Source organism: Vibrio sp. 11-4(1) (assembly GCF_013048625.1).
Taxonomy (GTDB): domain Bacteria; phylum Pseudomonadota; class Gammaproteobacteria; order Enterobacterales; family Vibrionaceae; genus Vibrio; species Vibrio diabolicus.
In genome coordinates this window covers 1-57,671 of the sequence record NZ_VHSY01000009.1, presented here as the reverse complement: position 1 = coordinate 57,671, position 57,671 = coordinate 1, and the positions used below count along the sequence as shown (strand labels likewise).

Annotated in this window: 42 protein-coding genes and 2 pseudogenes; 25 read left to right on the top strand and 19 right to left on the bottom strand. The window is 43.6% G+C overall.

The window, feature by feature from the left end; translation table 11 throughout:
• Nucleotides 1-66: 66 nt before the first annotated feature.
• A complete protein-coding gene (locus tag FKN16_RS18595) occupies nt 67-681 on the bottom strand; it encodes an OmpA family protein (RefSeq protein ID WP_047010374.1) in 615 nt (204 codons plus the stop codon).
• 2 nt (nt 682-683) lie between these two features.
• Nucleotides 684-2,000, bottom strand: coding sequence for a TolC family outer membrane protein (locus FKN16_RS18590; RefSeq protein WP_170891452.1), 1,317 nt, complete (start codon nt 1,998-2,000; stop codon nt 684-686).
• Nucleotides 2,001-2,400: 400 nt separating this feature from the next.
• On the opposite strand from FKN16_RS18590, the gene FKN16_RS18585 reads away from it, so the two are divergent.
• Entirely contained in the window at nt 2,401-8,169 is a 5,769-nt protein-coding gene (locus FKN16_RS18585; protein ID WP_170903339.1) for a Calx-beta domain-containing protein, read from the top strand.
• A 76-nt stretch (nt 8,170-8,245) separates the two neighbouring features.
• Here the strand turns inward: FKN16_RS18585 and FKN16_RS18580 are convergent, their stop codons facing one another.
• Together FKN16_RS18580 and FKN16_RS18575 are read right to left on the bottom strand one after the other, a co-directional pair.
• Nucleotides 8,246-9,439: a class I SAM-dependent methyltransferase gene (locus tag FKN16_RS18580; RefSeq protein WP_170903338.1), complete on the bottom strand. Its 1,194-nt coding sequence runs from the start codon at nt 9,437-9,439 to the stop codon at nt 8,246-8,248.
• A 161-nt stretch (nt 9,440-9,600) separates the two neighbouring features.
• Nucleotides 9,601-11,004, bottom strand: a complete 1,404-nt coding sequence (locus tag FKN16_RS18575) for a methyl-accepting chemotaxis protein (RefSeq protein ID WP_170903337.1) — start codon at nt 11,002-11,004, stop codon at nt 9,601-9,603.
• Nucleotides 11,005-11,094: 90 nt separating this feature from the next.
• Between FKN16_RS18575 and yccX the strand changes: the two genes are divergently transcribed.
• Nucleotides 11,095-11,367 (top strand): acylphosphatase, encoded by a 273-nt coding sequence (gene yccX, locus FKN16_RS18570; protein ID WP_005396574.1) that lies wholly within the window; start codon nt 11,095-11,097, stop codon nt 11,365-11,367.
• A gap of 3 nt (nt 11,368-11,370) precedes the next feature.
• Here the strand turns inward: yccX and FKN16_RS18565 are convergent, their stop codons facing one another.
• Nucleotides 11,371-11,700, bottom strand: coding sequence for a TusE/DsrC/DsvC family sulfur relay protein (locus tag FKN16_RS18565; protein WP_005377396.1), 330 nt, complete (start codon nt 11,698-11,700; stop codon nt 11,371-11,373).
• A 968-nt stretch (nt 11,701-12,668) separates the two neighbouring features.
• Between FKN16_RS18565 and FKN16_RS18560 the strand changes: the two are divergent.
• Nucleotides 12,669-13,051: pseudogene (locus FKN16_RS18560) on the top strand (chromosome partitioning protein ParB).
• Between the two features lie 67 nt (nt 13,052-13,118).
• On the opposite strand, the gene FKN16_RS18555 reads toward FKN16_RS18560, so the two are convergent.
• The 4 genes from FKN16_RS18555 to FKN16_RS18540 all read right to left on the bottom strand — a co-directional run bounded on the left by FKN16_RS18555 (nt 13,119) and on the right by FKN16_RS18540 (nt 17,109).
• Complete coding sequence (locus FKN16_RS18555; RefSeq protein ID WP_005396571.1) at nt 13,119-13,781, bottom strand: Bax inhibitor-1/YccA family protein; 663 nt, start codon at nt 13,779-13,781, stop codon at nt 13,119-13,121.
• 250 nt (nt 13,782-14,031) lie between these two features.
• Nucleotides 14,032-14,781 carry an amino acid ABC transporter ATP-binding protein gene (locus tag FKN16_RS18550; RefSeq protein ID WP_005377400.1) on the bottom strand — a complete coding sequence of 250 codons (750 nt, stop codon included), beginning with the start codon at nt 14,779-14,781 and terminating at the stop codon, nt 14,032-14,034.
• Between the two features lie 23 nt (nt 14,782-14,804).
• Nucleotides 14,805-15,902 (bottom strand): amino acid ABC transporter permease, encoded by a 1,098-nt coding sequence (locus FKN16_RS18545; protein ID WP_170903336.1) that lies wholly within the window; start codon nt 15,900-15,902, stop codon nt 14,805-14,807.
• A 1-nt stretch (nt 15,903) separates the two neighbouring features.
• A complete protein-coding gene (locus FKN16_RS18540) occupies nt 15,904-17,109 on the bottom strand; it encodes an amino acid ABC transporter permease (protein ID WP_006743259.1) in 1,206 nt (401 codons plus the stop codon).
• A 71-nt stretch (nt 17,110-17,180) separates the two neighbouring features.
• On the opposite strand from FKN16_RS18540, the gene FKN16_RS18535 reads away from it, so the two are divergent.
• Nucleotides 17,181-17,321 (top strand): hypothetical protein, encoded by a 141-nt coding sequence (locus FKN16_RS18535; protein WP_005396568.1) that lies wholly within the window; start codon nt 17,181-17,183, stop codon nt 17,319-17,321.
• A gap of 6 nt (nt 17,322-17,327) precedes the next feature.
• Here the strand turns inward: FKN16_RS18535 and FKN16_RS18530 are convergent, their stop codons facing one another.
• On the bottom strand, nt 17,328-18,356 hold the full coding sequence (locus tag FKN16_RS18530) for an amino acid ABC transporter substrate-binding protein (RefSeq protein WP_005396567.1): 1,029 nt from the start codon (nt 18,354-18,356) through the stop codon (nt 17,328-17,330).
• A gap of 460 nt (nt 18,357-18,816) precedes the next feature.
• On the opposite strand from FKN16_RS18530, the gene FKN16_RS18525 reads away from it, so the two are divergent.
• On the top strand, nt 18,817-19,737 hold the full coding sequence (locus tag FKN16_RS18525) for a bifunctional precorrin-2 dehydrogenase/sirohydrochlorin ferrochelatase (RefSeq protein ID WP_006743261.1): 921 nt from the start codon (nt 18,817-18,819) through the stop codon (nt 19,735-19,737).
• A 104-nt stretch (nt 19,738-19,841) separates the two neighbouring features.
• Here FKN16_RS18525 and FKN16_RS18520 read toward each other — a convergent pair whose 3' ends face one another.
• Together FKN16_RS18520 and FKN16_RS18515 are read right to left on the bottom strand one after the other, a co-directional pair.
• Nucleotides 19,842-20,324, bottom strand: coding sequence for a YajQ family cyclic di-GMP-binding protein (locus FKN16_RS18520; RefSeq protein WP_048626417.1), 483 nt, complete (start codon nt 20,322-20,324; stop codon nt 19,842-19,844).
• A gap of 21 nt (nt 20,325-20,345) precedes the next feature.
• Complete coding sequence (locus tag FKN16_RS18515) at nt 20,346-21,404, bottom strand: 3-deoxy-7-phosphoheptulonate synthase (RefSeq protein WP_170903335.1); 1,059 nt, start codon at nt 21,402-21,404, stop codon at nt 20,346-20,348.
• 374 nt (nt 21,405-21,778) lie between these two features.
• Between FKN16_RS18515 and FKN16_RS18510 the strand changes: the two genes are divergently transcribed.
• Nucleotides 21,779-22,276, top strand: coding sequence for a DUF4442 domain-containing protein (locus FKN16_RS18510; RefSeq protein WP_170903334.1), 498 nt, complete (start codon nt 21,779-21,781; stop codon nt 22,274-22,276).
• 28 nt (nt 22,277-22,304) lie between these two features.
• On the opposite strand, the gene FKN16_RS18505 is transcribed toward FKN16_RS18510, so the two are convergent.
• On the bottom strand, nt 22,305-23,657 hold the full coding sequence (locus FKN16_RS18505) for a hypothetical protein (RefSeq protein ID WP_104971743.1): 1,353 nt from the start codon (nt 23,655-23,657) through the stop codon (nt 22,305-22,307).
• 192 nt (nt 23,658-23,849) lie between these two features.
• Here FKN16_RS18505 and FKN16_RS18500 point away from each other — a divergent pair, with 192 nt between their 5' ends.
• On the top strand, nt 23,850-24,683 hold the full coding sequence (locus FKN16_RS18500) for a S1-like domain-containing RNA-binding protein (RefSeq protein WP_005396561.1): 834 nt from the start codon (nt 23,850-23,852) through the stop codon (nt 24,681-24,683).
• 283 nt (nt 24,684-24,966) lie between these two features.
• On the opposite strand, the gene rsmF is transcribed toward FKN16_RS18500, so the two are convergent.
• The 4 genes from rsmF to FKN16_RS18480 all read right to left on the bottom strand — a co-directional run bounded on the left by rsmF (nt 24,967) and on the right by FKN16_RS18480 (nt 32,266).
• Nucleotides 24,967-26,403, bottom strand: a complete 1,437-nt coding sequence (rsmF, locus tag FKN16_RS18495; RefSeq protein WP_104971742.1) for a 16S rRNA (cytosine(1407)-C(5))-methyltransferase RsmF — start codon at nt 26,401-26,403, stop codon at nt 24,967-24,969.
• A 150-nt stretch (nt 26,404-26,553) separates the two neighbouring features.
• On the bottom strand, nt 26,554-29,202 hold the full coding sequence (locus FKN16_RS18490) for an MlaD family protein (RefSeq protein ID WP_170903333.1): 2,649 nt from the start codon (nt 29,200-29,202) through the stop codon (nt 26,554-26,556).
• Nucleotides 29,195-30,445, bottom strand: a complete 1,251-nt coding sequence (locus tag FKN16_RS18485) for a paraquat-inducible protein A (protein ID WP_006743266.1) — start codon at nt 30,443-30,445, stop codon at nt 29,195-29,197. Before FKN16_RS18485 ends, FKN16_RS18490 begins: the two co-directional genes overlap by 8 nt.
• A 24-nt stretch (nt 30,446-30,469) precedes the next feature.
• Nucleotides 30,470-32,266, bottom strand: a complete 1,797-nt coding sequence (locus FKN16_RS18480; protein ID WP_006743267.1) for an ABC transporter ATP-binding protein — start codon at nt 32,264-32,266, stop codon at nt 30,470-30,472.
• A 92-nt stretch (nt 32,267-32,358) separates the two neighbouring features.
• Here FKN16_RS18480 and FKN16_RS18475 point away from each other — a divergent pair, with 92 nt between their 5' ends.
• The 14 genes from FKN16_RS18475 to rmf all read left to right on the top strand — a co-directional run bounded on the left by FKN16_RS18475 (nt 32,359) and on the right by rmf (nt 53,505).
• Nucleotides 32,359-32,832 carry a GAF domain-containing protein gene (locus tag FKN16_RS18475; RefSeq protein ID WP_065646467.1) on the top strand — a complete coding sequence of 158 codons (474 nt, stop codon included), beginning with the start codon at nt 32,359-32,361 and terminating at the stop codon, nt 32,830-32,832.
• Nucleotides 32,833-32,930: 98 nt separating this feature from the next.
• On the top strand, nt 32,931-33,557 hold the full coding sequence (proQ, locus tag FKN16_RS18470; protein WP_046876216.1) for an RNA chaperone ProQ: 627 nt from the start codon (nt 32,931-32,933) through the stop codon (nt 33,555-33,557).
• Nucleotides 33,558-33,574: 17 nt separating this feature from the next.
• The gene (gene prc / locus FKN16_RS18465; protein WP_005396554.1) at nt 33,575-35,581 is read left to right on the top strand and encodes a carboxy terminal-processing peptidase; all 2,007 of its coding nucleotides are present in this window, start codon (nt 33,575-33,577) and stop codon (nt 35,579-35,581) included.
• Between the two features lie 195 nt (nt 35,582-35,776).
• On the top strand, nt 35,777-36,442 hold the full coding sequence (locus tag FKN16_RS18460; protein ID WP_005396553.1) for a hypothetical protein: 666 nt from the start codon (nt 35,777-35,779) through the stop codon (nt 36,440-36,442).
• Nucleotides 36,443-36,670: 228 nt separating this feature from the next.
• Nucleotides 36,671-39,277 carry an aminopeptidase N gene (gene pepN, locus FKN16_RS18455; RefSeq protein WP_170903332.1) on the top strand — a complete coding sequence of 869 codons (2,607 nt, stop codon included), beginning with the start codon at nt 36,671-36,673 and terminating at the stop codon, nt 39,275-39,277.
• Nucleotides 39,278-39,341: 64 nt separating this feature from the next.
• Complete coding sequence (locus FKN16_RS18450; protein WP_046876238.1) at nt 39,342-39,560, top strand: DUF2835 domain-containing protein; 219 nt, start codon at nt 39,342-39,344, stop codon at nt 39,558-39,560.
• Between the two features lie 201 nt (nt 39,561-39,761).
• Nucleotides 39,762-44,603 carry an NAD-glutamate dehydrogenase gene (locus tag FKN16_RS18445; protein ID WP_170903331.1) on the top strand — a complete coding sequence of 1,614 codons (4,842 nt, stop codon included), beginning with the start codon at nt 39,762-39,764 and terminating at the stop codon, nt 44,601-44,603.
• Between the two features lie 314 nt (nt 44,604-44,917).
• Entirely contained in the window at nt 44,918-45,928 is a 1,011-nt protein-coding gene (gene pyrD, locus FKN16_RS18440; RefSeq protein WP_048626411.1) for a quinone-dependent dihydroorotate dehydrogenase, read from the top strand.
• 168 nt (nt 45,929-46,096) lie between these two features.
• Nucleotides 46,097-46,639, top strand: a complete 543-nt coding sequence (locus FKN16_RS18435) for a cell division protein ZapC (RefSeq protein WP_005396505.1) — start codon at nt 46,097-46,099, stop codon at nt 46,637-46,639.
• Nucleotides 46,640-47,127: 488 nt separating this feature from the next.
• Nucleotides 47,128-49,248, top strand: a complete 2,121-nt coding sequence (gene rlmKL, locus FKN16_RS18430) for a bifunctional 23S rRNA (guanine(2069)-N(7))-methyltransferase RlmK/23S rRNA (guanine(2445)-N(2))-methyltransferase RlmL (protein ID WP_046876219.1) — start codon at nt 47,128-47,130, stop codon at nt 49,246-49,248.
• Between the two features lie 21 nt (nt 49,249-49,269).
• Nucleotides 49,270-49,512 (top strand): glutaredoxin family protein, encoded by a 243-nt coding sequence (locus FKN16_RS18425; protein ID WP_074190119.1) that lies wholly within the window; start codon nt 49,270-49,272, stop codon nt 49,510-49,512.
• Nucleotides 49,490-51,409 (top strand): ABC transporter ATP-binding protein, encoded by a 1,920-nt coding sequence (locus FKN16_RS18420; protein WP_170903330.1) that lies wholly within the window; start codon nt 49,490-49,492, stop codon nt 51,407-51,409. Before FKN16_RS18425 ends, FKN16_RS18420 begins: the two co-directional genes overlap by 23 nt.
• A 7-nt stretch (nt 51,410-51,416) precedes the next feature.
• Nucleotides 51,417-53,150 carry a DUF3466 family protein gene (locus FKN16_RS18415; protein ID WP_170903329.1) on the top strand — a complete coding sequence of 578 codons (1,734 nt, stop codon included), beginning with the start codon at nt 51,417-51,419 and terminating at the stop codon, nt 53,148-53,150.
• A gap of 181 nt (nt 53,151-53,331) precedes the next feature.
• Nucleotides 53,332-53,505 (top strand): ribosome modulation factor, encoded by a 174-nt coding sequence (gene rmf, locus FKN16_RS18410; protein WP_005377453.1) that lies wholly within the window; start codon nt 53,332-53,334, stop codon nt 53,503-53,505.
• 120 nt (nt 53,506-53,625) lie between these two features.
• Here rmf and fabA read toward each other — a convergent pair whose 3' ends face one another.
• A complete protein-coding gene (gene fabA / locus FKN16_RS18405; protein ID WP_170903328.1) occupies nt 53,626-54,144 on the bottom strand; it encodes a bifunctional 3-hydroxydecanoyl-ACP dehydratase/trans-2-decenoyl-ACP isomerase in 519 nt (172 codons plus the stop codon).
• Nucleotides 54,145-54,214: 70 nt separating this feature from the next.
• Nucleotides 54,215-55,855, bottom strand: coding sequence for a Lon protease family protein (locus FKN16_RS18400; protein WP_170903327.1), 1,641 nt, complete (start codon nt 55,853-55,855; stop codon nt 54,215-54,217).
• A 210-nt stretch (nt 55,856-56,065) separates the two neighbouring features.
• Here FKN16_RS18400 and matP point away from each other — a divergent pair, with 210 nt between their 5' ends.
• The 4 genes and pseudogenes from matP to FKN16_RS18380 form a co-directional block, all read left to right on the top strand.
• The gene (gene matP, locus FKN16_RS18395) at nt 56,066-56,515 is read left to right on the top strand and encodes a macrodomain Ter protein MatP (RefSeq protein ID WP_170903326.1); all 450 of its coding nucleotides are present in this window, start codon (nt 56,066-56,068) and stop codon (nt 56,513-56,515) included.
• Between the two features lie 15 nt (nt 56,516-56,530).
• Nucleotides 56,531-56,842, top strand: coding sequence for a DUF3634 family protein (locus tag FKN16_RS18390; RefSeq protein ID WP_048626406.1), 312 nt, complete (start codon nt 56,531-56,533; stop codon nt 56,840-56,842).
• A gap of 114 nt (nt 56,843-56,956) precedes the next feature.
• A complete protein-coding gene (locus tag FKN16_RS18385) occupies nt 56,957-57,280 on the top strand; it encodes a hypothetical protein (RefSeq protein WP_046876223.1) in 324 nt (107 codons plus the stop codon).
• A gap of 173 nt (nt 57,281-57,453) precedes the next feature.
• Nucleotides 57,454-57,561 (top strand): annotated as a pseudogene (locus FKN16_RS18380) (DUF3693 domain-containing protein); the annotation flags it as partial.
• Nucleotides 57,562-57,671 lie beyond the last annotated feature (110 nt).

The window sequence follows — 57,671 nt, the reverse complement described above, 5'->3', positions numbered from 1 at the left end:
TTGAACATCAAAAAAGGTCTAGCATTTTGCTAGACCTTTTACTTTTAAACTCCGTTCATTGCGATGTTAGCTCTTAGGAAGTGTCGTGAAAACGGTCCACTCTTTCTTCACTTCACCTTTGTGGCCAATCACCGTTGCGGTGACTCGACGGTTCAACGCATGGCTCACTTGGTCGGTGCCTTGTGTTGCAAGTACTGTGTCTCCATAGCCGACAATAGTGACTCTATCCCCACTAATGCCATTCTTCATGAGTTCTTTTCTAACGTTCTCAGCGCGGCGCTTGGATAAGTCGAGATTGTGCTCTGCAGTACCAGTGCGACTAGCATAGCCCTGAATCTCGATAGACGTATTTGGGTACTCCTTCAAGAAGTCGGACAACTCACGAATTTGTTGTGTAAAGATAGGATTGATCACGTCGGAATCGTTCGCGAACAGAACTCGAATTTGCATTTCTTGCGAGGAGTCGACATACGAACCGCAACCATCGTTATCTATCTCGGCACCTAAAGGAGTACCCGGACACAAATCGCGCTCATTAATGACTCCATCAGAATCATCATCTATATGATCAGCCCACTGATCGGCAATTGGCGTATCGATGTAATCATATTCATCGCCTTTATCGGATGAACTGCATGCCGAAATCATCAATGAGAGTGCAATAAGAGTTATGTGTTTCATAATTAATACTCCACTTCTTCTAGCCATTCTTTAGGCATTTCGACCCTTAATGCACTCAACAGTTGACCTGTTGCGTTCATCACTCGATATTTGGCGTACTGCTCTGCGTATTTAGAATCTAAGTAATCTTTACGTGCCTCAAAGAGTTCGTTTTCAGTATTCAATAGATCAAGCAGCGTTCGCTTACCAATGCGATATTGTTTTTCATACGCAATAACGGTTTCAGATGCTGAGTCTACATGATCTGACAGGAACTCTTTTTGCTGTAGGGTCAAATCCAGTGCGCTCCATGAAAGCCTTAACCCTTCTTCAACATTGCGATAAGCACCTTCACGTAAGTCTTTCGCTTTGTTTAACTGATAGGCGAAGTTTTCTGAGTTTGCAGCGTCACTGCCGCCATTAAATAGGTTGTAGCGTAGACGCAGCATGGCAAGTGTCTCATCACTGCGGCCTTTTAAGCCATCAGCGTCGTCACGCCATGTTTGTGAAGCTTCAATGGAAATGGTTGGGTAATTAACACCTTTAGATTGTTTGTATTGAAACTTAGCCGAGTCTACGTCTGCGAGCGCGACTTGAATGACAGGGTGCAGCTCAAATGCCAAACCTACCGCTTCATCAATGGTGTATGGAATGAAATTCTGATCCGCTCTTGGAAAGATCAACCCTTGCGGGGTTTGACCCACTAAACGAGTGAACATAGTGTGAGAGTCATACAGGTTATTTTGAGCAGCCGCTAAGTTGCCGTGTGCTTTTGCCAAACGTGCTTCTACTTGCGTTAAGTCAGCGGTAGAACCGATACCCGAGTTGACTCGTTTTTTAATGTCTTCGTAAATATCTTTGTGAACAGCCAGGTTGTTTTCAGACAGCTTGAGTATTTCGTAAGCTTTTACTGCATCTAGATACACTTTGGTGACTTCAAGTGCTTTATCTGATGCATCGGCTAAAAGTTGAAATCTTACTGATTCAGCGTCAGCTGCGGTACGATCGATATCATTTAAGGTTGCACTGCCATCCCATATGAGCTGAGTTAGTGTTACCGAAGCTTCCTTTCGAGTGTAATCTGTATCCCCACGTCCCACCTCGTCAGAAGGGTCTAATCCTTCATACCCAATTCCCGCATCTAGATCAATAGAGGGCAAGTAAGCACCCGAAGAGGCTTCATTTACGTATTTTCTGCTCGTAAATTCATTAAATGCACTCTTAATGTCAGGATTGTTTTTTAACGTCAATGCCACTGCTTGCTCTAAAGTTTGACCGAAAACGGGTATAGACACCATTAAACTACAGCAGCAAGCAATATTTAGTCGGTTCCATTTCACGGTATTTCTCCTAAAAATTCGTGTTGCTTTTGCTATTTCATCTCATAACTGAGACGAAACATCATAAATAACAGTGCTTGAGTAAGGGATTTATCAACCTACTGTTAAAACAAAGCTTTTGTTTCAAAAACCCAAGATTTCGCCTTTTAAAACCTTAGCACATATGTCGAATGTTGCTTAGCAACATAGCAAGTTTAGCTCGGAGAAAAGCTTGAATTCTTAATATCATAGCGTTTCACGGCCTGTGTCACTCTGCGCTTTTTTGTAACTCTGCCCCTAGAGTTATCAAACGTCCTACAAGCTACACATACAACGAAAATATGATGATTTTGACTAAACTATAGACGTAAATGTAGAGGTGACAAACTTTTGACTTGGTTTGAAGTGGGGCGAGGTAGATATGGATCGAGTAACTTTGAGCTCATTGATGGGCAACATCGTGGTTATCGGGCTGGATGGGGAAATCAGGACCCTAGAAGAGGGACAACTACCTCAACCAGGAGAGTTAATAATTGATGAGGTATCAGATACTTCTGAGCTTGTGATCGAGCAGGTGACACCACAAGGAAGTTCGATAAACGTAACTGATGATATCACAGCGTTAATTGAAGCAATTGCTAGTGGGGAAGACCCGACTGAGCTGGGTGAAGAGTTTGAGCCTGCTGCAGGTGAAGGAAACGGGTCTAGCCCACAAAATACGGGGGCTATAGATCGCACAGGTGCTGAATTACTCGCCAGTACCAATTTTGAGACAGTGGGAACTGACGGAACAGGATTTTCAAGTACTCAGGTAGAGACGCTACTCGATATTTTCCAAATACAACCACCAGAACCAACAGCAATCCCCGTTCCTGCAACGATAATTGTTCAAGAAATATCTAGTCCGACTATCAACGAAGGTGATCAGGTTGTATTCGATATTACTTTAAACCAAGCAACAGAGGACAATACCGATGTCACTTTGTCGCTACTTGATAGCACCGCAACTGGCGGTTCAACTGACGAGAGCGGAAGTGACTACGTTAACGAGCGTGTTCTCATAACATTTTCCGATGGCACAACAGAAGACATCTCAGTTGATGATAATGGTACTTTTACAGTCTCGGTCCCATTAGGTGAAAGTGGGTTTACGGTTTCTCTCGACTCTATAGATGACTCTATATTCGAAGGCCCAGAAACGTTTACGCTTTCTGGCACAACAGAAGAACAAAATACACCTGAAACCGGGGTGGCAACCATTGTTGATGATGGTAGTGGCCCAGGTTTAAGTCCTGATGATGATCGTCCAACGGTAACGATGAGTGATGCAGGGACGATTAATGAAGGTGAGTTAGCCAGCTTTAAAGTGTCGTTATCTAATCCGTCAGCTACAGATGTTGAGGTCGAACTAAGTCTCAACCTCGGTGACACTGAAGCCGGTGACTTAGGTACCTTAGAATACAACACGGGAAGTGGTTGGGTTGCAGTGCCAAATGATGGCGTGGTGACGGTGCCAGCCGGGCAAACCGAATTTGATGTGCGTATTGCTTCTGTTGATGACGCCGTTTATGAAGGCCCTGAAGATTTCAGTGTCACGGTAACCGGCATTGGGGCGGTGCAAGGCAGCGATACGGGCACGGCGACGATTGTGGATGACAGCAGTGGCCCGGGCCCCGATCCAGACGATGACCGTCCGAGTGTTACTATTACCGACGCTGGCACCATTAATGAAGGTGATACGGCGAACTTTAAAGTCACGTTATCGAATGCTTCAGAGTCTAGTGTTCAAGTTGAACTCGGCCTCAACTTAGGCGATACCGAAGCGGGTGACTTAGGCACCTTGGAATACAACACGGGAAGTGGCTGGGTCACAGTACCAAACGATGGCGTGCTAACGGTGCCAGCCGGACAGACCGAGTTTGGTGTGCGCATTGCTTCTATTGATGATGCCGTTTATGAAGGCTCTGAAGATTTCAGCGTGACGGTAACCGGCATTGGTGCGGTGCAAGGCAGCGATACGGGCACGGCGACGATAGTTGATGACGGCACTGGTCCAGGACCTGATCCAGACGATGACCGTCCGAATGTAACCATTACCGATGCAGGGACGATTAATGAAGGTGAGTTAGCCAGTTTTAAAGTGTCGTTATCTAATCCATCAGCTACAGATGTTGAGGTCGAACTAAGTCTCAACCTCGGTGACACCGAAGCCGGTGACTTAGGTATCTTAGAATACAACACGGGAAGTGGTTGGGTCGCAGTGCCAAACGATGGCGTGGTGACGGTGCCAGCCGAGCAAACCGAATTTGATGTTCGTATTGCTTCCATTGATGACGCTGTTTATGAAGGCCCTGAAGACTTCAGTGTGACGGTGACCGGTATTGGTGCGGTGCAAGGCGGCGATACGGGTACGGCGACGATAGTGGATGACGGCAGTGGCCCGGGGCCTGATCCGGATGATGACCGTCCAAGTGTGACTATTACCGACGCTGGCACCATTAATGAAGGTGATACGGCGAACTTTAAAGTCACCTTATCGAACGCCTCAGAGTCAGCTGTTCAAGTTGAACTCGGCCTCAACTTAGGCGATACCGAAGCGGGTGACTTAGGCTCCTTGGAATACAACACGGGAAGTGGTTGGGTCACAGTACCAAACGATGGCGTGGTGACGGTGCCTGCCGGGCAAACCGAATTTGATGTGCGCATTGCTTCTATTGATGACGCCGTTTATGAAGGCCCAGAGGATTTCAGCGTTACGGTGACGGGCATTGGGGCGGTGCAAGGCAGCGATACAGGTACGGCGACGATAGTGGATGACGGCAGTGGCCCGGGGCCTGATCCGGATGATGACCGTCCAAGTGTGACTATTACCGACGCTGGCACCATTAATGAAGGTGATACGGCGAACTTTAAAGTCACATTATCGAGTGCCTCAGAGTCGAGTGTTCAAGTTGAACTCGGCCTCAACTTAGGTAACACCGAAGTCGGAGACTTAGGTACCTTAGAATACAACACGGGCTCTGGTTGGGTTGCGGTGTCAAACGATGGTGTGGTGACGGTGCCAGCCGAGCAAACCGAATTTGATGTGCGTATCGCTTCCATTGATGATGCGGTGTACGAAGGTCCGGAAGATTTCAGTGTTACGGTAACGGGCATTGGCGCAGTACAAGGCAGTGATACGGGCACGGCGACGATTGTGGATGACGGCACTGGCCCAGGACCCGATCCAGATGATGACCGTCCAAATGTCTACATCGTTGAAGGTAGCGTGGGTGTTAACGAAGGTACCGATGCTGTGTATACCGTTAGATTGTCGGCGGCGGCCGATATCGATGTGACCGTCAGGTTGAACACCTCAACCGACGGCAGCAACACGGCGGAAGCGGACGATATAGGTAGCTTTGTGGTGACCCTTGCTGATGGTGTGACAGTGGTGAATGCCAACAGTGACGGTACGTATACCATTCCCGCCGGTGAGAACGAGCTGAAAGTCACTGTGCCAACCACAGATGATGGCGTCTACGAAGGGGATGAAACCTTCACTGTGGCGGTACAAGGTGACACGGGCGTCCTAGGCAGTGACAGTGCGCTGGGCATTATTTACGACGGTGGTAACGGCCCTGGTCCCGATCCAGACGATGACCGTCCAAGTGTCTATATTGTCGAAGATAGCGTGGGCGTGAATGAAGGTACTGAGGCTGTGTATACCGTCCGGTTGTCGGAGGCTGCCGATATTGACGTGACGGTAAGGTTGAGCGCATCAACAGGAGGAACTAATACGGCAGAGCCTGGCGACATTGGTGCTATTAAGCTGACATTATCTGATGGAGTAACTGTGGTGACCGCCAACAGTGATGGCACGTATACTATCCCAGCAGGTGAAACCGATCTCAAACTGTTTGTCCCAACCACGGACGACGATGTGTATGAAGGAGATGAAACCTTCACGGTTGCAGTGCAAGGTGCAACTGGAGTACTTGGTACTGACACTGCGTTGGGTATTATTTACGACGGCGGTAACGGCCCTGGTCCTGACCCGGATGATGATCGCCCGACCGTATCTATCTCAGATGCGGGTATCGTAGATGAGGGTGATATCGCGACGTTTACCGTGTCATTGAATAATGCTTCGGAAGGTACAGTCCAGGTGCAGTTGACCTTAAACCCAGACGAAACAGAAGTGGATGATCTTGGCTCGCTAGAATATAACACCGGAGCAGGTTGGGTTGCTGTGCCTGTCGATGGCATCGTAACAGTGCCAGCAATGCTTACCGAATTTGATGTGCGCATTGCGACCATTGATGATGAAGTTTATGAAGGTCCGGAAGACTTCAGCGTGACCGTGACAGGTTTGGGCGCAGTTCAGGGCACAGATACTGGTTTGGCTACCATTGTGGATGATGGCACTAAAACGGACGACGATCGACCAACTGTGTCTATCTCGGACGCGGGTACCATTGATGAAGGTAGTTTCGCTACATTTACCGTGTCATTGAGTAATGCCTCAGAAGCAGCGCTCCAGGTTCAGTTAACGCTGAATCTGGATGAAACAGAAGTAGGTGACCTTGGCACTCTAGAGTACAACACCGGTTCAGGTTGGGTAAGTGTACCTGTAAGTGGCATTGTGACGGTGCCGGCAGGTATGACGGAATTTGATCTACGCATCGAATCAATTGATGACGGTGTGTACGAAGGCCCTGAAGATTTCAGCGTTACAGTAACTGGCTTGGGAGCAGTGCAAGGCAGCGATACTGGTCTGGCGACCATCGTGGATAACTCACCACCTACAGCCCGTGATTTCATCATTTCGCTCGATGTTCAAAATGGTATTTTCCCGGTTCAGGATGTTGAGTTTGATGGATTAACGACGTCTGGGGAACAGCGTGTTGAAGATCTCGAAGATGACGCAGTTACTGCAAATGATGATGATATTTTAATTCAGGTCGTTAGCCTTCCTGAACAAGGTGAACTGTATTATGTGGATGGAAATGGACAGGAAGTCATTATAGACGAAACCACACAGTTCCCTGAAAACACAGAGGTTAAGTATCGTCTGACTGAAGATTTCTTTGAGGAGCAGAGCTTTGACTCAGCCGACCTTCTTGAAGAACAAGGGAAAGATATCTTGGTGGGATCCTACACTCCTCCTAACTCGAACTTAACGTTCACTGGAGGTCAGATCACCACCATTGGCAACAGCATCATCTTTGATTCCGACGCTCAGATTTCAGTCGATTTTGCGAATCAACAGGTCGGGTTGGTTGTCGTTTCGCCAAATGAAACGGGTCAGGGTGATGAAATCAGTACTGGTGAATATATTACGTTAGAACTGGATGAGGATTTATCAGCTAACGAAGCGAAACTGAACTTAGCCAGTCTGAATGACCGTTTCAACAGTGGTGGTGCATGGTTAACGGCATACATCTTCCTAAACGGTGCACTTGTTGATGTTCAGCAGTTTTACTCAACGGATATTACTTATACCAGCAACCACGAAGGTTCTATTACCGTTGCGTTAGCAAATGGCAGCTTTGATGAAATTCGACTTACTCCAGAAACCGATAGCGCGAGTGATAAAGCGGGCTTTACCTTAGTTGGAACTGAAATCACCAGTTTTACTGACGTGAACGATGACTTTACCTACCAAGCTATTGACACTGATGGTGCGGTAAGTAACGAAGCTACGGTAGCGGTTGATTTCGAGAACGTCACGGTAGACGCTGTCACGGCGCTTGGTTATCAAACCATGGCCTTAAATTCGGATCTGAATCTGGTTATGGGGACAGATGGCGATGATATTCTGGTTGGTACTGAAGGCAATGACCTGATCATCGGTGGTTTAGGTAATGATATCTTGACTGGCGGTGAAGGTGATGACGTATTCAAATGGACAGAAATGCAATCCGCAACTGATACCGTGACAGATTTCAGTGACGGGGATCAGCTTGATTTTACCGATGTATTTGACGATATGAGTGGTACGGATATCTCCGCCTTGCTTGATGATCTTGGTTCGGGTGACTATCGCGGCAGTGTGGATGACATTTCCGTTGAAGTGACTGAAAGTGGGGGTAACTCGACGTTGACCATCAACAAAGATGGACAACAGCTAGAGGTTAACTTTGATGGTGCCTCTGCAGCCGATATTGCCAATAGTCTGATTTCTAATCTCGAGCAATTACGAGAATAGATGGCCAAAAATAAAAAAACGGAGCGTTTTTTCGCTCCGTTTTTTTATTTAATAATACGGTAAACTAGCACTGTGATTACAGAACTTTACATGCAAAACCTTTCAGGTAGAAACCTTCTGGGTATGCTGTATCGGTTGGGTGGTCAGCAGCTTGTTCAAAGCGCTCCACAAACTTTACTTGGCGGTTAGCATCTACGGCTGCGTCAGCAATGATTTTCTGGAACAAAACTTGATCCATCAAGCCAGAGCACGAGTAGGTCAGTAGCGTACCTCCAGGTTTTAGGATTTGCATTGCTAGCATGTTGATGTCTTTGTAACCACGACATGCGCCGTTTAGTTGGGCTTTACTGTCTGCAAACTTAGGTGGATCCATGATAACCACATCGAACTGAGTTCCTTGGTCACGATACTCACGAAGTAGTTTAAACACGTCTGCGTTTAGGAACACGGCACGCTTCTTCGAGATATCAAATTCATTCAGTTCTGCGTTGAACTTCGCAGTGTCTAGAGCAGGTTGTGATACGTCAGCGTTTATCACACGCTTTGCATCACCTTTCAGAGCGTAAAGTCCGAAGCCACCTGTGTAAGAGAAGCAGTTAAGAACTTCTTTGCCTTTCACATATTTCATCGCTTGCTGGCGACTATCACGTTGATCTAGGTAGAAACCTGTTTTATGACCGCCAACGATATCTACACTAATCTTTACGCCATTTTCTTCGATGACGACCGATTTAGGTGGCTCTTCGCCGTGCAAGACGCCCGTGGTTTCTTTCAAACCCTCTTTCTTACGTACCGCGACGTCAGAACGCTCGTACACATTACAATCAGGGAAGCACTCAACTAGAGCATCAACAATGGCCTGTTTATTGTGTTCTGCGCCAGCACTGAGAAGTTGACACACAAAAAAGTTTTGGTAACGGTCAATCGTAACGCCTGGCATACCATCAGACTCTGCCGCGATAAGGCGGTAACCCGTAAGGCCATCACGTTCGATAATGTCTTCACGAAGAAGTTGTGCGTCTTTAAGTCGTTTAACGAAAAACGCGGTATCGATTTCTTCTTTATCAAAACTCCAAATACGAGCACGAATTTGTGAAGCTGGCGAATATGCCGCCTTAGCTAGCCATTTACCGTCGTGAGTGAATACATCAACCGTTTCGCCAAGAGCAGGTTCGCCCTCAACTTTGTTGATGCCTCGAGAGAAGATCCAAGGGTGCTTGCGCTTGACCGATTTCTCACGACCTTTAACCAAATAGATAGCAGCTGTCATTTCATTAGCTCTTGTTGAATTTTGAAAGGGGCGTATTGTCCGGGATGTGAATGGTAAAAGCAATATCCCTCGGCAATCCAGTACATTGTAGTGACTTTTAAATACAAAAAAGGTCACTAAAGTGACCCTTTTATTTTAATTTGCTGTAATAGATTCCGTTGCTATGCTTTAAGTCCAGTAAGTAGTGCTTCCATTGTGTCGCTTTGCTTACGCAGTTGATCAACGTTTTGTGAAGTCGTGCTTATCATATTGCACACGTTATCTGCTTGAACTCGAATTTCTTCAACGCTTGAGGCGATATTGTCCGCGACTACACCTTGCTCTTCAGCTGCTGTTGCAATTTGAATGCTACTGTCGGAGATAGTTTGATTTTTATCTGCCAAAGAGCCGATTTCGTGATTCACTTCCGTCATGAGGTTTTGTCCCTCATTTGCATTATTAACTGTCACTTCCATCAGCTTAGTAAGCGACTGACTGTTACGCTGTAACGATTCAATCATCGTTTGAATTTCAACTGTCGCTTGCTGAGTGCGTCCCGCAAGAGCGCGAACCTCATCCGCAACGACCGCAAATCCACGACCTTGTTCTCCAGCACGTGCAGCTTCAATAGCTGCGTTCAGAGCAAGTAGGTTGGTTTGCTCGGAGATCCCATTGATGGTTGTCACGACTTCATCAATTTGTGCTGCATTGGCATCTAACTCGGCAACGGCTTGAGACGCAGATTGAATCTCATTAGAGAGGTTCGAAATCGAGTGAAGCGTATTCTCAACTTTCACTTGTCCAGACTGAGCCACGTTACGCGCGTCATCGGTTTGCGTGCTTGAATCGTGAGCTAGTGTCGCGACTTCTCGAATCGTTGATGCCATCTGTTCCGTTGCACTCGCAAGGGAGTTGAGGTGCTCTTGTTGCGTCGCAGAAATATCTGAACTGTGATGAATTGATAGATTCAGGTCTGAGCTAATTCGTTGCATTAACGCCACAGACTCTTGAATCGACAGCACCATTTGTTGCTCTCGTTCTGCAACTTTATCTATCGTAATAGCAATTTCACTAAACTCGTCGCGAACTGGGAAGAAGTTCATTCTCGCGGTGAGGTCACCTCCCGCAAGGGTGTTTAATGCTTTATTCATCGTGAACATTGCGCCGCCGATAAACGTCATGATGTAGTAAACGCCAAGCGCGAGAATAAACAAGCTCACACAGATGATGCTCACTTGAGTCGTTGATAGGGCAGTCCATAAAGAAAGTTCATGGTTTGCAACCAAGCTGTACGCACCATTTAGAACAGACACGGATTGCGGCCCTGAGCCAATAGAAACGGTTTCTGAACCAGCTATGAGGTTTGCTACTTGCGATTGAGAAAGGTTGCCTGCCTCTATCAGACCTTTCATAAGCATGAGCTCTTCTTGGTACATACTTGAGATCAACGTATTAGCCGCGCTATTAAGGACGAGAGTGAGAATGACTAAAGCAAGAAGAGGGAGAACGAAGAGCAAATAGAACTTTTCTTGAATCTTTAAGTGAATGAGATACTTATCAATCCAGCGGAATGGAATTTCTTTCATAATTATAATAACCGTGCAAAAACCCACTATCCTTAGTGGGGTGAATAGACGAAAAGAATATATCACTCAGTAAAAAGAAGCGGTACAAAGATGAACGTAAAGTGTGAGAGATTTATAGTAAAAGGTCACGTTCAAGGCGTCGGCTTTCGTTACCATACTTCCCATCAAGGATTGAAACTGGGTTTGACGGGTTACGCGAAGAACCTAAACGATGGTGATGTTGAAGTGATGGCGTGTGGAACAGACGCACAAATAGCTGCGTTTTCCGAGTGGTTGAAAGAAGGCCCGCGAACGGCAACAGTAGAGAGTGTGATACAGGAGTCTGCGTCATATAAGCCGTTGCGCGGTTTTAAGATTTTGTAAATTCTACAAGCATTTAGCTGGCTTTGGTAGGCCGGCTAATTTAGTCGCTTGTTTGGCTGGCCCCTTTTTAAACAGCTTGAATAGATACTTACTGTTACCTTTTTCTGGGCCGTGCGCTTTTTCCATTGCTTTGACAAGCATACGCACAGCAGGGGAAGTATTAAACTCTTCATAAAAATCTCGCACAAAGTGCACAACTTCCAAATGAGCATCCGTAAGCTCGATGTCTTCTTCTTTTGCTAAAAGCTCAATCATACCTTCTTCCCATTGAGTATGATCCAGTAAGTAGCCTTGAGCATCAGTTTCAATTTCTTTGCCGTTGTAAACGAACATAACGTTTTATCCGCTAAGTGAACATGGATGTTTATAGATTAGCGACAGGTGAGGATGTTCTCAACAAAAGAATCTCGAAGTAGTGCCGAGCGAAGCAAAAGCGTACAAAATGGTGAGTGCTTTTTGACTGAGCCAGGTGCTTTGATATAAATGCTCTTTTAATCAAATAAATAGGAAACTATTCAGTTTGTTAGAAATTTTTCGGGGTGAGTACTCGGGATTTTGCATAGATATACACAAACGTCTCAATTTATGATTGGTTTGTCAGTTAAATTGGCCGTTTTAGATAGGTCAATCACAACGAGCGTAAACAAGGTTAAAATCAAGAGAATAAATTTTAAAGAATCGTTATGTTTTTGAGGGTTTAATAATGACTGGGAGCTATTAAACTGGATATGGAATGGTCGGATTTTTTAGTTTCAATTGGATGGGCGTTGTTGCAAGCCTGCTTTACGATATTCTCTTTTCTCTGTTTGATGGGAGCTGTACAACATAAACCTTTAAAAAAGAAATATGCTTGGCTGCGTTACTTTTGCGGACCACTCCTTTTTGTGAGTTGGGGAGCCATGCTACTGACGCCAGCAATATCAGCATATAGGCTATTTAGTGTCGCTGAGGAATCACTCGTCTGGTTACCTGCGCTCAAGATGTTCAGTTACTGGTGGGTTGCGTTTGGAGTATTTTGCATTTTGTTATCAGTTGATGAGCGACTACGAGCTTAAGATCAGTTTTCCTTAAATAAAACAACTAAATACAAAATTGCCAGTTGGGCTTACTAACTGGATATAAATGGCAGAGCAATACGGCTTTATCGAAGAATTTGTTTGAATTAGATGTCTAACAAGTGCAATTTTATATGCGAGTGAATAGCTTACGACGTTGTGTTTGCTCTTATAGACCGATATTCTCTTGGTTGATAAGCAACCTACATTCTGGTTGTAAACAATAATGATGACAAGGAGTTAGTCATGTCGAAACAACGTTACATTGAAATAATGACAACGTAAAATCCATTTGGTCTATTGAGCGTATTTGGAAGCTCGCAGAATCCCTACCTGTAGAAGAAATTGCTATTGATGATATCAAAGGCCCTAATGAAGTGACCTGGTTTAGTGATGATGGACCACAGCCAACCTGTCGTGAGATCGCGAAGCATTGCCAACGCATCAACAATGCCGATTTGTCGTATCCCGTAATTTTAACCAATGATTACCGCGTTTTTGATGGTATGCACCGAATTGCTAAGCAGATCATGTTGGGTGAAGATACGATTAAAGTGAGACGTTTTAGAGAAAACCCTGAGGCTGATGAAGTTATCGAGTTAGCAGTCGAACAGGTGTCATGCACTTAACCACTGACAAAGAAAAAGCCCGAAGGAGTTACCTTCGGGCTTTTAGTATTCACCTTAGAGCGAACGATTAATCGTCGTTCATAATACCTAGAATGCTTAGTAGGCTGATGAAGATGTTGTAGATTGATACATACAAAGTTACTGTCGCAGAGATGTAGTTTGTTTCACCGCCACGAATAATGCTTTGTGTTGTCATCAGGATCGCCATCGTAGAGAAAATGATAAACAAGCTGCTCAACGCCAAGTGTAAAATGGTTGATTGAATAAAGAAGCTTGCAATCATACCCACAACAAGCACAACAAACAGCGATAGCATCAAGCCGCCCATCATAGATAGGTCACGTTTTGTTGTTAGTGCATAAGCTGATGCCGCCATGAAAGATAGCGCCGTACCACCTAGAGCGGTTAATACGATATCGCCCATCCCAGCACCGATGTACATGTTTAAGATTGGACCAATAGTGTAGCCTAAGAAACCAGTGAATAAGAACGTAAACACAAGGCCAAGGCTGTTGTTACGGTTTTTCTCTGTTAAGAATAACAGGCCGTAGAAACCAACCAACATTAGGATGATTCCTGGATGTGGCAGGTTAAATGCCATTGCTACGCCAGCAACGACTGCCGACCATAAAAGCGTCATTGAAAGTAGTGCGTAAGTATTACGCAACACTTTGTTTGTTTGTAGAGCACTTTCTTGTGTTGAAGTGCGGGTAAACATTGGACTGTTCATAATCTTCCTCGATAAGAGACTTTCTTTTAAGTACATTTATGGGATTGAAAGTTCAAAAAATCAAGCCCTAACCATGCGTAACTTAGATAAAATAATAATAGAAATAAGATGTTATGTATTTGACAACTTGTAACACAATATTACTGCAGAGCAAAGTCATAGCAATTGTCACACAGAATTTTGAATTTAGTAACAAAAAGCACTGACTTCATTGAAATCAGTGCTTTTATTATTCCAGTTGCAAAAGATCTTAGTGATGTAAGATTTGCGCTAGGAAATTTTGAGTTCGATCTGATTGAGGGTTTTCAAAGAAATCAACAGGGTTGTTCTCTTCGATGATCTCTCCTGCGTCCATGAATATCACGCGATCGGCAACCTCTTTCGCAAACCCCATTTCATGTGTCACACAGAGCATGGTCATGCCTTCCTCGGCGAGCTCGACCATTACATCCAACACTTCGCGAACCATCTCCGGATCAAGTGCTGATGTTGGTTCATCAAAAAGCATGACTTTAGGGTTCATACACAAAGAGCGAGCAATCGCCACGCGTTGTTGCTGACCACCAGACAACTGGCCAGGATATTTCTCTGCTTGGTCCGGAATTTTAACGCGTTCCAGATATTTCATCGCGACCGCTTCTGCCTCATCTTTAGGCATCTTCTTCACCCAAATAGGCGCGAGCGTGCAGTTTTCCAGTACGGTTAAATGAGGGAAGAGATTAAAGTGCTGAAAGCACATGCCCACTTCACGGCGCACAGCTTCAATATTTTTTAAATCTTCAGTTAACTCCGTACCGGAAACATAAATACTGCCAGCTTGGTGCTCTTCGAGGCGGTTAATACAGCGAATCATCGTTGATTTTCCTGACCCTGATGGGCCACAGATTACGATTTTTTCCCCACGCTTAACATCGAGGTTAATATTTTTTAGTACGTGAAACTCACCATACCATTTATTCATGTCCTTCAATTGGATCATATAGTCTTGTTGTTGCGTCATAATACGTCCTTGAGCTTGATGAGTTATCGTTTGTGACCGGTATGAAGTTTGTTTTCAAGCCATATCGAATAACGCGACATGCCAAAACAAAATACCCAAAACACTAACGCGACAAATACATAACTTTCAGTAGCAAAGCCTAGCCAGTCAGGGTCGGTGTTTGCTGCTTGTCCTATACCTAGTACGTCAAACATACCAATGATAAGAACCAAACTGGTGTCTTTAAACAATCCGATAAACGTGTTCACGATAGAAGGGATCGTAATCTTCAGCGCTTGCGGCAAGATAATAAGCCCTGTTTTTTTCCAGTAACTTAACCCAAGTGCGTCGGCAGCCTCATATTGGCCTTTTGGAATCGCTTGTAAGCCACCCCGTACCACTTCTGCCATATAAGCCGAGGCAAACATCACTACACCAATAAGAGCGCGAATAAGTTTGTCTGTCTCGGACCCTTCGGACATAAACAAAGGCAGCATAACGGAAGCCATGAACAGAACGGTAATCAGTGGCACACCACGCCAAACTTCAATATAGACGGTACAAATACTGCGAATGATGGGCATCTCTGAACGTCTACCGAGCGCGAGTACCACACCAATAGGTAATGAAACGACAATACCGACTAGCGCAATAATGAGCGTAACGAGTAATCCACCCCATTTGTGTGTATCGACCACTTCTAGCCCAAATATCCCACCGTATAACAGCCCAGCGATAATGAATGGGTAGATGTTTACGAAGAAAAGCCAAATCCAAATCCGTTTCGGTGTCTTTTCATACGCTAGCAACACAGTAAATATAGCCAATGTGACGTAGAAAAGGCGAGGGCGCCACAGTTCAGACTCAGGATAGAAACCGTACATGAACTGCTCCCAGCGCACGCTGATAAATACCCAGCAAGCACCTTCTCGGCCGCAATCGTCACGCGTCGAACCAATCCAGTCCGCGTTGATAAACGCCCAATCAACGATATGCCAAATTGCACTAAAGACAAGATAAGCAAGAATTACGGTAACAATGGAATTGACAGGTCCATTAAATAGGTTTTTCCGCATCCAACCAACAAAGCCGACGGTATTGGCTGGTGGTGGGAGATCCGGTTGAAATTGATGAGTACTCATATTATCTCTCCACCAGTGCGACTTTACGGTTATACAAGTTCATTAATGCAGACGTAATCAAACTTAAGGTTAAGTACACGCCCATCGTCATCGCAATGATCTCAATCGCTTGCCCAGTTTGGTTCAGGGTAGTACCAGCAAAGACAGAGACAAGATCTGGATAACCAATCGCCATCGCTAACGATGAGTTTTTGGTGAGGTTGAGATATTGACTGGTTAAAGGTGGAATAATAATTCGTAACGCCTGCGGAATGACAACAAGCTTTAAAGTTTTCGCGCGTGGTAAGCCCAGCGACATCGCCGCTTCCGTTTGACCATGGCTAACCGCATTAATACCAGAACGTACAATTTCGGCAATGAAGGAGGCGGTATAAACGCTCAATGCCAAAAGTAGTGCGGCAAGTTCAGGAATAATGCTAATACCACCTTGGAAGTTAAACCCTTTCAGTTCAGGATAATTTAGTGAAATTGGCATACCAGCAAGGAAGTAGACAATCAGCGGAAGGCCAACGACTAAGCCTAAAGCTATTCTTCCCATTGGCGTTTGTTGCCCAGTTAGGCGTTGCTTGTTATTCGCCCATACATTAATCAACAAGCTGGCGATCACCCCGAAGATTAATGCAGCAATAACAAAGCCACTGCCTGGCTCCATTTCTGGTGCTGGAAAATATAAACCACGAACATTCAAGAAGATGGCTTCGCCAAGGCTCAAGCTTTGACGCGGTGAGGGTAATGCTTGAAGAACAGCGAAATACCAGAAAAATATTTGTAGAAGAAGTGGGATATTTCGGAACGTTTCGATATAAACAGCAGCCAAGCGACTCACTAACCAGTTAGAAGAAAGGCGAGCGACCCCCATGGTAAAACCAATCACGGTAGCCAGAATAATACCTAATACGGAGACCAGCGCTGTATTAAGAAGGCCAATAATAAACGTTCTGCCGTAAGAGTACGTTTCATCGTATTCAATTAGCGTCAGCCCGATACCAAACCCGGCTTCTTGATTTAAAAAACCGAAACCCGTAGCGATCCCACGAGCATCTAAGTTGTTCAGTGCGTTATTTATAATCGTGTAAAAGAAAAATACCAGTGCAGCTATGGCAATGATCTGGAAAATAGCAGAACGAAAGGCGGGATTATAAATCAAGCTCTTGCTTCCGCTCGGTTTGGACATCGTACTTGGCGATGCATCTTTTGTCGGTTTCATACAGCGATAACCTCAAACCTTAGTTATAGATATCTGCCTGTATAAATAGTCACGTCCTTGCTGGTCGAAGCATGTTTTCACCAGAGCTAAACGGCGATATTCGAGTTGAAATAGCCTATCTAAGCGAATACTTCTTGCCATTCAATGAGCGGTCCTTACTCATACAGATGGATAAAATCAAGAAAAAGGGCGGCATGAACCGCCCTGATTAACTTGTTCTATCGGATTGGTGGCGCGTACATAAAGCCGCCTGCATTCCATAGCGCATTAACGCCACGAGAAATTTCTAACGGCGAACCAGTACCGACTGTGCGTTCGAAGCTTTCACCATAGTTACCGACTTGCTTGATAACTTGGTAGCCCCAATCATCACGAATACCCAAACCTTTGCCTTTCGGACCGTCAACACCAAGAATACGTTTGATGTTTGGATCTTTCGATTTCAGCATTTCATCCGCATTTTTCGAACTAATACCATACTCTTCGGCGTTAATCATTGCTGATAATGTCCACTTCGCAATGTTGAACCATTGGTCATCACCTTGACGAACGACGGGACCTAGTGGTTCTTTGGAAATGATTTCCGGAAGAACGGCTGCAGAAGAGGGATCTTTCAGGTTTAGACGCAATGCATAAAGACCAGATTGGTCAGTCGTTAACACATCACAACGTCCTGCATCGAAACCTTTTGACGTTTGGGCTGCCGTATCAAATACGACCGGCTTGTATGACATACCGCTGTTACGGAAGTAGTCAGCAAGGTTCAGCTCAGTTGTTGTACCGGACTGTACGCAAACTGATGCACCATCAAGCTCTTTTGCGCTTGAGATGCCAAGATCTTTCTTCACCATGAAGCCTTGACCATCGTAGTAGTTTACCCCTACGAAGTTGAGGCCAAGTGCAGTATCACGATGCAGTGTCCAGGTGGTGTTACGAGAAAGCACATCAATCTCACCTGATTGAAGCGCAGTGAAACGTTCTTTCGCGGTTAGGGGTACATATTTAACTTTCGTTTTATCCCCAAGAACGGCTGCAGCCAGTGCTTGGCAATATTCTACGTCGATACCTTCCCATTCACCTTTTGAGTTAGGGTTAGAGAAACCAGGTAGACCGGTACTTACGCCACAAGTAAGAAAACCTTGTTTTGTGACTTTGTCCAGAGTAGTGTCTGCTGCTTGAGCTGATGTTGCCATCATCGCAGTAGAAGCCGCTACGACGGAAGCAAGAACTGTGAGTTTATTTGCCATTTGTATCCTTCCTGTATGATCCATGTTTAGTCAGGAGTGACCTGAAATAACGTGTCCAATTCGTTAGAGTTATCGTCCTACGTGATTGATTTTCGAAGAAACGGTATTCGATAGATCAACCAGTTATAAGCGTAGGAAAGGATCTGTTAATTCTCAAATATATAATTTAAATGAAGTTTTGAGAGAACTTACAAAGCGCCTTGAGATTTAGAATGACGAAATGTTAATTGTTTGTAAATAGTGCAAATCATGGACAATTTGGTGCATCAGAACAATCAATAGAAGAGTGAACAATACAAGAGAATAAAAAGTTGTTATTAAAACTGTCATTAGGTGAGCTTGGTGAAGTTCAGTAAAAATTCGAACAAAAATTATTTGTGATACCGAAACAGGGTGATGAGCTTGCCCCATTTTTGGTAGCATGGTCTGCAACAGCTAATTAGAGTAATCATGGATTGAAATGCGATATTTTCCTCTGTTCTTAGATTTAATCAATAAACCCGTTCTTGTCGTGGGCGGCGGTGAAGTGGCAAGCAGAAAGGTGGAAGCTTTGCTAAAAGCAGGGGCGGATGTCACTATCGTTTCTCCAACGTTGGTCGATTTTCTGTCTAAGCTTGCTGCAGAGCATCAAGTGCGCTGGGTGCAACGTTTCTATTCAAGTGACATTGTCACTAAAAGCTTTGTTCAAGTGTGGGCCACGACAGATAATCCTGAGCTAAATCACCAAGTGTATAAAGATGCGAAAGAATTAGGCATCCTAGTGAACGTTGTTGATGATAAGCCTTATTGTGACTTCATTACGCCCTCTATGATCAATCGTGGCCGCATACAAATTGCTATTTCTAGTGGCGGCGCCTCACCAGTTTTAATTCGAAACATCCGTGAAAAGCTTGAATCGATACTGCCACAAAACATGGGGTTGATGGCGGACTTTGCTAACTCAAAGCGTAATTCGATTAAAGAAGCACTACCTAGCGTCGATTTACGTCGTAAGTTTTGGGAGCAATTCTTCTCGAATCCTGAGGTTGAAAACGCGCGAGATAATAGAGAGTTAGAAACGATTTACCAAGCGACCATGGCAACACCTTTGGATGAAAAGGGAAGTTGTACTTGGATACAGGTAGGGAAAGACGTTGAGATGTTGCCAATTAAGGCCGTGCGCTACATGCAACAAGCCGAGCTAGCACTTTACTCAACTCGATGCGAAGCGAACGTGTTAGAGCTAATACGAAGAGATGCAGAGCGAGAAGCTTTCTCCAGCGCAGCTGAACTCTCTGATATGTTGACCAAGGCTAAATCTGAAAAGCTTCGAGTTTGCGTGTTTATCCCTAAAGGGACGAGCGAGTTCTTATTGCTGCAAGGGCAGGACTTGGTGATATAACCACGTTAAAAAGTGGGTACTTGGCTTGCTCGATTAAAAGGCCAACAAAAACGCCAGCGGACTATGCGCTGGCGTTTTTAAACTAAATTACTTCTCAGACTGAGTTAATCACGGAAGTTGTTAAACTGGAATGGTATGCCCATCTCTGCTTCACGAATCGCTGCCATTGTCGCTTGCAGGTCATCACGTTTCTTACCAGTAACACGTACCTTGTCGCCTTGAATAGAGGCTTGTACTTTTAACTTTGCGTCTTTGATAAGTTTCACTACTTTTTTGGCTGTTGGTGTATCGATACCTTGGCGGAAAAGCAGAGTTTGGTGCCAATTCTTACCAGTTACATCTGGGTCCTGTGCATCCATTGCGTTTGCATCAATATTACGCTTTGCCAAGTGGCTACGTAAAATATCGCGCATTTGCTTAAGTTGGAAGTCACCTTCCGCAGACATTTTTACGTTTTCTTCTACTAGCTCAAAGCTCGCATTAACGTTGCGGAAATCGAAACGAGTAGACAATTCACGGTTAGCATTATCAACGGCGTTACGTAGTTCAACCGTATCGATTTCAGAAACAATATCAAACGATGGCATGAAGATTCCTTGATTATTTTGTTATAGGGACTTTCGGGATTTAACGGCGTTTGCCAGCATATCTAGCATTGTAGCAGTATCTTCCCAGCCTAAGCATGGGTCTGTAATAGATTGACCATACGTTAGGTTGTTGATGTCAGTCATTGGTTGATTGCCTTCAAGAATAAAGCTTTCAGCCATGATACCCGCAATACGAGTACTGCCTGACTTAATTTGGTTACAAATGTCTTGAGCAACGTCGATTTGTTTTCTGTGCTGCTTCTGACAGTTTGCGTGGCTGAAATCCACAACCAAACGTTGTGGCAAGCCAAACTCGGCTAGAGCATCACACGCTTGTTTTAATGACGCTTCATCAAAGTTAGGGCCTTTCTCTCCGCCGCGTAAAATAATATGACCATATGGGTTACCACTTGTACGATAAACCGTCATGCGGCCATTCTTATCTGGAGAGTAGAAGTAATGCGAGGCTTTCGATGCGCGAATTGCATCAATTGCAATTTTTACGTTGCCATTTGTGCCATTTTTGAAACCAACTGGGCAAGACAGCGCCGATGCCATTTCACGGTGAATTTGCGATTCTGTTGTACGAGCACCGATCGCGCCCCACGTGATCAAATCCGCTATGTATTGACCAGTAATCATATCAAGAAACTCAGTAGCAGTCGCAAGACCAAGCTTGTTGATATCCAGTAGTAGTTTACGTGCTTTATGGAGACCAGCTTCAAGCGCGTAAGAGCCATCTAGGTTAGGGTCGGTAATTAAACCTTTCCAACCAACTACTGTACGAGGCTTTTCAAAGTAAGTACGCATCACGATAAACAGTTCGTCTTTGTACTTGTCTTGGATTTCACTCAGGCGAGTGGCGTAATCAATGGCAGCTTCAGTGTCGTGAACAGAACACGGACCTACAATCGCAAGAAGGCGATCGTCTTCACCCGATAAAATGTTTTCAATCTGACGACGAGATTGAGCGATACGGTCTGCAACGTCATCCGTAATAGGATGTACACTACCTAGCTCTGCTGGGGTAGGCATTGGACCCAAAGGTTGGGTTCTCAATTCATCTGTTTTTATAGGCATGTTATAGCTTTATTCTCTATTGCGAAGGGGTAAAGATAACGGAATTACAGGCAGGAATAAACCGTTTCACGGGAATCTTCGCCAGGAAATACCGAATTGTATACAAAGGTGTAGGTATTCATTTAAATGACTTATGTATAAATGACAAAACTTGATCATTAAATCAATATATATACATTTGAATTTATAACCATTTCATCTATCTCACCATTAGGCAATCAAGATAACTGCGGCAAACCTCATGTTTATCTGTGTGACAATGTCACTAAATTAGTGGCTAAATAACTCGTGAGATCGAGCTTTTGTTAACATTTCTTTGACATCTATTTCTTTCGTTGATTAACTGGTCTGACTAGATTGGTAAGGAGACCAAAATGTTATCAGCTGTACGTCGTGCAAATTTGTACCTAAATCTATTTGGCTTTTCTAAAGTGCCTCTGATTTGGCTTTGTCATCCTAAGATCATTGCGATAGATAGCAAGCACGTTGAGGTTCGAATTCCTTTGCGAAGAAGAACAAAGAACCATTTGAATAGCATGTATTTCGGCGCTTTAGCTGTTGGGGCGGATGTAGCTGGTGGTTTTCTTGCTATGAGCAAGGCGCAAGAAAAAGGAGAAGCGATCTCTTTAGCATTTAAAGGCGTCAAAGCCGAGTTTTTAAAACGTCCGGAAGCGGATGTACACTTTGTGTGTAACGATGGTCATGTCATTGATGAGATGCTCGATCATACGTTGGCAACGGGTGAACGAGTGAATCGCGATGTAAAAATCGTCGCGTTGTGCCCTAGCTTACATGGTGACGAACCTATGGCAGAATTCTCGTTGACTCTTTCGATAAAAAAAGCAGCCCAACAAAGAAAAGAGGCTGCTTAGTGATTTGCTGTTTTTAAAAAATATCGCTTTAATTGAGTTCAATCTGCTCAATCGAGACTATTTTGGAGCGGTTTAAGACCACTTTCCAACGGTAATAAACAGGCTCATCGGTGTGGTTGTCCTCTTTGACAATCACATTGAGCAAATGACGTTTCTCTACCGACTCTTTGGTCACTTGCCCTTCATTTAAACGGTAAACTCGGTTTGAGCTTTTATCCATCAAGCGGATGATAGGGCGCAAACTGATGTTCAGTGTTTCTCTTGTTTGCTCATAACCACTCAAGAATAGAGAGGTCGCCATTTCGGTTTTCTCGTGATAATGAAGTATCTGCTCTTCGCGCTGCACGACGCGCTTCTTACGTATTCTTTGAATCTTATCTGGCAAGCTACTTAACGTACGATAATCGAGCCACTCTAATTTTCTGCCTACCACTTTTTTCGTTGTTGGATCAACATACTTCTTACGCCACTTTGGCTTGCCTTTACGGATCCATCGCCACATCGCATCGCGCAAATCATCTTTAAAGATTTCTCGTAGAGCATAAATAAATGACATCGCGATAATGAAGGACGCGGAAATTTCCCCAAGGTAATCGCGAGCGAGAATCACGGTTGAGGTCACGACAACCATCACCAAGCCAGTAGCAATACCTTTGATAGCACGCTTGATGTTGTTACCCATTGATACGGTTTCTTCACGAAGCACGATAGGGTGTTCAATCAAGCGTCTTAGCAAGCGCATTTTGTTAGATAGGCGAGTAACGTCTTCAACGACTCTTGGAGAGTTGTACTTGTTGAGTTTTCGATGGGCTTGCTCTTTTTCACAGAGCGTGATCAAGCGTTTCTTAATCGTGCCATAATCGCCTTCACGCGGGAGATGAGCCACTAGAGATAAAAACTTCTGCTCGGTATACCAAGACAGGTAGTTATCGATGTTAACGTAGTACCGTTTTAAGTTCTCTTCATAAGGAATAGAACGTCGCAAGCGCTTTAAGATCTCAAGCGTGAGCTCGATAACTTCGTCTACTTCATCTTCCGTTACGGAGTTGTTCTGATGTTTGTTTAAACTTGCCACCGCTTTGTCTAGCGCGATAACGTATTGGTACGCGAACAAACTCAAACTTACTCGGTATTGTTGATTCGACAGGCGTCCACGTTTGGCAAGTCGACTGTGTACTAGCGGTAGAAGGATTTCAGTACTGTAATAAGAGCGTTGCTGTGTGATTGAAGTGTAATAAAATTCGGATTCACTGATGATATCGGCGTTTAAACCAAGCTCACCAGGTATAAAAAAGTAAATATCTAGGTCGACACTTTTGCTCTTTGCGAGTGCATGACTGATTTTTAATGTTATTGAGTCTTGTTTATCGACGGTGACCAAAGAAAGCTCCTGACTTTGTTAAAGCATTCTTAACTTATGCGTACTGTTGAGCAGGTAAGCATAAAAGTGCTAAAAGAGTGACTGGGGCATATAGCTGAACGACAACAGCATAACAGAGCACTATGCTTTTCTCTCTGATTTTCTTGTTAGTTTAGGTATAATTCCACGTAAATTTAAAAAGAGACAAAATCAATGATTAAAATTGGTCAAATTAACAGCTTAGAAGTCATTAAAAAGGCTGATTTTGGCGTATTTCTGGATGGTGATGATTACGGTTCTGTTCTACTGCCTAATAAGTATGTACCAGAGGGTACTGAAATTGGTGATCATGTAGACGTATTTTTGTACTTCGATTCAGAAAGCCAGCTTGCTGCGACCATTGAAAGACCTATTGCCCAAGTGGGTGAATGGGGCTTAATGAAGATTGAGGGCGTCAACGCGACAGGTGCTTTTGTAAATTGGGGCATCAAAGAAAAGGATCTACTTATTCCTTTTAGTGAGCAACGCACTCGCTTCTCTGCGGGACAAACTATTCTTGTCTATGTATATACTGACAAAGCGTCAGGCCGCATTGTTGGTACGACTAAGTTCAACAAATGGTTAGACAAAACTCCGGCGAATTATGAAGTTAACGAACAAGTTGATTTGATCATCGCAGAGCGCAGTCAACTTGGCTACAAAGCGATTGTTAACGGTAAGCATTGGGGCATGATTTTCCCATCAGATGTGTTTGGTAAGCTTTACATCGGTAAGAAACTGAAAGGCTTTATTAAGCAAATTCGTGAAGATGGCAAAATCGATCTCGCGCTACAAAAAGTCGGCGTGGCAAAAATGGACGATCTTTCTAGCAAGATTCTTGATCTGTTAGAGAAGAAGGGTGGCTTTTTACCTTTGAACGATAAGTCTTCTCCTGAAGCGATTTTTGACGCTTTCCGTACAAGTAAAGGTACTTACAAAAAGACCATTGGTGGATTGTACAAGCAGGGCAAGATTGTTATCGAGAAAGACGGTATTCGTCTGGCGTAGCCCAAACTCACGTATAGCGGATCTGCAGCCAAAAAAACGGCCCAAACTTTTCCTTTTTTTGGGCCTAGGGGAAACGGCTCCGCAGAGCCTGCGCTAAACTTTTTCCAACAATAATTTTGTTGGTGAACATAGAGAGAAATGCCATATCAAAGCATTACTTTGATACAACTAGTTTAGTACAGCGTATCCGGATCGCTAGCGAGCCCAGTTGCTTTCATACTTACGAATTAAAAAGCCATCGCAAATACGATGGCTTTTCATTTATTTATGATTCGTTACTTCTTTAAAATAAGTTCTTATCTCGTACTAATTCGCGAGGAAGACCATTCTTTATTCTGTTGCTTACCCACTTTCCAAGGCCAATGACTGCGCCTTGATAGGTGACAAGTACTTCGCCTTTACCTGTTTTAATTCCCTCAGGAATCGTTTGTGGGCGAACATCACGTCCCATGTACCATTCGCGCGCTTCTTCAATACTGAGTTCAATGGCGTTTGCCTCAGAGCCTGTCGCTAATGCCGTTGCCACCTGATGCTGCCAACGGTAGCCATTTTTATGGGCTTCCGCGATCTTGATACCCATACGGGAGAAGCGTAATTCGCCGATCATTGGCTCTAAAGAATTAGGGAACAACCAGACATCTTTATCGCGAAGCCATACAGAACTGTCATTCGGAAGTTCAATACCTAACGCACTTTGCAGCTGTTGGGCAATTTCAACCGATTCTTTTTTCGATGCTTTGGTAAACGGGAACTTGCCCATGCGCTTTTTGACCTTTGGTGGTTCAATAGCAGCCAGTTTACGAATTCTTGCAACAAAGAACCCTTCGCAGTCGTAGACCTGTGGAAAGATATGCAAAAAACCTTCTTCAGTTAGAGCAGCATTTGCGTTTTCAAACAAGGTCTCAAGGCTTTCAAACTCAACGGCATCACCAAAGGTTTCTTTCAAGTGATGACAAACTTGTTGGTTTTCTTCGGTACTGAGTGTGCACGTTGAGTAAACCATCACACCACCGGGCTTTAGTGCATGGAAGGCGCTTTCAATAAGATCTTTCTGTGTGTCAGCTATGTCGAGCACGGAAGCTTGCGTCCAGTTTTTCATTGCATCTTCGTCTTTGCGAACGGTGCCTTCGCCGGAGCAGGGCGCGTCGAGCAGAACCGCATCAAATTGTTCTGGTAGCCAACCGCCAAAAACGCGCCCATCGAAGTTACTTAGTGCGGCGTTACGTACACCACAACGTTCCACGTTGGCATGCAGCACTTTTACACGACTTGCGGCGTATTCATTAGCCACGAGAACGCCTTCATTGTTCATTAAAGCCGCGATTTGAGTGGTCTTTGATCCTGGTGCAGCTGCTGTATCTAACACGGTATCGTAAGATTCGTCATTCATAAACAGCGCAGATACTGGCATCATTGAACTGGCTTCTTGAATGTAGAATAAGCCTGACATGTGCTCTGCAGTGTTGCCTAATGGTACAACTGACTCGTCCGCTTCAATCCAAAACCCTGTGTCACACCAAGGCACAGGAGAAAGCTTCCAGCCTTTTGCGTCTGCACGTTCTAGAAACGCTTCAACACTGATCTTCAACGTATTAACACGAATACTTTTGCGCAGTGGCTTTTGGCACGATGCGATAAAGTCTTCCATGTTGAGGTGAGCAGGAAGGATAGTTTGGATTTTTTCCAGAAACGCGTCTGGGATGTAAACATTAGGATGCAATGTGGGATCTCGTTTGCAGAATTTGTGGCAAATAATATACGAAAGCGAAGCAGAAACGAATAGTGACAAGGGCCGAGCAATAAAAAAGAGCAGCGATTGCTGCTCTTTTAAGGTACTCAAACTTCAATTGTATGTGAATTGAGCTTTATTCTACGGCTTAGGAATCGCAGTACGCCATTGAGTCCAACCTTCTTCAGCTTGTGGATACAAAAAGAAAGATTGCCCACTTTTTGCCGCTGGTGGAATAGTCGATTGTTCTGGCGTTGAAAACGCAATTCCTCCGCGAACTAAACTATCAAATGTGCCCGCTTTGATGTTCGCACCAGTAATTCCGATGGAGACATCTACTCCTGAAACATTCCAAAACACACTGTTTTGACGAACGAGGTAAGCATATTCAGGCTGTATCTTGATGGTCGTGACGACGCGATCGGCAAATTCTCCTAGGCTCACGTCGGTTACTTGGCCGACTTCCATCTGGCGGTAAAGAATAGGCGTTCCGACTTGTACTGAGCCTCGTTGTTCACTTTGTAAAGTAAACATCATGCCCTGAACACGTTCTGAACCGTTTTCCAACTGAAAATCAAATTTAGCTTTACCTTTACCTGGCTCAACACTGATGGATTTCGACACCAATGCGCCAAGGTTTTTCACGCCCCCTAAGCCAATCTCTGGCTCAGTTAGCCAAAAATGTGAGCCTTCAACCGCAATGTTTTCTACATATTCAGGTAGGATTCTTGCGGTAATTTCAACCATATTGCGACGAAAATTCGGTACAACCAGTGTGACTTCACCAACTTTGACGCCTTGATACTCTATCGGCATTCCTTTGGCAATTTCTTGTGAGCCGTCTGTTTCTAACGCAATAACGCGTCCAAATTTGCGTGCGGTTTTTTGATCTGTATATAACTTCCAGTTGTCTCCAATTTTGTTTTCAACGCCAGGAACAGAGTCAAAAGCGATGCCACCTTCGATTAATGATTTTAAAGGGTGAGCTTTCACACTCACGCCAGCTAACGATGCATCTATCTCGATCCCTGAACGGCTCCAAAAGACGGTTTGCGGTGTTACGAGGTAAGCAAAGCGGTTTTCGATGGTTGCTTTAATTAACACACCGCCATCAACCAATTGGAAATCGGAGACGTTACCAACAGGAAGATTACGATAGAGCAGAGGGCTGCCTTTGGAAATCGGCGGCAATTCAGAAGCAAACAGTGTGAGTGCTCTAGAGCCACTTTGGTTGTACTGTGCTAGTTCTGCCAATGATTCGTTTTGGAATAGTTGATACTCTTTTTGAATATCTTGCTTGCCTTCGCTTACAAAGCTAATGGACCCAGTTAACAACTGTTTTGCCGGAGGAACGGTAACGCTGAGGCCCGATTCCGTTAACTCTGCAGAGGCACTTCCGGTTACATAAAAACGGTTGTTTGATTTGATCAGGTGTTTGTATTCATGATCAATCAATACGTCCATAAATACTTCATGTTGCGATTTTTTACCTTCTTCAACTAAGCCTACGTTGATAATTGAACCGACAACGATGCCTTTGTAAAGCACGTTGGCACCGCTATCTAGGCCAAACGAGTTGTCAGACACTAAACGAATAGCGATGGACTTTTCTTGCTGTTGGTTAAAAACGTTTTTACGAATGGCAGTAAAGCGGCGAGAGCGATCACCGGCACCTGGAACAATGGTTAAGAAGTTTCCTCTCACGAGATTGGCAATGTTTTCAACACCAGAGAGGGACACTTTTGCTTCTTCTAAGACGAATCGGGTACCTGTCGTCAGCATGTCACTGAAAGCTGGTTGAATTGCCGCTGACGCTAATATCACTTCTCGCCCTTCGGATAGGTTTAAGTCTGTAACTTGGCCAATCTCGATTCCGCGATACATAATGGGTGCGCCTTCGCCACTGATTTTACTGTCATCAGGGAGGACGATTTTAACAGCGATACCTCGACCTGCAGTTTTCAAATCTTTATACAGACGGAATTCAGTATTCTCTTCTACAGGCTCACCGTCATCCGGAGAATCGACGGCGATCGCGCCTCCGAGTAGAGCACTCATGCTTTCTAGCCTTACATCGACGCCTTCAAAACCGATGCTGGCACCGATTCCACTTACGTTCCAGAACCGACTGCGGTTGTTAATGATATGTCGGTATTGATCCTGGATGTTGGCTTGAATCGTGATAGATTTTGCGTCTTCATCCAGCTGGTAGCTGTAGACTTCACCGATTGGAATTTTCTTATAAACAATTTGAGATCCAATCGACACACCACCTAAATCGCGGCTTTTGAGTTTAATGTTCAAACCTTGTGAAACGCGCAAATCTGTTGGTGCAGAGTCTAACGCATGGAACGTTGTTTCAAACTCTTGACCATCTCCAGGTTGAATCGATATGTAATTACCCGACACGAGCGCATCGAGCCCAGAAACTCCCGTTAGGCTTGCTGTTGGTTTTACCAGCCAAAAGCGAGTTTTATCGTTCAGCAATTTTGCCGCTTCAGGGTAGATATCGGCATCAACATAAATACTGCCGAGATCTTCAGTGAGGTTAATGTCTCTCACCATACCGACTTCTAGCCCTTGGTAACGGATAGTGGTTCGCCCAGCGACCAAGCCAGCAGCGTCAGAAAAATAGATTTGCACCCGTTGTCCTGCATCGTGTATCGACTTCACCACAAGCCAGCCAGCTAAGACCATGGTCAAAATTGGCAAAAGCCAAAGAGGAGATATGCCTTTGCTCCGCTTTACATCTGGTACGTATGACGTTTGAGAACTGTTCTGATCACTCATTCATTGACTCTTTTTCTGATTGTGTTGGGCCTGTTTGGTCCCAGATTAGCCTTGGATCAATACTTTCCGCTGCAAGCATGGTCAATACCACGACAACACCAAAGGCCACGGCGCCATATCCTGGTGTGAAATCAAGTATCTGACCACGATCGACTAAGGTCATCATGATAGAAATAACAAACAAGTCCATCACAGACCATTTACCGATCCATTTAACAACAAAGTAAACCATCATTCGTTGTCTCTTAAACACCGAACGTTTGAATTGAATGCAAAGCATGATGTAGGCAAGGCCAAGTATTTTTACAACTGGCACAACAATACTGGCCACAAAAATGATCACTGCGATGCCATACATACCGCTTTTTACCAACCCAGCTACGCCTGAGAAAATAGTATCTTCCAAACGTTTGCCATTGGTCAGCAAGATGGAAATAGGAATCAAGTTGGCTGGGAAAATCGCTATCGTTGCCGCAATGAGGTAAGCCCATGTCTTCTGAATGGAGTTGGGCTTGCGATGATATAACTCGTGGTGACAACGCCGACAATGGTCACCTTCAGGTTGAGACAGGTGGCACTCATGGCAATGCACGTCTTTGTGTTCAAAGGAATAAAGACGTTCTGGCTTCCAGGCTTCCCAGTAACGACGCACACTGATTCGAGAAACTAACAAAACGGTAAATATCTGCAAAAGAACCAGACCAATTAACCCTGGGCCTACAAAAATGTCGGAATAATCTTGGAGTTTGAAGCAGGAAATGGCGATGCTAACTAAGAACACATCCAGCATTACCCAATGTTTCAAATGTTGAATTAGCCACAGTGAAACACGAAGCCCTCGAAACCACCGTTGATGCAGCGAGATATGTGCCGTAACCACTGAAACACAAACCGTCAGCGGCGCTAGAGAGCTACAAAATAGAATAAGCAGTGAAAGAAGAACAAAGCCTTCTTCCATCAATGTGATCATCCCTGAAGGTAGGGTTGCCGGAATCATCACACCAAAGAGTCGGATACTAATAAAGTTAAAAAAGTGTGATGGAATAAATAGCAGGATACAGGTTATCGCGACGGCTAAATTACCTGAGAGGCTAGGGCTACCGCCTCGATACAACTGTGTGCCACAACGAGGACAGTGTGCATTTTTTCCATTGGGTAAGTCGACGATATCGACAGGCAATTCGCAACCTTGGCACAAGCGCACATTATTTGGCTGCATGGCGTGCTTAGACAGAGAGGTCATAACGACCTCTCTAACTTGACCGATTTAAGCGTGGGACTGTATGCCCCCATATAAGGTTTGATATAAGCCTTCTTGCTCAACTAACTCACCATGAGTACCTGTTTGCGTCACTTTTCCATCTTCAAGCACGTAGATCAAATCGGCTTGTTTTACGGCTGATAGACGGTGCGCAACGATTAATGTTGTTCTACCACGTAAGAATTCAGTCAATGCTTTGTGCAATGCCGCTTCAGTAGCGGTATCAAGCGCAGACGTGGCTTCGTCTAAAATAACAAATTGAGGATTACTCAGCACCATTCTTGCGATGGCAAGGCGTTGTCGTTGACCACCTGACAAACGAATGCCGTTACGGCCAACTTGAGTATCCAAACCGTGGTTCAGTTGAGAAATAACATCTTGCAGCTGAGCAACTTCGAGTGCTCGCCAAAGTGACATTTCGTCAAAATTCCCACCGAGCGTTAGATTATGCCTCAAGGTGTCGTTAAATAGTATAGGTTGCTGTAATACCACGGCAATTTTGTCGCGAATTACTTCAAAACCAATATCTTCTGTTAATTCATCATTAAAGCGAATGCTACCGGAGTTTTGACGATAAACCCCAATAAGTAGTTGTATTAAGGTCGACTTACCGCCTCCGCTCGCACCAACTAACGCCACTTTCTTTCCTGCCGGTATATGTAAAGAAAGGTTATCTAGGACTTTGTTTTCATTATTATAAGAGAAGTCTACGTTTTCTACTTTAACATCGACTTCTCTGTCTTCTTTGAAAGGATTTACCTTAGGTACCGGTCTTTGTTCTTCTTCTAATACTAATAAGTCGTTGATGCGTTTTAACGCAGCTTTCGCGCTGTACCAAGAAAACTGAATGCCGAGCAGCTCTTGAACAGGAGACAACATAAACCATAGGTAACCAAAAACAGCAAAGATTTGACCAATAGTGAGGTCACTAAACATGACCATCAGCATGGCGACGGCTCTGAATAACTCAAAACCGATTAAGAAGAGTAGGAAAGAGACGCGACCTGCCGCCTCTGATTGCCACGCATACTTGTCTGCATCCACGCGAACTTGGTTCGCACTGTCTTTGAGTTGCTGGAGAAATTCTCGCTCTTTATTGGCTGCGCGCAGCTGGTAAATGCCATCTAATGTTTCAACTAAACGGTTTTGGAAAATTTCAAAAGAATGATTTTCCTTCCGTTTCAGATGTTTAACCATACTTCCTAGTTTACGTGAGAAGTAAATGACAATAGGGTTAACTAGCAGAATAAATAGACCAAGTCGCCAGTCGAGCCAAAGCAGAACGATGGCAGTACCAATGACCGTTAAAAAACTGATAACGAATTTTGCTAACGTAGAACCAATAAATTTATCGATGGTTTCAATGTCAGTGATAAGGTGGGCGTTGATGCCTCCGCTGCCTTTGGTTTCGTATTGGCGGATGCTGATACGACCAAGTTTGTCGATCATTTTACTGCGCATCTCAAACGTGATCGTTTTAGAAACAAGTGTAAATTGTCGGCTTTGAAGGATATTTAACCCCTGACTTGCAGCTCGCATCAGGACGACCAAGAAAAGGGTGAAAAATATATAACCCGTCGGAGTGTGCCACGCTTCAGGGAGAATGGCATTCATAGCAGCTAAGCCTTTTGCTGGTTGGTCCAATAAAACCTCATCAACCATCAACGGCATGAGAAGGGGGATTGGAACACTAATCAAGGTTGCAAGCACCGCTATCAAGTTCGCTATGATCAGCTTGGACTTGTGCTTTTTTACTTGTGTTATCAACCAAGAACGGCTAATAGTGTCATTTTTCAGAAGCATTGTAATTGAGAATAAGTCCTATTATAAAGTAGGGCTGCATTTTAGCGCCATACAGTGAGAATGGAAGCTTTTATAGTAAGTAGGAAGTTAATATGAACATAGAACAATACCATAGACTAACCAAACAAGCCGTTGCTCTAATTGAGTCTGAGCCTGACTTTATTGCTAACCTAGCAAACTTGAGCTCACTGCTTTTCATGGAGTTGGACGATCTTAACTGGGCTGGCTTTTACCTAGCAAAAGGTGAAGAGCTCGTTCTTGGTCCGTTCCAAGGAAAACCAGCTTGTGTCCGCATTCCTATGGGGCGCGGTGTCTGTGGTACTGCTGCAAAAACTAACACTATACAAAGAGTATACGACGTTCATGAATTTGAGGGACATATAGCGTGCGATGCAGCGAGTAATTCGGAAATTGTGATTCCGTTTTCTATCAATGGAGAGGTGGTTGGTGTCCTTGATATTGACAGCCCAAGTATTGGTCGATTCAATGAAACAGACGAAGAAGGTCTCACTCATTTCATGGCTGAAGTAGAAAAGCTGCTTAATTCACACGCGAACGACGCATAAATTAGCCCTCGAGTGTGGTTTTTCCTTGGCATGTCACTATAATACGAGAATATTTTTTCTTAATGCTTCGCGGAAATCCGCTCAAATCAGGAACCCTCATGACTGAAAAGTTAAAAAACAGCAAAGAAGTTATTGCATATATTGCTGAATGTTTCCCTAAGTGCTTTACTTTAGAAGGTGAAGCAAAACCTCTGAAAATTGGTATTTTTCAAGATCTTGCGGAACGTCTAAGTGAAGACGAAAAAGTAAGCAAAACACAGCTTCGTGCAGCGTTAAGACAGTACACTTCATCATGGCGTTACCTACATGGTGTAAAACCAGGTGCAGTACGTGTAGACCTAGACGGCAACCCTTGTGGTGAGCTAGAAGAAGAGCACGTTGAACACGCGAAAGCGACACTTGCAGAAAGCAAGGCAAAAGTTCAAGCTCGTCGTAAAGAACAAGCACAAAAAGCTCGTGAAGAGGGTAAGGCGAAAGCGAAACCAGCGGCTAAAAAGCCTCAACAGCCTCGTCGTACTAACAAACCAAAAGTACAAAAAACAACTAAGCCTGTAGAAACGCGCGCTCTAAATGCTGACGAAATCACAGTAGGTAACGCAGTTAACGTGAACATGGGCAAAGGAAACATGGCAGCGACCATTGTTGAGATCAATAAGGATGATGTACGTGTTCAACTTGCTAACGGCCTACAAATGGTTGTGAAAGCGGAGCACTTGCGCGCATAAAGGAGATACTCCTACGCATGAATTGCCGTTCAAAAGTGACACTGATTGCTGCTAGCTTATGGCTAGCAGCATCAGCTCAGGCTCTCGAAGCCAAACTACATAAAGATGACTTGCCGGTTCTCGCTCCTGAAGTTCAGCACGAAACAGCTAGCAAACGAGTCACCTCTCGATTTACCCGCTCTCATTATAAGCATTTCAGCCTCAATGATGATTTCTCCAAAGCGATCTTTGAACGCTATGTAGAATTGCTTGATTATAATAGAAATATTTTTACTCAAGCGGACATCGACTCTTTTAAAGACTGGTCAATTGAGCTTGATGATCAGCTAAAAGCTGGTAACAACCAAATTGCTTTTGATGTTTATAACCTCTCAATGCAAAAGCGTTTCGAGCGCTTTGCTTATGCGTTAACGCTACTCGACGAAGAGATCAAGTTTGATACTGATGACGAGATAGAGTTAGACCGTTCTGAAGCTGCATGGCCAAAAGACGAAGCAGAGCTCAACGAGTTGTGGCGCAAGCGTGTGAAATATGACGCGTTAAATCTGAAACTGACTGGCAAAGAGTGGCCAGAGATTAAAGAGGTTTTAGAGAAGCGTTATAACAACGCGATGAAGCGGATCACACAGACTAATAACGAAGATGCATTCCAGTTATATATGAATGCCTTCGCCCGACAAGTCGACCCTCATACTAGCTATCTTTCTCCACGTAATGCTGAGCAATTCCAATCGGAAATGAACCTTTCTCTGGAAGGCATTGGTGCCGTTCTGCAAATGACTGACGATTACACAGTAATTCGTTCACTTGTTGTTGGTGGCCCTGCGTCGAAGAGCAAGCAGCTTGGCGAAGGGGATCGAATCATCGGTGTTGGACAAGACGGTGAAGAGATTGTCGACGTGATCGGTTGGCGTCTGGATGATGTAGTTCAATTAATCAAAGGCCCAAAAGGCACAAAGGTTAATCTACAGATCTTGCCAGAAGGTAACGATGCGAAGAGTTACATTGTCACAATTGTTCGTGACAAAGTTCGCCTAGAAGATCGCGCAGTGAAGTCGGAGATCATCGAAAAAGATGGTAAGAAGATTGGTATTTTAGAAGTGCCAAGTTTCTACGTCGGTTTGTCGAAAGATACCGATAAACTGCTTGCTGAGTTGAAAACCAAAAACGTTGACGGCGTAATCGTTGATCTACGTAACAACGGTGGTGGTGCATTAACGGAAGCGACAGCATTAACAGGGTTATTCATTAAAGAAGGTCCTGTTGTTCAAGTCCGTGACAGCTATGGTCGTATTAAGGTGAACGCCGATACTGACGGAAAAGTGAGCTACGATGGTCCGCTGACGGTGTTGATTAACCGCTACAGTGCTTCAGCGTCTGAAATTTTTGCAGCAGCAATGCAAGATTATAATCGTGCAATTATTTTAGGTGAAAATTCTTTCGGTAAAGGTACGGTTCAACAGCATCGTTCACTGAATCATATCTACGATCTTTTCGATAAAGAGCTAGGCTACGTTCAGTACACGATTCAGAAGTTCTACCGTATTGACGGTGGAAGTACGCAAAATCGTGGTGTTGCACCCGATATTTCGTACCCAACACCAATTGAAGCTTCTGAAACGGGTGAAAGTGTAGAAGACAATGCACTACCTTGGGATCAGATTGATAAAGCAAAATATCAAACCTTCCCAAGCAACGAAGCATTAGTTGAAAAACTCACCGCTCTTCATAACAAGCGTATTTCTGATGAGATGGAATTCCGTTTCATCAATGAAGACATAGAGAAGTATCGTAAAGAAAAAGACGATAATATGTTGTCTTTGAACGAGAAAGTTCGTAAGGCTGAATCGGATAAAGCGGAAGCTCTTCGATTGCAACGCATCAATGAGCGTCAAGCTGCTTTAGGTAAGGAAGCATTCAAAACATTGGATGATATACCTAAAGATTATGAAGCGCCTGATGTTTATTTAGATGAGTCTGTTGCGATTATGGTTGATCTGCTCAAGCAGAAAAATCAGTCATAATAACTGGCAATTCAAAGTAAAAAGAGTGAGTCTTTCAGGCTCACTCTTTTTTTATGTCTTTTCATCTTTGTTTGTATTGAGTATCAAGTAAGATATTCGCTTATTTTTTCCCAATAATTTACGTGATCTACATCTAAAATTTCGCGAAAGTGAGGACTACTGCCTAAGCTAAAAGAAAACGATAAGGATGCCGATATGAAATGGTTCTTTATTTTACTTAGCTTTTGCTGCTTTAGTGTGTTTAGCGGAGAAAACACCAGAGAAGATGAATTAAGTCACTTTGACACGCCGTTTCTCATTGGAGACTGGTATTTAATGAACCCAAACCCCGAAGAGTCGGCTGAAAATTTTCGTGCGATAAAACTGTCACTGGGTTCCGACTACAGCTTTTCTATTGATATTCAAAAGAAAGATTATTCTGTCGATCATTGGGAAGGATTGTATAACGCCAATGAAGACACCATCGTTCTTGGCTTAAACACAGATGAGCCGCAAATTTATGCCTATCGCAATAATCACAATACACTTGATCTTAATGGTGTGACTTTTACTAAAGGGTTGTCTAACTCGCTAGCGGGCATATGGTCTAGCTCTTATGTATCCGGAGATGGCCTTGTGGCAAACAACATCAACCATATGGATCTGATACTTCAACCTGACTTCGTGTTTATGTTTCGGGTATCCAACGAAGAAGGGGATGAGTCAATCAAGCAAGGTGTTTTCTACACAGAAGATGAATATTTAGTCTTGCTCTATGAAAATGGCGAGCACGGGACCACCTATAAGCTCAACAAAAATGAATTAACGATTGAAGATTCAAATGGCGATATGTACGCGGTACTTAATCGGGTAACGCCTTGATAGCTTACCTTGCTACGACAAATTACGCGAGCATACGGTAAATTGTCAATGTTGTTTAAATGTTAATCAAAAAACGGAGCTAGAGCACTAAAAGCTCCGTTTTTTGATGGAAAGACTTGTATTCTGATACCACAACCCCTACAAATAGCTTATATAGTGATACCAGAACTGCATTTTTGATCATGCAGTCTGGTATTTTTGTTGTTCGACATACAAGGATTTATGCTCATGTCCCAAGCTCCCCAGGCCAAATATCGTAAAGATTATCAAGAGCCATCTCACGCGATTACCGATATCGATATTACGTTTGATCTTTATGACAATGACACCATCGTTACGGCGATATCAAAGGTTGGTCAAAAAGGCGATACAACAACGCTAGAACTCGATGGCGAGGGGCTTGAGCTGCGCGCTGTAAAAGTAAACGGTGAGGATTGGGCTCATCACGAAGTGAAAGAATCATCGCTTGTACTGACCGATCTTCCATTCGAGTTTGAACTTGAAATCGTCACCAAAATTGATCCTGAAGCGAATACAGCACTCGAAGGTTTGTACAAATCAGGCGGCGCATTTTGTACTCAGTGTGAGGCCGAGGGCTTCCGTCGTATTACTTATTACTTAGATCGTCCTGATGTTCTGGCAAAATACACGACAAAAGTGATCGCAGATAAATCCGCTTATCCATATTTGCTGAGCAATGGTAACCGAATTGCAGAAGGCGATGCAGAGAACGGTCGTCATTGGGTTCAATGGCAGGACCCGCATCCAAAGCCAGCTTACTTGTTTGCTCTTGTCGCAGGGGACTTTGACGTACTGCGTGACAAATACATAACGATGTCAGGTCGCAGTGTTGATTTAGAAATCTTTGTTGATAAAGGTAACTTAGATCGTGCAGGCCATGCGATGACATCGCTGATCAACTCGATGAAGTGGGATGAAGAACGCTTTGGCCTTGAATACGATCTGGATATTTACATGATCGTTGCCGTTGATTTCTTCAATATGGGCGCAATGGAAAACAAAGGCCTAAACATCTTTAACTCAAAGTATGTTCTGGCGAATGACCAAACGGCGACCGATCGTGACTACTTAGGTATCGAAGCTGTAATCGGTCATGAGTACTTCCACAACTGGACTGGCAACCGTGTCACTTGTCGTGACTGGTTCCAATTAAGTCTAAAAGAAGGCTTAACCGTGTTCCGTGACCAAGAATTCTCTTCTGACTTAGGCTCTCGCGCAGATAACCGTATCGATAACGTACGTATCATCCGTGGACCTCAGTTTGCAGAAGATGCAAGTCCAATGTCACATCCAATTCGTCCTGACAAAGTCATTGAGATGAACAACTTCTACACGCTAACAGTGTATGAAAAGGGCAGCGAAGTTATTCGCATGTACCATACACTCCTTGGCGAAGAGGGCTTCCAAAAAGGGATGAAACTTTACTTTGAACGTCACGATGGTACTGCTGCCACATGTGAAGACTTTGTTTCTGCAATGGAAGATGCCACCGGTGTCGATTTAAAACAATTCCGTCTATGGTACAGCCAGTCTGGTACACCGACGCTGCGCGTAAATAGCGAATACAATGCCAATGCAAAAACTTACGCACTAACGGTAGAGCAATTTACGGAGCCAACGCAAGACCAGGCTGAAAAACAAGCGCTGCACATTCCGTTTGATATCGAGCTGTACGATTCGAAAGGTCGAGTTATCCCGTTGCTGATTAACGGTGAATCGGTTCATAACGTGCTAGATATTAAACAAGATAAGCAAACGTTCGTATTTGAAAATGTCGAAGAACAGCCAGTGCCATCTTTGTTGCGTGAATTCTCGGCACCAGTAAAACTAGAATACGACTACAGTGATGATGAATTAGTCTTCTTGATGAAGCACGCAACGAATGACTTCGCTCGTTGGGATGCAAGCCAAATGCTATTGGCTAAATACATTCGTCAGAATGTGAAAAACGTTCAAGCGGGACAAGAAGTATCGCTTTCTGAAGGTGTGATAGATGCTTTCCGTGGTGTGCTATTGGATGAGACGCTTGAGCCAGCTTTCATTGCTCAAGTTTTCTCTTTGCCTTCAATTAATGAGATTACTGGCTGGTACCAGCAAATTGACATCGATGCCGTAGACAAAGTTCTAAACAGCATTACAGTGTCACTTTCCCAAGAGTTAGAAGATGAGCTAAGTGCAACTTATCATACACTGAAGCAAACAGAGTACACGATCGATCATGCTGCGATTGGCAAGCGTGCATTACGTAACCGTTGTCTGCAATACCTAGCACATACGGAAAAAGGTAATGATTTAGTGAAAGCACAATACGCATCTGCAAATAACATGACAGATACGATTGCAGCGATGAGTGCTGCAAATAGTGCTCAGCTTGAGTGTCGTGAAGTTCTTATGGCAGATTATAGCGATAAATGGAAGCACGATGGTTTGGTTATGGACAAGTGGTTTGCACTTCAAGGTAGCAATCCTGCAGAGGATGCACTTGAAAAAGTAAAAGCAACCATGAACCACGAAGCATTTAGCTTGAAAAATCCGAACCGTACGCGCAGTTTGATTGGCTCGTTCTTAAGTGCTAACCCTGTGCGTTTCCATGATAAATCCGGTGCAGGTTACCAATTTGCAGGAGAAATCCTTCGCCAACTTAATGATTCGAACCCACAAGTCGCATCTAGAATGATTGATCCTTTGCTTAAGTTCCGTAAATACGATGAAGGTCGCCAAGCTTTGATCAAAGCAGAACTTGAAAAGCTCAAAGCAATGGATAATCTTGCTAAAGACTTATTCGAAAAAGTGACTAAAGCACTAGACGAATAGTAAACAACACAATAGGGTGGTCATTAAGGCCACCTTATTGTTTATGTCACTTAGTTTTTACTTCATGAACTATTACTACTTCAACCTCAACATTTCATATCAAACGTTTTTATCCCATTATTCTGGCGCGGCAAGTGTTGTTCAAGTCGTCACACATAATGGTTTACGTTTGCAGTTACCCGCCGCACGATTTAGACCATTTCTTAGTCAATTAGGCATTAAAGGCCAGTTTAGACTAACAACTGACCAAAATAATAAGTTTCTTAAGTTAGAAACTCTGTGATGTATTGTATTTGCAGAGAGTTAAATAGGAATCTTAGTCACAGAATCGGACATTTCACCTCTTACCACCACGATTAGTTGTTAAACATTTGTAATTATGCTTTTACAATGGGCACATGCATTACCTATGCTTAGTTTCTAAGGTAACAACCTAGCTACTAAGTCCCCCTACAAAACAACAATTCTAATGTGGAGTGTGAATATGACCGCGCGTGAAAATGTAGTGCCGGTTCTGCTTGAAAAAGTTTACCAACTGATTCAAGACAAACTCGAGCTTTCTCACCAAACGCTTGTAACTAAACTTGCTCAACACTTATTCAGTAACATTGCTGATGATGACCTGATTCAGCGAAACGAATCCGATCTTTATGGTGCTGTCGTCAGCCTTTGGCACCATATCAATGAAAAAAAACCAGAAGAGATTTCGGTACGAGTATTTAACCCGACCGTAAGTCGTCAAGGCTGGCAATCCACACACACAATCGTAGAAATTGTTGTTCCAGATAGTCCATTCTTAGTGGACTCAGTCAAAATGGCTTTAGCGCGTTTGGATCTTGTTTGCCACTTAATGTTAAACAACCCAACACAGATACAGCGTGATAAAAAAGGCCAAGTTACCGACGTAAACGGTGAGGGTGGTGTTCTTCAATCACTGTTCCATATCGAGGTAGACCGCCTTACTAGTAAAGAAGAGATGCAAGCGCTTAAAGAAGAGCTGTTAAAAATTCTATCTGACACTCGTTTAGTCGTTGATGACTGGAAGCAAATGGTTGATAAGCTTAAGCTTGTGACTGATGAACTTGAGAAAAATAAAGATCGTGTTTCTATCCAAACGGCTCGTATGGACGAAACGATCGCATTTCTTCGTTGGCTAGAAGATCATAACTTTACCTTTATGGGTTACAAAGATTATGACTTAGAAGAAGTCAATGGTGATACCGAGCTTGTTCCTGCTAAAGAAAAAGGACTTGGTCTATTTGCTGATGACAAGCGTGTGCGTAGCGTCAAGCTATCTGAGCTTTCAGATTCAGCGCGGTTAGAAGCGAAAAAGCCATACGCTCTGATCATCACAAAAGGTAACAAAGCATCTCGTATTCACCGTCCAGCTTATACTGATTACATCGGTATTAAGAAGTTTGATGAAAACGGTAAAGTAATAGGTGAGCATCGCTTTACTGGTCTATATACCTCTGCCGTGTATAACCAAGCGGTACAAAGCATCCCTCTGATCCGTGAAAAAGTGGACCGTATCCTTGAAGCGAGCGGATATCGTCACGGATCGTATTCATACAAAGCATTGCACAATATCTTAGAAAACTACCCACGCGATGAACTACTTCAAGCAAATGAAGAAGAGCTGCTTGAGGTGGGTATGGGTGTTGTACAAATGCAAGATCGTGACCTACTGCGTTTATTTGTTCGTAAGGACCCATTTGGTCGTTTCTTTAGCTGCATGGTTTATGTCACTAAAGATCGTTATAACACAGAGTTACGTCGTCAAACTCAACGCATTCTTAAGCAGTACTTTGGTTGCGAGCAAGAGGTTGAATTTACAACGTTCTTCTCAGAAAGCCCACTAGCGAGAACACATTACATTGTTCGTGTAGACAATAACAACATTGACGTAGACGTGAAAAAGATCGAGCAAAACCTAATGGAAGTTTCTACCTCTTGGGATGACAGACTAAAAGAATCCATCATTGCTAACTTTGGTGAAAGCAAAGGCCTTCCTCTTTCAAAAGAATACATGAGTGCGTTTCCTCGCTCATACAAAGAGGACATGATGCCAGGTTCTGCGGTTGCAGATATTGAACGCTTAGAAGCGTTAAGTGATGATAATAAACTTGGCATGTTGTTCTACCGACCTCAAGAAGAGGGGGCGGATTCAAAAGCTGTTCGCTTGAAGTTATACCATCGCGATGAGCCAATCCATCTTTCTGACGTAATGCCAATGCTTGAAAACCTTGGCTTACGAGTGATAGGTGAATCACCGTATGAGATCGAGAAAAATAACGGACAGACATTCTGGATCCTTGATTTCTCTATGCTGCATAAGAGCGAGAAAACAGTTGATCTTCGTGAGGCTCGTGATCGTTTCCAACAAGCATTTGCCGCAATTTGGGCGGGCAACCTTGAAAGTGATGGTTTTAACCGATTGGTACTAGGTGCGTCGCTATCTGGGCGTGAGATTTCCATTCTTCGTGCTTATGCTCGATACATGCGCCAAGTCGGTTTCCCATTCAGTCAACAATACATCGAAGACACGCTAAGCCACTACCCAGACTTAGCAACAGGTCTAGTCAAGCTGTTCACCAAGCGATTCGATCCGAAACACAAAGGCAGTGAAAAAGGCCAAAACGATCTGATTAAAAAGCTAACAGAGCAGTTGGATCGTGTAGAGAGCTTGGATGATGATCGTATTATTCGTCGTTACATCGACATGATCATGGCGACACTTCGTACTAACTACTATCAATTAGACGAAAGCAAGCAACCTAAGCCTTGGTTATCTTTGAAAATGAAACCGAGCGATATTCCAGAGATTCCGCAACCTGTACCAGCGTTCGAGATCTTTGTGTATGCACCAGATATTGAAGGTGTTCACCTTCGTGGCGGAAAAGTAGCTCGTGGTGGTTTACGTTGGTCAGACCGTCAAGAAGATTTCCGTACTGAGATTCTTGGCCTAGTGAAAGCGCAACAGGTTAAGAACACTGTTATTGTACCTGTGGGTGCAAAAGGCGGCTTTGTTTGTAAACGCCAGCCATCTCTCACAACCCGTGATGAGATCTTTGCTGAAGGCCAACGTTGTTACAAACGATTTATTCGTGCGCTACTTGATGTATCAGATAACATCATTGAAGGTGAAGTCGTGCCACCACAAAACGTTGTGCGCCATGACGAAGATGACCCATACCTAGTAGTGGCTGCAGATAAAGGCACAGCAACATTCTCAGATCTAGCGAACTCTGTTTCTGCAGAGTACAACTTCTGGTTAGGTGACGCATTTGCTTCAGGTGGTTCAAATGGTTACGACCACAAAGCGATGGGTATCACTGCAAAAGGTGGTTGGGAATCTGTTAAGCGTCACTTCCGTGAAATGGGCATCAACTGCCAGACCACTGACTTTACCGCAATCGGTGTAGGTGATATGGCAGGTGACGTGTTCGGTAACGGTATGCTGTTATCGAAGCATATTCGATTGCAAGCTGCCTTTAACCACATGCACATCTTTATTGATCCAAATCCAGATTCAGCCACCAGCTGGGAAGAGCGTAACCGCTTGTTTAATCTGCCAAGATCAAGCTGGGAAGATTACAATAAAGATTTGATCTCTCAAGGTGGTGGCATCTTCTCTCGTCGATCAAAATCGATCCAGTTGACGCCAGAAATTCAGAAAATGTTAGGTACTAAGAAAGCATCTTTAGCGCCTAATGATCTGATTAAGATGATCTTGAAAATGAAAGTCGATCTGCTTTGGAATGGTGGTATCGGCACTTACGTTAAAGCATCGACAGAAACTCATACGGATGTTGGTGACCGTGCTAACGACATGCTACGCATTGACGGCCGTGACTTAAGAGCAAAAGTGGTTGGCGAAGGCGGTAACTTGGGTATGACTCAGCTTGGTCGTATTGAATACGCACTGACTGGCGGCCGAGTGAACACAGACTTCGTTGATAACGTGGGTGGCGTTGACTGTTCGGATAATGAAGTCAACATCAAGATCTTCCTTAATGGACTGGTTTCAAATGGCGATCTTACGGTTAAGCAACGTAACCAAATTCTAGAGTCTATGGAAGACGAAGTGGGTGAAATTGTCTTAGATGATGCTTACCGTCAATCTGAGTCGATCTCCGTTACTGAACAGCAAGGTGTTGGCATTGTTAAGGAACAAATTCGATTCATCCATACCATGGAAAAAGCAGGGTACTTGGATCGTGCTCTCGAATACATCCCTGATGATGAAACGCTAATCGAGCGTGAAAAACAGGGACTAGGTCTGACTCGCCCTGAGCTATCAGTGTTAGTTGCCTACGGTAAAATGGTACTTAAACAGCAACTTGTTACGGATGAAATCGCGAATGATGAATTCCATGCGAAACAACTTGTTGAATATTTCCCAAGTGCGTTACGACGTAACTATAAAGATCAAATGGTTAATCACCCACTGCGAGCTGAAATTATCGCTACAGCATTGGCTAACCAGATGGTTAATGAAATGGGCTGTAACTTCGTCACTCGTTTGCAAGAAGAAACCGGTGCAAGTGTTGTCGATATTGCTAACGCATACAGTGCGGCTCGTGAAATTTTCGATCTAGAAGCAATTCTTAAGCAGACTCGTGAACTCGATAATATCGCCACTGCTCAAGCTCAGTACGAAATCATGTTTTATGTTCGTCGAGCACTACGTCGAATTGCACGTTGGTTGCTTCGCAACCGCAGTGGTAAATGCACAGTTGGTGAGCTGATTGCTATCTACAAGCAAGATGTCAATGTTATCACTGAAACCTTAGACACTATGCTGGTTGAGTCTGAAGTAGAAGAACACAATGAACTTGCTCAAGGGTGGATTGAGAAAGGGGTAGAAGAGAAACTTGCACATCAAGTCGCTCGTTTATCCAGCTTACAATCTGCACTGGATATCTCATCAGTGGCGAGTGAAACAGGTAAAACGGTTGAGCAAGCATCGAAGCTCTACTTTAACTTAGGTGACCGTTTATCGTTACACTGGTTCTTGAAGCAAATTAACAGCCAAGCCGTTGATAATAACTGGCAGGCACTGGCAAGAGCTGCATTCCGAGAAGATCTGGACTGGCAACAACGTCAACTTACGGCTCAGGTATTAAATTGCGGCTGTGCAACGGAAGAGCTAGACGTGATGAAAGCGTTAGAAGATTGGATGGAAACTAACGAGCAATCACTGCACCGTTGGGAAAGCATCTTGAATGAGTTCAAAGTTGGCTCTGTCCACGAATTTGCTAAGTTTTCTGTAGCACTTCGAGAATTAGTACTCTTGAATCTCAACTGTTCGTCGAAAGAGTAGATGAGCTAGTCAAATTGTAAGTAAAAGCCTCGTTATTTAGCGAGGCTTTTTTGTTGCTCATCGTTTCTATTATAGCGCCGAGTGAGTTACAGCGTAACGATGCGGGGAAGTTAAAATAGGCTGAAATCGATTGCTTTAGGGTGGTTAGTTATAAATTTTATTGTTGAAATCTTACTCTAATTGTTTGTTTTATATTTGAAAATATTAGAAAGATATAGGTTTTTACTTAATACATTCATTTTCATTGAATTACGATGAAAAACAGTAAATAATATTGTCCCGTTTATACGGGGCTTTTTTCTTTCGGAGGCACAATGCTTTACCGTCTAGCCAGAACTGGCTTTTTCCAACTCGATGCCGAGAAGGCACACGATCTTGCAATCAAGAACTTCCAACGCTTTAACGGCACACCACTTGATCTCTTCTACCGCCAACAATTACCAACTCGTCCAGTTGAGTGTATGGGACTAACATTCCGTAACCCAGTAGGTCTTGCGGCTGGCTTAGATAAAAACGGTGAATGCATTGAAGCATTTGATGCCATGGGCTTTGGCTTTGTCGAAGTTGGCACCGTAACACCTCGTCCGCAACCAGGGAATGATAAACCACGCTTATTTCGCTTAGTCGAAGCTGAAGGGATCATCAATCGCATGGGCTTTAATAACCTAGGCGTTGATAATTTGGTCGAGAATGTAAAGCAAGCAAAATTCAACTGTGTTCTCGGAATTAATATTGGTAAAAACAAAGACACACCAATTGAGAAAGGGGCAGAGGACTACCTGATTTGTATGGAGAAAGTGTATGAGTATGCAGGCTACATTGCGGTTAATATCTCATCACCAAACACTCCGGGTCTTCGTTCACTTCAATATGGTGAAGCGCTTGATGAACTACTTTCTGAATTAAAAGCGAAACAAGCAGAACTGTCAGAGAAGTACAACAAATACGTCCCGCTAGCATTAAAAATTGCGCCTGATTTGAGTGACGAAGAAATCTGCCAAATCTGCGATTCTTTATTGAAAAACAATATAGATGGTGTGATCGCGACTAACACAACTCTGGATCGCACGATCGTAGAAGGAATGAAACACGCCAATGAGGCAGGTGGTTTAAGTGGTCGCCCTGTGCAATCACGCTCTACGGAAGTCGTACGTAAGCTTCATGAAGAGCTAGGAGACAAACTTCCAATTATCGGTGTTGGTGGTGTGGATTCCTATGTTGCAGCCAAAGAAAAGCTGATGGCAGGCGCTAAACTTGTTCAAGTCTACACTGGCTTTATTTACCACGGCCCAAGCCTAGTACGTGATATTGTTAAGAATCTTTAACATATACATCAAAAACCACTGAAAAATCAGTAGCTATTACATAAAAAAGAGGACTTTGTTTCCTCTTTTTTTTTATCCGTTCGTTTGTAAAATTTAAAAATCACGAGTAGGTAATTAAGCGTCTTACCTCTTTACCACTGATTTAACTAGTCAAGAGAGAACGGAATAATGCTTAAACCCAGCGACAAATGGAATTGGTATTTTGACGAGCAAAAAGCTTGCTTAATGCTGGATCTGGGGGAGGAAATGATTTTCCAAACCAATTTATCCCGAAAATTGTTGGTTAACTGTGCCTTCTCAAACAATGAATTTACCGTTGATGACGCCAGTGCATTCCAAACGTTTAATGAACGTATTCGATGCCTCGACATCAGCGAATACCGCCAAGCTGAGTTAACACTGTATTGTGTTGCAGCAAAGCGCTTTCATAAACCTGTACAGCCTAAAAGCTGGTTCTTTGACGCACAGTCCTCAGGTTACGAGCCTGAAGAAGGGGACATGGTCTTTCTAACAAACCAATATTCTGATGGCATGTTCATCGTGTTAGAACCAGGCGAGACGTCGAGCTTATGTGCTTATGTTAACCAAGAAGCGTTTGTGCTTGATGGCAATAAGGCGCTTCAGTTTGGGCAGCCGATTAAAGTAATGCATGACCGCATGGCTTGTGCAAATCACCTCTTTGCAATAACCCCTATGGCAATGGTGGGGTAAACCTGTTTAATTTTTTCTTTATTTCGTTCCTTTGTTTGCATTAGTCGACCTCGTTAGGTCGATTTTTTTTGTCCTTTCCTTTGATACTAGATCCCCATCAGCCATGAAACTGTATGTTTTCTATGCATGCAAACATGAAGCTGGTCACTTTTATTTTACTTATTTCAATCTGATGACTCCCTTAACTAGGCAACCTAGCGCTTAAAATGACCCCATTTATTCCCCTATAAGGAAAAAATGTAAGTAACTTACATCAATAATCATTGTTTGGTATATACCAAAATTTATGTAAATAAGTATTCACTTCTTTCCAAGGGAACAAAATTTCGTTCGTGAATAAAAAATACTCAAATTGAAGATGTTGAAAGTTTCAGATCATTTTGTTGGTGATGATTTGAACTAACAGGTGGGGAAATTCCTTTAAAAACGAGGCATTGATCGTAAAGTCAGGTATAATTGAAGCCATTTTTTATCAGCGAAAGAACACTATGAATCAATATCTCGCGGTAACTTCAAATGGCATGGAAAATTTGCTTGTTGAAGAACTGACTAAACTAGGCATTGAAAATGCGAAACCAGTACAGGCAGGCGTAAAATTTAAAGCGACAAACGAACAGGTTTATCGCTGTTGTTTGTGGAGCCGTTTAGCGTCTCGATTTGTACGTGTTTTATCTGAGTTCACGTGTAACAACGACATGGACTTGTATTTATCTACATCTGCTATTAACTGGGTTAACCAATTTCATAGCTCTAAACGTTTTGTTGTGGACTTTAACGGCACAAACCGTGAGATCAGAAATAGCCAATACGGTGCGATGAAAGTCAAAGATGGCATCGTAGATTGCTTTGAAAATAAAGGTTTGCCGCGTCCCAACATCAGTAAAGAACGCCCAGATGTTCGTATTCACGTTCGTTTGCATAAAGATAAAGCGTTGCTTGGGATCGATATGGTAGGCAGTGGTTTGCATCAGCGTGGCTACCGACCAGAATCGGGTCGTGCCCCGTTACGTGAAACGCTTGCTTCTGCGATTATCATGCGTTGTGGCTGGGATGGGCATCAACCATTACTCGATCCAATGTGCGGTTCTGGTACTTTGCTTATTGAAGCTGCGATGATGGCTGCCAACATGGCTCCTGGCGTTAAGCGAAAGCAATGGGGTTTCGAAGTGTTGGAAGACTTTGAACCAGAGACTTGGGCAGAGATTAAATCAGAGGCTAATGTTCAAGCTAGACGAGGTGTCAAGAAAGTTGACGCTAAGTTTTTTGGCTTCGATAACGACCCTAAAGTATTAAAAGTTGCTCAAGAAAACGCGCGCAGAGCAGGCGTTGAAGAATTGATTGAGTTCGCACAAGGTGATGCTGCAACCATTACTCGTCCTACAGGATTCGAACACGGTGTTATCGTTTCAAACCCACCTTACGGTGAACGTCTAGGAACTGAGCCGGGGCTAATTGCGCTCTACACCGCATTTGGTGGACAGCTAAAATCTGAGTTTGGTGGATGTAAAGCCTCTATCTTCTCGAGTTCAGACGAGCTGCTGAGCTGTCTTCGTATGCGTGCTGATAAACAATTTAAATTGAATAATGGTGCGTTACCTTGTCACCAAAAGAACTACAGTATTGCAGAGCGCAGTGCTGATGAGGTGAAGGGTGCTGATACTAATGTTCAAATCGCACCAGACTTTTCAAATCGTTTAAAGAAAAACATTGGCAAGATTGGCAAGTGGGCTCGTAAAGAGAAGCTTGATTGCTACCGAATCTATGACGCTGATCTTCCTGAATACAATGTGGCGATAGACGTATACGGCGATCAAATCGTAATTCAAGAGTATGCTGCGCCAAAAAACATTCCAGAAGAAAAAGCAAAACGTCGCCTAACGGATATCATTCGTGCAACGATTCAGGTGACAGGTGTAGAGGCGAACAAAGTAGTACTTAAAGTTCGTGAAAAGCAGAAGGGTCGCAGCCAATACCAAAAATTAGGTCAGGTATCAGAGACGCTTGAAGTAAACGAGTACGGTGTGAAGCTGATCGTAAACCTTCATGACTATCTAGACACTGGCTTGTTCTTGGATCATAAGATCACTCGTCGTCGCTTAGGTGAAATGGCGCAAGGTAAAGATTTCTTAAACTTGTTTGCATATACTGGGAGTGCGACGGTTCACGCAGCGGTTGGTGGCGCTCGTTCCACAACGACTATTGATATGTCAAATACCTACTTGAACTGGGCGAAAGACAATATGCAGCTTAACGGCTGTGTAGGACGTCAGCATCGCTATGAACAAGCAGACTGTTTGCAATGGCTAGAAAACGCGAAAGGTGAGTACGACTTGATCTTTATTGATCCACCTACGTTCTCTAACTCTAAGCGTATGGAAACATCATTCGACGTACAACGTGACCACATTAAACTGATGAAGAATCTTAAACGTTTACTAAGAAGTGAAGGCACTATCGTATTCTCGAATAACAAGCGCCACTTCAAGATGGATGAAGAGTCGCTGGCCGAACTTGGTTTGAAGGCTCAGAATATTTCTTCTCAAACGTTACCATTAGATTTTGCGCGTAATAAACAGATTCATAACTGTTGGCTAGTAACGCACGCGTAGTATAAACAAAAGGATTAATACGTGCTGATATTGTATAGCACGGAGGGATGCCATCTTTGTGAGATGGCATTTGCTCTAGTAGACCAAATTGGTTTGGCCGAGCAAACAGATATCATTGATATTGCGTTCGATGATGCACTGTTTTCTCGTTACGGCGTCACAATACCCGTATTAAAGTATCAAGATTCTGAGTTGAACTGGCCGTTTGACTTAGAACAACTCACACATTGGTTGGATAATAATGGCATTACTTACCATTCATAACGCACAACTTGCATTTGGTGACCACCCATTGCTGGACAAAGCGGAGTTCGCTCTTCAAGAAAACGAACGCGTTTGTTTAGTGGGTCGCAACGGAGCAGGTAAGTCCACGTTAATGAAAGTGCTTGCCGGCGACATTTTGTTGGACGACGGCAAGATTCAAATCACTCAAGACGTCGTTGTTTCTCGACTTGAACAAGATCCACCGCGTAATCAAGAGGGTACGGTTTACGAATACGTATCTGGCGGTTTGGCTGAAATCGGCGAACAACTGAAGATCTATCACGATCTTCTCGATCTTGTTGCTCAAGATCCGAGTGAGAAAAACATCAACCGTTTAGCCAAGGTTCAAGAGCAGCTTGACCATTCTAATGCTTGGCGTTTTGATGACCGTGTTAAGAACGTACTTGGTGCTTTAAAACTAAGTCCAGAAACTAAACTGACCGATTTATCCGGTGGTTGGCAACGTAAAGCCGCTTTAGCTCGCGCGCTGGTTTGTGACCCTGATGTATTACTTCTTGATGAGCCAACAAACCATCTTGATGTAACAACTATCGAATGGTTAGAGAACTTCTTAAAAGACTTCAAAGGCTCGATCATCTTTATTTCTCACGACCGTGCGTTCATCAAATCAATGGCAACACGCATTGTTGATTTAGATCGCGGGCAATTAGCTTCTTTCCCTGGTGATTACGACAACTACCTAGAAGAAAAAGAAGAGATGCTCCGCGTTGAAGAAATGCAGAATGCTGAATTCGACAAAAAGCTTGCTCAAGAGGAAGTTTGGATTCGGCAGGGCATTAAAGCACGCCGAACTCGAAATGAAGGTCGTGTACGCACATTGAAGAAACTTCGTGAAGAGCGTCGCGATCGCCGGGATGTCCAAGGCAAAGTTAACCTTAATATCGATGATGCTTCACGTTCAGGGAAAATTGTATTTGAAGCAGAAAACATATCTTTTGCTTACGAAGGCAAGACAATCGTCGACAACTTTAGCTTTAACATTATGCGCGGTGACCGTATTGCACTTATCGGACCAAATGGCTGCGGTAAGAGTACGGTACTTAAATTGCTATTAGGGCAATTGGAAGCGCAGTCTGGTCGTTTACACTGCGGAACAAAATTAGAAGTCGCGTACTTTGATCAGTACCGAGAGATTTTGGATCCAGAAAAGACAGTGATCGATAACTTAGCGGATGGGAAACAAGAAGTAATGGTTGGGGGACGTCAGCGTCATGCGCTGAGTTATCTTCAAGACTTCTTATTTGCACCTAAGCGCGCAAGAACCCCGGTTAAGGCGCTCTCTGGTGGTGAGAAAAACCGATTACTGCTAGCTCGTATCTTGTTGAAACCAAACAACTTACTTATTCTTGATGAACCAACCAACGATTTGGATATCGAAACGTTGGAACTTTTAGAAGAAATGCTTGCCAACTATCAGGGCACGTTGCTTTTAGTTAGCCACGACCGAGAGTTTGTTGATAATACTGTTACCACAAGCTGGATCTTCGAAGGAAACGGAGTGATTGAAGAGTTTGTTGGTGGTTATCACGATGCAAGACAGCAGCGTGAACAGGTATTGGCGGTTCGTCAAGCGGTTGAAAAGCCAGCGAAAAAAGAAAAAGTGGTTGAGGAAACTCCCAAAACAACCCAACCTAAGAACAACTCGAAGAAGTTATCGTATAAGCTGCAAAGAGAATTAGAAGCTCTACCAGCTAAACTAGAACAATTAGAGTCGGATATCGAGGGCCTTCAGGAGCAAGTGAACGATCCAGAGTTCTTTGCTAAACCTGTAGAGCAAACTCAGCCGGTATTGGAACAGCTTGCTGCACTAGAGCAGGAGTTGGAAATCGCATTCGAGAGATGGGAAGAACTCGAAGCAATGCAACAGGATAGTTAAGAATTCAATGAATTGTAGTAATAAATTCAAATTGACCGCCATTGCAATGATGGTTGGTACCACAATGAACGCACAGGCGGCATTGTATCAAGTGGTTGAGGTTTCACCTCAGGATCATGGCTCAAACGGTGACTACCAAACGGCTTATGGGGTTGCAATTCAGCAAGGTGATGCGGGTACAGATCCTTCAACAGGTTCCCCTTTCGCTTTGGGCTGTTTTGATGCGGCAGCAAACTGTACACCAGACCAATTTAAGCTTGCGATGGAAACTCGCACAACACCTATTTCAGCAACACAAGCCGTGGATGGAAATAGCTATCGTGAGGAAATTCCATTTGGATTGGACGCGGGCTTTTATTACATCCAAGAACTCAAAGATTTTGAACGTTACTGTTATAACCAGCTTCGCTATTCTACTTGTGACTCTTGGGCTTCTGTAAACTGGACCCCATGGAACAAAGAGCGTAGTAAAGACTTTACTTCTAATGCGTCAGCATTTGTAGAAGGCGATTCTGCTGCTTATAAAAATGAATATAACAATGTTATCAATCAGCTTACCGAAGATGGTGCCGCTGTCGGTAATCAAAGTAAAGTCAACAGTGAAAACAAGTCGACACTGGAAACAAGAAATACAGTCGTAGCACCTATTGAACCAAATTTTGTTACAGGTGATAACGACGCAAGCGTTGTGCAAAGCCACGCTTGGAAAACCGATGGCACTTTTACCGTTGGTAGTGTATCTCGAACAGCAAGTAATACCAATGGCGCTCACCACACATCGAAAGCAGCTATTTGGGATCAAAGTGGAACCGTCAGTGAATTGGCTTGGCCAAGTGGCACATCTAAAGATGGAGAAAGACTGGCTCAAGGAAGCATGCGTGACCTTGTCACAGATGGAACAACGGTTTACGGCGTGGGTTACAACACATACAGTGATGATAACTATCTGAATGCTACTGTTTTTGTCGGAACCCTAGAGGCAGAAGGTAGCGTTGAAAACGCAACTTGGAAAAACAAAGTTGTTGTAGGAGCGAGACAGCGTGAGGGCGATGATACGGTTCATACAAACTCACGATTAACCGATGTTAACTCAAATTTTGTTGCTATTGGTGAAGCAAAACGTTCAGGTGGATACTTAATGCCAACGGGCTCTGCTCCAAATCGTCTCTTTATCGTAAATGATGTTCGTAAGGATTCTATTAACGCTTTTTACCCAACTACCGGAATTTTCTTCAGCGGTGCGGGCGGTAAGATGGGTGGGATCAACTCTTACAATGAAATCGTTGGGCAACTCGATGCGGAAACGACGCGTGAAGACGATGGTAAGCCACGTCGTAAGCGCGGTTTTATCTACCCATACAGTGTAGGTGGTGAGACTAGTGAACGTGCTTCAACACTATTTAATGGAAAAGCTTGGTTCCTAGATAGTTTGACTAATGGCGGTGACTACTCTGAGCAAAACAACCAGTTCCGTATTCTTGACGCAACCGATATCAACGATGCAGGTGTGATTTCTGGTACCGCGATGAAATGTGCTGGCGGTTACAGTACAACAGCAAACAATGCGACATGTAGTTCTGATGAGCAAATCGTAGCCGTAAAATTGGTGCCTATTGCAGGTGCGACTGAGAAGGACATTGTGTCTCGAAGCGTTGACTCAACGACAACAGAGCGTCAAGGTGCAGGCCTTGGTTTGTTAGCTTTGACCATGCTTGGATTGTTTGGGTTCCGTAGAAAATAGTCAAAAATCGTCAGTAATTTTTAAATCAAGCAGAGGCTCACACATTTGAGCCTCTGCTTTTTTTATGCCTTGAGAAATCACTCAACTTGATCGATTCTTATAAGTGGAGTCATAAAAACTCCATCAAAGTTTCACAATAACAGCTGTACGTTAGTAAATGGACCTGTATGAGGAATTAACTATGAAGAGACAAAAGCGTGATCGCCTAGAACGAGCTCAATCTCAAGGCTATAAAGCTGGGTTGAATGGAAGGTCTCAAGAGGCTTGCCCATATCAACAAGTTGATGCTCGGTCGTATTGGTTAGGTGGTTGGCGTGATGCCAGAGATGAAAGACAATCTGGTCTCTACAAATAAACTCTCCACATACAAAAAGAAGGATTCGAAAGGGCTCTACGGAGCCTTTTCTACATTTATAGACTAGGCAAACAAAAAGGCCCCTAAATAGGAGCCTTTATAAATCGATTAAAGTCGTGATTAGAAGTTTGAAGTGTCTTGGAACAAACCAACTTTCAAATCTTTCGCAACGTAGATTTCTTTGCCATCTACGCATACACGACCGTCAGCCAAACCCATTACCAGTTTACGGTTTACGACGCGTTTCATGTGGATTTCGTAGGTTACTTTTTTCGCCGTCGGTAGGATTTGGCCTGTAAACTTCACTTCACCAACACCTAGAGCGCGACCTTTACCTTTACCGCCAACCCAGCCAAGGAAGAAGCCAACAAGTTGCCACATCGCGTCAAGGCCAAGGCAGCCAGGCATTACTGGATCACCAGGGAAGTGGCAATCAAAGAACCACAAATCTGGAGTAATATCCAATTCCGCCAAGATCAAACCTTTACCAAAATCGCCCTCTGCCTCAGACATTTTAGTAATACGATCCATCATTAGCATGTTTGGCGCAGGAAGCTGAGGGTAACCAGGCCCAAACAGTTCCCCTTGGCTAGAAGCAAGTAGATCGTCACGGTTATAAGAATCACGTTTGTTTTGCATTATCAATTACTCCAATTTTTGATAGCTGCATCTTAGTGAACACGTGTACGCTAAACAACTCCGATCAGTACTAGACAAACCAGTTTTTGATGCGCTGCACAATTCCTTCTGGATGCTCATGTCTTTCAAAGTTTTCAATACGTTCCGCTATTTTGCCAATAATGCTCTCGTCTTCGCCTCTAAAAGGTTTATTCATAACAATCGGAATAGCTTCATCTACCGTAGAGACGGACCAAATATGGAACTCACCATTTTTAATGCTTTCTATTACATCTTTATGTAATGCAAGGTGTTTAAGGTTTGATTTCGGCATGACAACGCCTTGATTTCCCGTAAAACCCTGATGTTTACAAACCTGATAAAAACCTTCAATTTTCTCGTTCAAGCCACCGACTGCTTGCACTCGACCAAACTGATCGACGGCTCCTGTAACCGCAACTTGTTGATTAATTGGAGATTCAGATAACGCACTCACCAAACAACAAAGTTCTGCGAGAGATGCGCTGTCACCGTCAACTTCACTATAAGACTGTTCAAATACAATCGAGGCAGAGTAAGGCAGAGGTTCATCCAGTTTTAGAGCAGAGCTTAAGAAAGCTTGCATAATCATCATGCCTTTCGCATGTAGATTGCCGCCAAGTTCAGCTTTGCGCTCAACATCGGAAACATCGCCATCACCAAAGTGAATTACACACGATATTCTAGCAGGCTCACCATAGCTGACAGGGTGTCCAGCCATATCGATGACGGTTAGGCCATTGATTTGACCAACTTGCTTCCCAGTTGTCTCAATGATGACTTGGCCATCTAAAATATCGTACACGGCACGCTGAGGAAGATAGGATTCGCGGTAATACTTGTCGTCAATCGCTTTATCTAATGACTCGTAATCTAATGTTTGGCCATCACTGAACTGGCTGGCAAGTGTTAGAAGTTGAGAATGCCACATTACACCTAACGGCAAATAATGTTGATCTTCAGTAAATCTCATACCAGCTAGCAATAGTCTTCTAAAGCCACATTCCGTTAAGTGAGGTAGCTGATATTGAGAACATATCCAGTTCACCAAACCAAAGTAATCTGTCAAATTCTGCTCTGACAAATGAATATCTTCTTCAACTTCGGTATACATGGCAAAGCCTGAACAAAAGTCCTCGTCGATATATTCTAGCTCTGCTAACTGACTTCTTTCCCCAGTTACAATCAGTTTTACATCATAAGCTTTAGATGGCGGTACTGAAGTAGGTAAGCGAGTAGGGCTTAGGTTCAGTGGCTCGATAAGGTTTTGTTGAATTGCAGACTTTATATTCGGCCAAAGTCCCGGGTTAGCCAGAATGAGATTAGCAGGTACAATCAAATAACCGTCGTCAGCTTGTGAAATCAAGCCAGGTTGGAAGGCAATATCACCACTTACATCAACACTGTAACGGTCAAATAAACGTTTGGCATCAAGTGATTCCGACAAAACAATCGCAGCGTTAGAATGACTCTGAAGAGCTTTACTGATGAACTCTCTATAGACAGAATTATCGACGCAGTTAATGAGTAGCACGCGTGTCAATCCCGACATTTTGGAAAAGCGAGATATCGTTGCCGACATCCTCGGTTGAAGATCAGTAAAAGACTTCTTTGGTAATGAAGGTGCAGACTTTAAAAGTGCTTCGTACTGCTCAAGTGAAGGTGTTACGTCTTGCCAATTAAGTTGGTTCATTAAAATTCATCGTAATTCAATCTTGCCGACATTATAACGAAATGGACTATAACACCCTAGCACCAATTTGGTTCGCTCACGGCATTCAACACTCAATGAACAATACTTAGACAAATGAGTGATCAACATCGATACTTCTAAGAGTTTTATTTGCCCAAGTAAATTATCTGGGTTACGCTGTCACTAGGTTATGTTTATGGGTCGGAATAAATGAAATATCAGCAGCTTGAGAATCTAGAGTGTGGGTGGAAATGGAAGTATCTCATCAAGAAATGGAAAGATGGTGAAGCGATTACCCGACATATTGATACAAGTGAAGCAGATGCCGCGGTTGGAGAGCTAAAACGTCTTGAACACGAACCTACGCTTGTATTAGCTTGGATAGAAAACCACATGTCAGAAGAGTTGGACAACAAACTCAAGCAGGCTATCCGAGCGAAAAGGAAGCGTCATTTCAATGCAGAGCAAGTCCATACAAAGAAAAAGTCCATTGACTTAGATTATCGAGTTTGGGAAAAGCTTTCTAGCAGAGCAAACGAGCTCGGTTGTACATTATCTGACGCAATTGAATATCTACTTTCTGAAGCATCGAGAAGTGAAAAAGCGAGTCAAAAAGTTACCTCGATCAAAGAGGATTTGAGTAAATTGCTATCTAGCTAGGATAGGGAGTGCCAAATGTTATATGTAATCTTAATTGCTGCCATCGTAATCTTTTGGTTGATCGCAGTTGATAGACCAGTGCTAAAAGTAAAGTTTGATAACGGCCATATCAGTAACGTAAAAGGGCATCTACCACCTTCTTTCAAACATAACTTACAAGATATTAGTGAACATGATCCTTTTAGTGGTGAAATGAAGGTATATAGCCAACGAACTGGCATGCGTTTGAGCTTTTCCAAGGACGTTCCCAAAAAAATCCAGCAGCGGATTCGCAACGTTTTTCCGCATCAAGGTTTCAAAGCGAGCAAAGGCAAGAAGCGAGCTTAATTACATATCAGTTACTTAATCGTGTTAAATGGGACGCAATATAGCGTCCCATTTTCGTATCTATAGAAAAATTATTTATCATTGATTAATCAATAAGATAAACGGACTTAAACTATGCGATACGTTGTAACTTTAATGGTCTTTCTCTTTGTAAGTGCTTCAGCTTTGTCTGACGACTCGGAAACGAATCCATTGGCTAAAAAGATTAAAACTAAGATTCAAAGGAAAGCAGACAATAAATTTGATGACTACCAAGGTTATTGTGATGTCATGATAGAGATGGAACACAAAGGTAAAAAAGCAGTAATAAAAAGAGTAACCAGTAGTGGTGACAAAAAAGTTTGTCGGTATGTGAAATCCAACTTGAGGAAAGGAAAACGCTATCGTTATAAATATCCAGAAAAGTATATTCGGCTTCATATAGCCACAGGTTCGTGATTGCAATGTTGATTAGAAGCATCGGGCAGCAAGAGCGCAAAGCTTTCAGACTCGATGAACTAGATGAAAATGAAGTGGCTCTCGTGTAATTGGTTAGGAATGCAGGCTAGGTGAGATAAACCAATCAACTCGAAATGATAATCTGCAGATAAAATCAGTATGGGAAGGAATTGAAAAAGTTTAATGGACTTGGATTATCTAGCATTTCAATGGTTTGTGCCGGATTGGCCTTAGTGATTGCAAATCCACAGGAACCACTATTACTGTCAATCCCATTTTAAAATGTCCTGTCCTCAGCAAAGTAGAAATGTCCTGTTTGTCTGCTGATCTATACTTATAAGCACTTAGCATCATACAGGTGTTTGGAGAAAGTTATGGGGAGCATCAACAC

Coding starts and splice junctions, on each gene's coding strand:
- FKN16_RS18520 (WP_048626417.1), bottom strand. CDS start 20,324: ATGCCATCGTTTGATATTGTTTCTGAAATCGATACGGTTGAACTACGT.
- FKN16_RS18555 (WP_005396571.1), bottom strand. CDS start 13,781: ATGAACAGTCCAATGTTTACCCGCACTTCAACACAAGAAAGTGCTCTA.
- prc (WP_005396554.1), top strand. CDS start 33,575: ATGAATTGCCGTTCAAAAGTGACACTGATTGCTGCTAGCTTATGGCTA.
- fabA (WP_170903328.1), bottom strand. CDS start 54,144: ATGCAAAACAAACGTGATTCTTATAACCGTGACGATCTACTTGCTTCT.
- FKN16_RS18585 (WP_170903339.1), top strand. CDS start 2,401: ATGGATCGAGTAACTTTGAGCTCATTGATGGGCAACATCGTGGTTATC.
- FKN16_RS18385 (WP_046876223.1), top strand. CDS start 56,957: ATGCGATACGTTGTAACTTTAATGGTCTTTCTCTTTGTAAGTGCTTCA.
- rlmKL (WP_046876219.1), top strand. CDS start 47,128: ATGAATCAATATCTCGCGGTAACTTCAAATGGCATGGAAAATTTGCTT.
- pyrD (WP_048626411.1), top strand. CDS start 44,918: ATGCTTTACCGTCTAGCCAGAACTGGCTTTTTCCAACTCGATGCCGAG.
- FKN16_RS18595 (WP_047010374.1), bottom strand. CDS start 681: ATGAAACACATAACTCTTATTGCACTCTCATTGATGATTTCGGCATGC.
- FKN16_RS18415 (WP_170903329.1), top strand. CDS start 51,417: ATGAATTGTAGTAATAAATTCAAATTGACCGCCATTGCAATGATGGTT.
- FKN16_RS18390 (WP_048626406.1), top strand. CDS start 56,531: ATGTTATATGTAATCTTAATTGCTGCCATCGTAATCTTTTGGTTGATC.
- FKN16_RS18490 (WP_170903333.1), bottom strand. CDS start 29,202: ATGAGTGATCAGAACAGTTCTCAAACGTCATACGTACCAGATGTAAAG.
- FKN16_RS18580 (WP_170903338.1), bottom strand. CDS start 9,439: ATGACAGCTGCTATCTATTTGGTTAAAGGTCGTGAGAAATCGGTCAAG.
- pepN (WP_170903332.1), top strand. CDS start 36,671: ATGTCCCAAGCTCCCCAGGCCAAATATCGTAAAGATTATCAAGAGCCA.
- FKN16_RS18400 (WP_170903327.1), bottom strand. CDS start 55,855: ATGAACCAACTTAATTGGCAAGACGTAACACCTTCACTTGAGCAGTAC.
- FKN16_RS18525 (WP_006743261.1), top strand. CDS start 18,817: ATGCGATATTTTCCTCTGTTCTTAGATTTAATCAATAAACCCGTTCTT.
- rmf (WP_005377453.1), top strand. CDS start 53,332: ATGAAGAGACAAAAGCGTGATCGCCTAGAACGAGCTCAATCTCAAGGC.
- FKN16_RS18485 (WP_006743266.1), bottom strand. CDS start 30,445: ATGACCTCTCTGTCTAAGCACGCCATGCAGCCAAATAATGTGCGCTTG.
- FKN16_RS18545 (WP_170903336.1), bottom strand. CDS start 15,902: ATGAGTACTCATCAATTTCAACCGGATCTCCCACCACCAGCCAATACC.
- FKN16_RS18540 (WP_006743259.1), bottom strand. CDS start 17,109: ATGAAACCGACAAAAGATGCATCGCCAAGTACGATGTCCAAACCGAGC.
- FKN16_RS18565 (WP_005377396.1), bottom strand. CDS start 11,700: ATGTTCGTTTACAACGGCAAAGAAATTGAAACTGATGCTCAAGGCTAC.
- yccX (WP_005396574.1), top strand. CDS start 11,095: ATGAACGTAAAGTGTGAGAGATTTATAGTAAAAGGTCACGTTCAAGGC.
- FKN16_RS18435 (WP_005396505.1), top strand. CDS start 46,097: ATGCTTAAACCCAGCGACAAATGGAATTGGTATTTTGACGAGCAAAAA.
- FKN16_RS18500 (WP_005396561.1), top strand. CDS start 23,850: ATGATTAAAATTGGTCAAATTAACAGCTTAGAAGTCATTAAAAAGGCT.
- FKN16_RS18530 (WP_005396567.1), bottom strand. CDS start 18,356: ATGGCAAATAAACTCACAGTTCTTGCTTCCGTCGTAGCGGCTTCTACT.
- FKN16_RS18420 (WP_170903330.1), top strand. CDS start 49,490: ATGGCATTACTTACCATTCATAACGCACAACTTGCATTTGGTGACCAC.
- FKN16_RS18535 (WP_005396568.1), top strand. CDS start 17,181: ATGTTTTCACCAGAGCTAAACGGCGATATTCGAGTTGAAATAGCCTAT.
- FKN16_RS18445 (WP_170903331.1), top strand. CDS start 39,762: ATGACCGCGCGTGAAAATGTAGTGCCGGTTCTGCTTGAAAAAGTTTAC.
- FKN16_RS18575 (WP_170903337.1), bottom strand. CDS start 11,004: ATGAAAGAAATTCCATTCCGCTGGATTGATAAGTATCTCATTCACTTA.
- FKN16_RS18450 (WP_046876238.1), top strand. CDS start 39,342: ATGAACTATTACTACTTCAACCTCAACATTTCATATCAAACGTTTTTA.
- matP (WP_170903326.1), top strand. CDS start 56,066: ATGAAATATCAGCAGCTTGAGAATCTAGAGTGTGGGTGGAAATGGAAG.
- FKN16_RS18480 (WP_006743267.1), bottom strand. CDS start 32,266: ATGCTTCTGAAAAATGACACTATTAGCCGTTCTTGGTTGATAACACAA.
- FKN16_RS18510 (WP_170903334.1), top strand. CDS start 21,779: ATGTTATCAGCTGTACGTCGTGCAAATTTGTACCTAAATCTATTTGGC.
- FKN16_RS18550 (WP_005377400.1), bottom strand. CDS start 14,781: ATGACGCAACAACAAGACTATATGATCCAATTGAAGGACATGAATAAA.
- FKN16_RS18475 (WP_065646467.1), top strand. CDS start 32,359: ATGAACATAGAACAATACCATAGACTAACCAAACAAGCCGTTGCTCTA.
- proQ (WP_046876216.1), top strand. CDS start 32,931: ATGACTGAAAAGTTAAAAAACAGCAAAGAAGTTATTGCATATATTGCT.
- FKN16_RS18515 (WP_170903335.1), bottom strand. CDS start 21,404: ATGCCTATAAAAACAGATGAATTGAGAACCCAACCTTTGGGTCCAATG.
- FKN16_RS18460 (WP_005396553.1), top strand. CDS start 35,777: ATGAAATGGTTCTTTATTTTACTTAGCTTTTGCTGCTTTAGTGTGTTT.